Raw genomic sequence first — 54,164 nt, 5'->3', positions numbered from 1 at the left:
CTCCAGGCCGGTTTTTTCGTATCCAGAAAACTTATGCACCTTTTCCGGTATTTTATGGGTTTAGGAAATATGTATATAAATCATCTAGTTATTGATTTGATATAGCGATTTCCAATAAAACGGTACACAGGTTATCCACAGAAACTCAAATGGCCATTTTGTCCGGCGCCGCGGCTACCGGAGGCAGCGAACCCATGTCCCGCTGCGCCTGCTCATTCCAGGCCGCGACCCGGTCGTTGAGCTCGGCGATGGCCCGTGGACCGGAGCCTTCGGCGTACATCGGCGCACCAATCACCACGGTGATAGTGCCGGGGTGCCTGAGCCAGCCGGTCTTCGGCCAGTATTTGCCGGCGTTGTGCGCTACCGGCAGCACCGGCAAGTCGGCGTTGACCGCCAGGGCGCTGCCGCTGCGGGAGAACTTGCCCATCTGGCCGTAAGGCACCCGGGTGCCTTCCGGGAAGATCAGCACCCAGACATTGTCCTTGAGCAGCTCGTCGCCCTTGCTGGCGACCTGCTTGAGCGCGGCCTTGGGATTGTCGCGGTCGATGGCGATCGGACGCAGCATGGCCATGGCCCAGCCGAAGAACGGCACATACAGCAGTTCACGCTTGAGCACTTGGCTCAGCGGTTCGAAATAGGCCGAGAGAAAGAACGTCTCCCAGGTGCTCTGGTGGTTCGAGACAATCACGCAAGGACGCTCGGGTATGTTTTCCGCGCCCTTCACTTCCACGTTGATCTTGAGAAACACCTTGGTCAGCCACAACGCGCAGCGGCACCAATAGACGTTGATAAAGCGATAGCGCGCCTTGAACGGCAGGAAGGGCGCGATAAAAAAGCTCAGGGAGCACCACAGCAACGAACTGGTGCCCAGCAGCAGGTAAAAGAAGAAGGTTCTGATTGCCTGCAGGATCGACATAGCGGCGTTTACCGTTGCGGGCATTGCCCGCCTCTAAAAAAGCGCACTCCCGAACAATCCTTGGTCAGGATCTCAGAAGGACTCTAATTGTGGATAAGTTCAGCGGCAACTGCCGCCAGGTCGTCAAAAATCAAGGTGCCTACCGGTAGGGTTTTCCCCAGGGTCTTTTCGCCTTTCCCGGTCTTTACCAAAACTGGCTGAGAGTCGACGGCTTTTGCGGCTTCCAGGTCACCGAGACTGTCGCCCACAAACCATAGACCAGCCAGATCCACTGCGTAGTGCCGGGCAATGGTCTGCAACATGCCGGGCTTGGGTTTGCGGCAGGCGCAACCTTCGTCCGGGCCATGGGGGCAGTACACGATGAGGCCGAGTTCGCCGCCCTGCTCGGCCACCAGAGCGCGCAGGCGCTCGTGCATGGCGTCGAGGGTGGCGACATCGTAGTAACCGCGAGCGATGCCCGACTGGTTGGTAGCGACTGCTACCGTCCAGCCGGCCTTGCTCAACTGCGCGATGGCTTCGACCGAGCCGGGGAGCGGAATCCACTCCTCCACCGATTTGATGTAAGCGTCGGAGTCGTAATTGATCACTCCGTCCCGATCGAGAATCAGCAGTTTCACGTACGCCTTACCCCAGCAACGAGATGTCGGCGACACCGAGGAACAGACCCCGCAGACGTGCCAGCAGCGCGTAGCGGTTGGCCCGCACGTTGGCGTCTTCGGCGTTGACCATCACCTTCTCGAAGAAGGCGTCGACCGGCTCGCGCAGGGCGGCCAGGCGGGCCAGGGTCTCGCTGTACTGACGCGCCGCGGCCATTGGCTGCACGGCCTGGTCCGCTTGCTGGATCGCCGAGTACAGGGAGAACTCGTTGGCGTTGTCGAAGTACTTGGCCTCCACGGTGGTCGGCACGCTGCCTTCGACCTTGCTCAGCAGGTTCGAGACGCGCTTGTTCACCGCGGCCAATGCGGCGGCTTCCGGCAGCTTGCGGAAGGCCTGCACGGCCTGCACGCGCTGGTCGAAGTCCAGGGCCGAACCCGGCTTCAGGGCACGGACCGACAGGTAGGTGGCGACATCCACGCCTTCGTCTTCGTAACGGGCACGCAGACGGTCGAAGATGAACTCCAGGACCTGATCGGCCAGGCCGGCGCTCTTGACCTTGCTGCCGAACGCGCTGACGGCGAACGCCACGGCTTCGGTCAGGTCCAGGTCGAGCTTCTTGTCGATCAGGATGCGCAGCACGCCCAGCGCGGCACGACGCAGCGCGTACGGGTCCTTGCTGCCGGTTGGCAGCATGCCGATGCCGAAGATGCCGACCAGGGTGTCGAGCTTGTCGGCGATGGCCACGGCGGCACCGGTGACGGTGCTTGGCAGCTCGGCGCCGGCGCCACGCGGCATGTATTGCTCGTTCAGCGCCAGGGCGACGTCTTCCGGCTCGCCGTCATTGAGGGCGTAGTAGTAACCGGCGATGCCTTGCATTTCCGGGAACTCGCCGACCATTTCGGTGGCCAGGTCGCACTTCGACAGCAGGCCCGCACGCGCGGCACGCTGGGCGTCGCCGCCGATGCGCGGGGCGATGAACGCGGCCAGTTTCGAGACGCGCTCGGCCTTGTCGTAGACGCTGCCCAGCTTCTCCTGGAACACCACGTTCTGCAGGCGCTGGTTGAAGTCTTCGAGCTTCTGTTTCTTGTCCTGCTTGAAGAAGAACTCGGCGTCGGTCAGGCGTGGGCGAACGACTTTCTCGTTGCCCTCGATGATCTGGCGCGGGTCCTTGCTTTCGATGTTGGCCACGGTGATGAAACGCGGCAGCAGCTTGCCGTCGACGTCCAGCAGGCAGAAGTATTTCTGGTTGTCCTGCATGGTGGTGATCAGGGCTTCCTGCGGCACTTCGAGGAAACGCTCCTCGAACGAGCACACCAGCGGCACCGGCCATTCCACCAGGGCGGTCACTTCGTCCAGCAAATCGGCTGGAACGATGGCGGTGCCTTCCTGCAGGCGCGCCAGTTCTTCGGTGCGCTTGCTGATCAGCTCGCGACGCTCGTTGGCATCGGCCAGCACATAGGCGGCACGCAGGTCGTCCAGGTAGTTGGCCGGCGAGGTGATGCGCACGCTTTGCGGATGATGGAAGCGGTGGCCACGGGAGTCGCGACCGGCTTTCTGGGCGAGGATGGTGCAGTCGATGACCTGGTCACCCAGCAGCATCACCAGCCATTGGGTCGGACGCACGAACTCTTCCTTGCGCGCGGCCCAACGCATGCGTTTCGGAATCGGCAGGTCGTTCAGCGAGTCTTCGACGATGGTCGGCAGCAGGCTGGCGGTCGGCTTGCCCTTGATGCTCTGGCTGTAGCGCAGCTTCGGCCCGCTCTGGTCGATTTCGCTCAGGTCCACGCCACATTTCTTGGCGAAGCCCAGGGCGGCCTGGGTCGGGTTGCCTTCGGCGTCGAAGGCGGCCTGGCGCGGCGGGCCGTCGAGGTTGATGCTGCGATCCGGCTGCTGGGTGGCCAGGCCGCTGATCAGCACCGCCAGGCGGCGTGGCGCGGCGTAGACATGTTTGGTTTCGAAGTTCAGGCCGGCGGCCTGCAGGCCTTTTTCGATACCGCCCAGGAAGGCTTCGGCCAGGGTGTTCAGGGCTTTGGGTGGCAGTTCTTCAGTGCCCAGTTCAACCAGAAAATCTTGCGCACTCATTGTGCCGCCTCCAACTTAGCCAACACTTCATCACGCAGGTCCGGAGTCGCCATCGGGAAGCCCAGCTTGGCGCGGGCCAGCAGGTAGGCTTGCGCGACGGAACGCGCCAGGGTGCGCACACGCAGGATGTACTGCTGGCGTGCGGTCACGGAGATCGCGCGACGGGCATCCAGCAGGTTGAAGGTGTGCGAGGCCTTGAGGACCATTTCATAGCTCGGCAACGGCAGCGGCTGATCCAGCTCGATCAGGCGCTTGGCTTCGCTTTCATAGAAATCGAACAGTTCGAACAGCTTCTCGACGTTGGCGTGTTCGAAGTTGTAGGTCGACTGCTCCACTTCGTTCTGGTGGAACACGTCGCCGTAGGTCACCTTGCCGAACGGACCGTCGGCCCAGACCAGGTCGTAGACCGAATCCACGCCCTGCAGGTACATGGCCAGGCGTTCCAGGCCGTAGGTGATCTCGCCGGTCACCGGGTAGCACTCGATGCCACCGGCTTGCTGGAAGTAGGTGAACTGAGTCACTTCCATGCCGTTGAGCCAGACTTCCCAGCCCAGGCCCCAGGCGCCGAGGGTCGGCGATTCCCAGTTGTCTTCGACGAAGCGAATGTCGTGCACCAGCGGGTCGAGGCCAACGTGCTTGAGCGAGCCCAGGTACAGCTCCTGGAAGTTTTCCGGGTTCGGCTTCAAGACCACCTGGAACTGGTAGTAGTGCTGCAGACGGTTCGGGTTTTCGCCGTAGCGGCCGTCAGTCGGGCGACGACTGGGCTGCACATAAGCGGCGTTCCAGGTTTCCGGGCCGATGGCGCGCAGGAACGTGGCGGTATGGAAAGTGCCGGCGCCTACTTCCATATCGTAGGGCTGAAGTACCACACAACCTTGCTCGGCCCAGTATTGCTGGAGGGCGAGGATCAAGTCTTGGAAGGTACGCACGGCTGGCGTAGGCTGGCTCACGAAATTCACCTGTTACTTGGGCTGCGATTTAAAGAGCGGGAGTATACCCGATTCAGTTGTGCGCACGCCCACTGGAGCCTTATGCCACGCTGCTTTTGGTGCAACGAAGATCCCCTGTACATGGCGTACCACGATCAGGAGTGGGGCGTGCCGCTACGCGACGCGCAGCGTTTGTTCGAGTTGTTATTGCTCGAAGGGTTCCAGGCCGGCCTGTCCTGGATCACCGTCTTGAAGAAGCGCGAGCGTTATCGCCAGGTGCTGTTCGGCTTCGATGTGCAGCGCGTGGCGCAGATGAGCGATGCACAAATCGATGAGTTGATGCTCGATCCCGGGATCATCCGCAACCGCCTGAAACTCTCTGCCGCCCGGCGCAACGCCCAGGCCTGGATGGCGCTGGAAGACCCGGTGGAATTCCTCTGGTCGTTCGTCGGCGGGGTGTCGAAAATCAATCATTTCAAGGATCGCAGTGAAGTCCCGGCGGTTACCCCAGAGGCCGAAGCGATGAGCCGCGGCTTGAAAAAGGCCGGCTTCACCTTTGTCGGGCCGACCATCTGTTATGCGCTGATGCAGGCTTCGGGCATGGTCATGGACCACACCCGCGACTGCGATCGCTACGCCATCCTGACAAACGGCCGGTTAGAATAGCCCGCTTGCGACAAGGTTCATGACCCGGATATCAGGAGTCACCTGTGGATAAGTTTAAAGGCGCCCTGCTGGTAGGCGCTCTGCGATTGTTTGCCCTGCTGCCCTGGCGCGCGGTGCAGGCGGTCGGTTCGGCCATCGGCTGGATCATGTGGAAGACCCCCAACCGTTCCCGCGATGTGGTACGGATCAACCTGGCCAAGTGCTTTCCGCAGATGGACGCCGCCGAACGCGAGCGTTTAGTGGGGCAGAGCCTGAAAGACATCGGCAAGTCCCTGACTGAAAGCGCCTGCGCCTGGATCTGGCCGGCTGAGCGCTCGATCGCCCTGGTGCGTGAAGTCGAGGGCCTCGAGGTGCTACAAGAAGCGCTGGCGTCGGGCAAGGGCGTGGTCGGCATCACCAGCCACCTGGGCAACTGGGAAGTGCTCAACCACTTCTATTGCAGCCAGTGCAAACCGATCATTTTCTACCGCCCGCCGAAGCTCAAGGCGGTGGACGAACTGCTGCGCAAGCAGCGGGTCCAGCTGGGCAACCGGGTGGCGGCTTCGACCAAGGAAGGCATCCTCAGCGTTATCAAGGAAGTGCGCAAAGGTGGTGCGGTGGGCATTCCTGCCGACCCGGAACCGGCCGAATCCGCCGGGATCTTCGTGCCCTTCTTCGCCACCAGGGCGCTGACCAGCAAGTTCGTGCCGAACATGCTCGCCGGCGGCAAGGCGGTCGGGGTATTCCTGCATGCGCTGCGCCTGCCCGACGGTTCGGGCTACAAGGTGATCCTCGAAGCCGCGCCGGACGCGATGTACAGCACCGACACCGAAACCTCCTGCGCGGCGATGAGCCAGGTGGTCGAGCGCTATGTGCGGGCTTATCCGAGCCAGTACATGTGGAGCATGAAGCGTTTCAAGAAACGTCCGCCCGGCGAAGAACGCTGGTACTGACCGCCTGGCACGATCTGTGGATAACCTTTCGCCCAAGGTTATCCACAAAGGCTGAAGCAGAGCACAGCATATGCCCGATTCGCGCAAATCCCTGAGGATCAAGATCCAGCACGAAAGCTTCGGCGAGTGCCTGGGCCAGACGCGCAACCTGTCCGCCAGCGGGGTGTACGTCAAGCACCCGGCATTGGCGGCGCTGCCCAAGGGCGCGGTGGTCTACGGCCAGGTGCAAGGCCTGCCGATGAACGCGCCACGGGTGAAGATGGAGGTGGTGCTGGTGGACGCCGAGGGCATCGGCCTGCGTTACCTGTGAAGCGTCCGGACATCGCCTCTGTAGCCGCTGCCGAGCTTGCGAGGCTGCGTACGAGGACGCAGTCCTCGCTAAACCTGCGCACCAGGATTTGTCTGGCAGATTGCGGCGCCTGGTTTTACGACCGCTTCGCGGTCGATCGCAGCCTCGCTCACTCGGCAGCGGCTACAGTGCGCCTTTGCCCTGGCGCTCGAGCTTCTTGAGGAACACCGTCATTTCCTTTTCCGCCTGCTTGTCGCCATGTCCGCGGGCTGCTTCCAGGCCCTGCTCCCAGGCCTGGCGCGCCGCCGCATAGTCCTCCAGGCCTTGATAGGCCTTGCCCAGCAGCTTCCACGCCGCCGAATACTTGGGGTCGAAACCGACGCAGCGTTGCAGGTGCTCGGCGGCCTTGGCGTATTCGTGCAGATCCAGATAACCCTTGCCCAGGCCGAAGCGCAGCAGCGAGTTATCCATGCCCTTGGCGAGCATTTTTTCCAGGGATTCGAGCATCGTTGTCACTCCTGTGGACTCTTGTAGCCGCTGCCGCAGGCTGCGATAGGTCCGGAGGACCTCCTGCGGGCCGGAGATCGCCGCGCCCCTGCGGGGCGTTCGCAGCCTGCGGCAGCGGCTACAGGACGGCGTTGGATCAGAAAAAGCTCAAGCCCACGTGGAACAGCTTCTCCACATCGCGGATATGTTTTTTATCCACCAGGAACAGAATCACGTGGTCGCCGGCTTCGATCACCGTGTCGTCGTGGGCGATCAGCACTTCCTCGTCGCGGATGATCGCGCCGATGGTGGTGCCTGGCGGCAGCGCGATGTCCTCGATGGCGCGGCCGATCACCTTGCTCGATTTGGCATCGCCATGGGCGATCGCCTCGATGGCTTCCGCCGCGCCACGGCGCAGCGAGTGCACGCTGACGATATCGCCACGGCGCACGTGGGTCAGCAGGGTACCGATGGTGGCCAGCTGCGGGCTGATGGCGATGTCGATATCGCCGCCCTGGATCAGGTCGACATAGGCCGGGTTGTTGATGATGGTCATCACCTTCTTCGCCCCCAGGCGCTTGGCCAGGAGCGAGGACATGATGTTGGCTTCGTCATCGTTGGTCAGGGCCAGGAAGATGTCAGCGTCGGCGATGTTCTCTTCCATCAGCAGGTCGCGGTCCGAGGCGCTGCCTTGCAGGACCACGGTGCTGTCGAGGTTGTCCGAGAGGTAGCGGCAACGCGCCGGATTCATCTCGATGATCTTCACCTGGTAACGGCTTTCGATGGCTTCGGCCAGGCGTTCGCCGATCTGCCCGCCGCCGGCGATAACGATGCGTTTGTAGGATTCGTCGAGGCGGCGCATCTCGCTCATCACCGCGCGGATGTTGGCCTTGGCGGCGATGAAGAACACTTCGTCGTCGGCCTCGATCACCGTATCGCCCTGGGGCAGGATCGGCCGGTCACGGCGGAAGATCGCCGCCACGCGGGTGTCGACGTTGGGCATGTGCTCGCGCAACTGGCGCAGTTGCTGCCCCACCAGCGGCCCGCCGTAATAGGCCCTGACCGCCACCAGTTGGGCCTTGCCTTCGGCGAAGTCGATCACCTGCAGGGCGCCGGGGTGTTCGATCAGGCGCTTGATGTAGTTGGTTACCACCTGTTCCGGGCTGATCAGCACGTCGACCGGAATCGCCTCGTTGTCGAACAGGCCGGCGCGGGTCAGGTAGGCCGCTTCGCGGACCCGGGCGATCTTGGTCGGGGTGTGGAACAGGGTATGGGCGACCTGGCAGGCGACCATATTGGTTTCGTCGCTGTTGGTCACCGCGACCAGCATGTCGGCATCGTCGGCGCCGGCCTGGCGCAGTACCGTGGGGAACGAACCGCGGCCCTGTACGGTGCGGATGTCCAGGCGGTCGCCGAGATCGCGCAGGCGTTCGCCGTCGGTGTCGACCACCGTGATGTCGTTGGCTTCGCTGGCCAGATGCTCTGCCAGCGTACCGCCCACCTGCCCTGCTCCGAGGATGATGATCTTCATCCAGTCACTCCCTTCGAACCTTTCTTAACCGCGCGCGGCGGCAATCTTGATCAGCTTGGCGTAGTAGAACCCGTCGTGGCCGCCCTCTTGCGCCAGCAGCTGGCGACCGTGGGGCTGCTTCAGGCCGGCCGGAGGCTGACCCAGTTGCCCGGCGATGTCCAGTTCGCGAGCACCCGGGGTACGGGCCAGGAAAGCCTCGATGACCTCGGTGTTTTCGGTCGGCAAGGTCGAGCAGGTGGCGTATAGCAGGATGCCGCCGACTTCCAGGGTCGACCACATGGCGTCCAGCAGTTCGCCTTGCAGACTGGCCAGGGCGGCGATGTCGTCGGCCTGACGGGTGAGCTTGATATCCGGGTGGCGGCGGATCACCCCGGTGGCCGAGCACGGCGCGTCCAGCAGGATGCGCTGGAACGGCTTGCCGTCCCACCAGGCGGCGGTGTCGCGGCCGTCGGCGGCGATCAGCTCGGCGCGAAGGTTCAGGCGGTCGAGGTTCTCCTGGACGCGCACCAGGCGCTTGGCTTCCAGGTCCACCGCGACCATGCCGGCCAGCGCAGGCTCGACTTCGAGGATGTGGCAGGTCTTGCCGCCGGGCGCGCAGCAGGCGTCCAGCACCCGCTGTCCCGGCGCCAGTTCCAGCAACTCGGCGGCCAGTTGCGCGGCTTCGTCTTGCACGCTGATCCAGCCTTCGGCGAAGCCCGGCAGGGCGCGCACGTCGGCGGCTTCATCGAGGACGATGCCGTCCTGGCTATAGACGCAAGGCTTGGCGGCAACGCCGGCCTCGCTCAGCAGCTGGAGGTAAGCGGCGCGGGAATGGTGGCGGCGATTGACCCGCAGGATCATCGGCGGGTGGGCGTTGTTGGCGGCGCAGATCGCTTCCCACTGCTCGGGCCAGAATGCCTTGAGGGACTTTTGCAGCCAGCGCGGATGGGCGGTACGCACCACGGGGTCGCGTTCCAGCTCGGCGAACAGTGCTTCGCTCTCGCGTTGGGCGCGGCGCAGCACCGCGTTAATTAGCGCCTTGGCCCAGGGCTTTTTCAGCTTGTCGGCGCAGCCCACGGTTTCGCCGATGGCGGCGTGCGCCGGGACGCGGGTGTAGAGCAACTGATAGAGGCCCACCAGCAGCAGCGCCTCGACGTCGGCATCGGCCGCCTTGAACGGCTTCTGCAACAGCTTGGCGGCCAGCGCCGCCAGCCGTGGCTGCCAGCGCGCGGTGCCGAAAGCCAGGTCCTGGGTGAAGCCGCGATCGCGTACTTCGACCTTGTCCAGCAGGGTTGGCAGCGAGCTGTTGAGCGAGGCTTTGCCGTTGAGGACCGAGGTCAGGGCCTTGGCGGCGGCCAGACGCGGGTTCATTGGGCGTCCGCCGCTTGTCCGAGCACGGTGCCGGTGGCGAATTTCTCGCGACGGCTGTTGAACAGGTCGCTGAAGTTCAGCGCCTTGCCGCTGGGCAATTGCAGGCGGGTCAGGCACAGCGCCTGCTCACCGCAGGCGACGAGCAGGCCGTCCTTGCTGGCGCCGAGGATGGTGCCCGGTACGCCCTTGCCTTCGGCGAGGCTGGCGGCCAGCACCTTCAGCGCTTCGCCGTTCAGCGTGCTGTGGCAGATCGGCCAGGGGTTGAAGGCTCGCACCAGGCGCTCCAGTTCTACCGCAGGACGGCTCCAGTCGATCCGCGCCTCGTCCTTGTTCAGTTTGTGGGCGTAGGTGGCCAGGCTGTCGTCCTGCACTTCGCCTTGCAGGGTTGTGGCGGCGAGGCCGGCGATGGCCTGCACCACGGCGGGTGGGCCCATTTCGGCGAGACGGTCATGCAGGCTGCCGCCGGTGTCGGTGGCGCTGATCGGGGTGCTGACCTTGAGCAGCATCGGCCCGGTGTCCAGGCCGGCTTCCATGCGCATCACGGTCACGCCGCTCAGCGCGTCGCCGGCTTCCACGGCGCGCTGGATCGGCGCCGCCCCGCGCCAGCGTGGCAGCAGCGAGGCGTGGCTGTTGATGCAGCCCAGGCGCGGAATATCCAGCACCGCCTGCGGCAGGATCAGGCCGTAGGCGACCACTACCATCAGGTCCGGCGCGAGGGCCGCCAGTTCGGCCTGGGCCTGCGGGTCGCGCAGGGTCGGCGGTTGCAGCACGGGGATGTGGTGCTCCAGCGCCAGCTGCTTGACCGGGCTCGGCATCAGCTTTTGCCCGCGCCCGGCCGGGCGGTCCGGTTGGGTGTAGACCGCGACGATCTCGTAAGGGCTGTCGAGCAGGGCCTTGAGGTGTTCGGCGGCGAATTCCGGGGTGCCGGCAAAGACGATGCGCAGTGGCTCAGTCATGGGAGTTCTCGGTAATAAACACGCGGAAAAGAAAAAGGCTTGCCGCTGCAAGCCTTTGGAAGAAGGGAATCAAGCTTGCTGACGATGCTGCTTTTCCAGCTTCTTCTTGATCCGGTCGCGTTTGAGCGTGGACAGGTAATCGACGAACAATTTGCCGTTGAGGTGGTCGCATTCGTGCTGGATGCACACCGCGAGCAGGCCTTCGGCGATCAGTTCGTAAGGTTGGCCGTCACGGTCCAGGGCCTTGATTTTCACGCGTTGCGGACGATCGACGTTCTCGTAGAAGCCCGGTACCGACAGGCAGCCTTCCTGGTACTGGCCCATTTCGTCGGTGAGCGCTTCGAACTCGGGGTTGATGAACACCCGTGGCTCGCTGCGGTCTTCGGACAGGTCCATGACCACGATGCGCTTGTGCACGTTGACCTGGGTAGCGGCCAGGCCGATGCCGGGCGCCTCATACATTGTTTCAAACATGTCGTCGACCAACTGACGCACTTCGTCGTCCACTACGGCCACTGGTTTGGCGATAGTGCGCAGGCGCGAGTCGGGGAATTCGAGGATGTTTAAAATGGCCATAAGCGTAATTGCTACACGTGTGAAGTAAGTTCGGAGTCGGAGGCCTTGCGGGTTCTGGAAGGGCAACCGTTGTAAAACGTGCTCGGTCAGGAGCAGGGAGCGCACAGGCGCTGGCGTTTCACGCGAATACACATAATAAAGGGATTCACCGCATGAGGAAATCACTACTCGCCTTGCTGCTCGTGGGCTGGGCCGGTTTCGGCCAGGCGCAGGTGCCGCTCCGGGAGGGTTATCCACAGCGCTACACCGTAGTGGCGGGCGATACCTTGTGGAGCATCGCCAATCGCTTCCTGCGCGATCCCTGGCAATGGCCGGCGCTCTGGCAGGCCAACTCCAGCCTCGCCGACCCCGATTTGATCTACCCCGGCGACTCCCTGGCGCTGGTCCGGGTCGATGGCGAACCACGCCTGACCCTGGAGCGCGGCGTTTCCCGGGGCACCGTCAAGCTCTCGCCCCAGGTGCGTCGCACGCCACTGGTCGAGGCGATCCCGAGCATTCCACTGCAGGCCATCGACAGCTTTCTGCTGAGCAACCGCATCCTCGACCGGGCCGACGCCTTCGACAGCGCGCCCTACATAGTCGCCGGCGATGCCGAACGGGTACTCAGCGGCACCGGCGACCGGATCTTCGCGCGCGGCCGCTTCGACCCGGAGCAAGCGGCCTACGGCATCTTCCGTCAGGGCAAGACCTACACCGACCCGCAGAGCGGCGAACTGCTGGGAATCAATGCCGACGAAATCGGCGGCGGCGAGGTGGTCGCGGTCGAGGGCGATATCGCCACCCTGCAACTGCAGCGCACCACCCAGGAAGTGCGCCTGGGCGACCGCCTGTTCGGCGGCGAGCCGCGGGTCATCAACTCGACCTTTGTCCCCAGTGCGCCGAGCCGGGCGGTCGAGGGCCTGATCATCGACGTGCCACGGGGTGTCACCCAGATCGGTGCGCTGGATGTGGTGACGTTGAACAAGGGGCGGCGCGATGGCCTGGCTGAAGGCAACGTGCTGGCGGTAATGAAAACCGGCGAAACCGTGCGCGACCGGGTGGCCGGTGGACAGGTGAAAATGCCGGATGAGCGGGCCGGTCTGCTGATGGTTTTTCGCACCTACGACAAGCTCAGTTACGGCCTGGTGCTCAACGCTTCCCGTTCCTTGGCGATCATGGACAAAGTCCGTAACCCGTAAAAACCCTCAACAAGTTACCAACAGAGTTATCCACAGCTTATTCCAGCTGCGACCGGGCTTATAACGATCAAGGATGATCCTATGTCACTGCCTGCCCAGGCTCCGGTTTCCCCCGCGGAACTGGAAGCCCGTCTACGTTTGCACCGCTTGCCGGACCTCGGCCCGAAGCGTTTTCAGCTGCTGCTCGAAGCCTTCGGTTCGGCCTCCAAGGCCATCAGCGCACCGGCCAGCGCCTGGCGCGCGCTGGGCCTGCCGACGGGCGCGGCCGAGGCCCGGCGCAATGCCGAAGTGCGTGATGGCGCCAGCCATGCATTGGCCTGGCTGGAGCGTCCGGGCCAGCATTTACTGATGTGGGACCAGCCGGACTACCCGCCGCTGTTGAATGAAATCGCCGATGCGCCACCGCTGCTGTTTGTCGCCGGCGACCCACGCATCCTGGAAAAACCGCAGTTGGCGGTGGTCGGCAGTCGTCGCGCTTCGCGGCCCGGGATGGACACCGCCGCGGCCTTTTCCCGCAGCCTGGCCGCGGCCGGTTTTGTCATCACCAGCGGCCTGGCGCTGGGGATCGATGGCGCGGCGCACCAGGCTGCGCTGGAGGTCGGCGGACAGACTGTCGGCGTGCTGGGCACCGGCCTGGAAAAACTTTATCCACAGCGCAACCGGCGCCTGGCCGACGCCATGATCGCCCAGGGCAGCGCGCTGGTTTCCGAGTTCCCGCTGGAGACCGGGCCCCACGCCAGCCACTTCCCCCGGCGCAACCGGATCATCAGCGGCCTGTCCCTTGGCGTGCTGGTGGTGGAGGCCAGCGTCGCCAGCGGTTCGCTGATCACCGCCCGGCTCGCCGCCGAGCAAGGCCGCGAGGTGTATGCGATACCCGGGTCGATCCATCATCCGGGAGCCCGGGGCTGTCATCAGCTGATTCGCGATGGCGCGGTGCTGGTGGAAACCATCGAACATATCCTCGAAGCCCTGCGTGGCTGGCAACGGCTGCCGTTATCCACGGCCCCGCCAACAGCCGCGCCCGCTCACCCGTTGCTGGCGCTGTTGCATGCCGCGCCGCAGACCAGCGAGGGCCTGGTGCAGGCCAGTGGCTGGAGCCTGCCCAGGGTGCTGGCGGCGCTCACCGAACTGGAGCTGGAGGGCCATGCGACGTGCGAAGGCGGCTGCTGGTTTGCCCGGGCAAAAGGCTAAGGCTCTGTACGAAAAGTGGCTGCGCGCTGGGCGCCTTCGGCGCTACGCAAAAACAGGCTCGTGCGCGAGTCCGATCGGAATGCTCATTTAGGCCCCTAAAGTCGAACGCGACCCCGGCCGTTCCTCGCCTGTTTTGATTCGCTGCGCTTACCCTTCGTGCCAGCCCTTGGCTGTTACTCCCGCTGGTCGTTGCGCCTTGCCTGGCCTTCGCTCGCCGACTTTTCGTACAGACCCTAGGCTTTATAGGCAGGATCGGTAAACTGCGCACAGCCTTAATCCGGAGAGTCAGCAATGGTCAGCAGTTGGCGTGTGCAACAAGCCGCACGAGAAATTCGCGCAGGGGCGGTGATTGCCTATCCAACCGAAGCAGTCTGGGGGTTGGGTTGCGACCCGTGGAACGAAGAGGCGGTGGACCGGTTGCTGGCCATCAAGTCGCGCTCCGTGGACAAGGGCCTGATCCTGATCGCCGACAACATCCGCCAGTTCGATTTTCTCTTCGAGGATTTCCCCCAGGAATGGCTCGATCGCATGGCCAGCACCTGGCCGGGCCCGAACACCTGGCTGGTACCCCATCAGAATCTGTTGCCGGAATGGGTCACCGGGGTCCACGACACCGTGGCCCTGCGAGTCAGCGATCATCCACTGGTGCGTGAGTTGTGCGCCTTGGTGGGGCCGCTGATTTCCACCTCGGCTAACCCCCAGGGGCGCCCTGCGGCCCGCACGCGGATTCGCGTCGAGCAGTATTTCCGCGGGCAGCTGGACATGGTCCTGGGCGGCAGCCTGGGCGGGCGCAAGAACCCGAGCCTGATCCGCGATCTGGTGACTGGCAAGATCGTGCGTCCGGCCTGACACCGCGTCGTCGTTTATCGCGGGCAAGCCGGATCGCCGCCCGCGATGCATTTCAAGGCAACAGAATGGTCGAACCCGTGGTGCGCCGCGCCGACAGTTCGGTCTGCGCCTTCGCCGCTTCCGCCAGCGGGTAACGCTGGCCGATCTCGATCTTCAGCTTGCCGCTGGCGATCATGGCGAACAGATCGTCGGCCATGGCCTGCAGGTTCTCGGCGTTGTTGGCGTAGGTGCCCAGGGTCGGGCGGGTGACGTACAGCGAGCCCTTGGCCGCCAGGATGCCCAGGTTGACCCCCTCCACCGCGCCCGAGGCGTTGCCGAAGCTGACCATCAGGCCCCGTGGCTGCAGGCAGTCCAGCGAGGTCAGCCAGGTGTCCTTGCCCACGCCGTCGTAGACCACCGGGCATTTCTTGCCATCGGTCAGCTCCAGCACGCGCTTGGCCACGTCTTCATGGCTGTAGTCGATGGTTTCCCAGGCACCGAGGGATTTCGCCAGCGCGGCTTTCTGCGGCGAGCTGACGGTACCGATCAGCTTCACCCCCAGGGCCTTGGCCCACTGGCAGGCGAGCAGCCCGACCCCGCCGGCGGCGGCGTGGAACAGCACGGTCTCGCCGCCCTTGAGTTCGTAGGTCTGGCGCAGCAGGTACTGCACGGTCAGGCCCTTGAGCATCACCCCGGCCGCCTGTTCGAAGCTGATGCTGTCCGGCAGGTGCACCAAATTGTCCGCGGGCAGTACATGCACTTCGCTGTAGGCACCCAGCGGGCCGCTGCCATAGGCCACGCGATCGCCTACCTTGAAGCGGGTCACGGCGCTGCCCACCGCCTCGACCACCCCGGCCCCTTCGGCGCCCAGGCCCGATGGCAAGGCCGGTGGCGCGTAGAGACCGCTGCGGTAGTAGGTGTCGATGAAGTTCAGGCCGATGGCCTTGTTGCTCACGCGGACCTGTTGCGGGCCCGGTTCGGCGGGTTGGTAATCCACATACTCAAGCACTTCCGGGCCGCCATGGGCACGGAACTGGATACGTTTGGCCATCTGCACTCTCTCCTCGGTCGTGTCGCGAAAGTGCCTTATCGGACTCCTATGCTTGACCGCCGTCAACTGCGACCGGCCCCTGTGCGGTGTTATGCTACGCGCCCATTTGCGCAGGCCCCCCGCTGTATCCCTGGCGCCGCGTAGCTTTGCCCGATTCAAGGTGATGCCATGACTACCCGCACCGAGGCCGTAAAAGCCTACCTGCTCGACCTGCAAGACCGTATTTGCGCCGCCCTGGAAGCCGAAGACGGCGGTACGCGCTTCGTCGAAGACGCCTGGACCCGACCGGCCGGCGGTGGCGGGCGCACCCGGGTGATTGCCGACGGTACGGTGATCGAGAAAGGCGGCGTCAACTTCTCCCACGTGTTCGGCAGCGGCTTGCCGCCGTCCGCCAGCGCCCACCGGCCGGAACTGGCCGGCCGTGGTTTCGAGGCGCTGGGCGTGTCGCTGGTGATCCACCCGCACAATCCGCATGTGCCGACTTCCCACGCCAACGTAAGGTTCTTCATCGCCGAAAAAGCAGGCGAAGAGCCGGTCTGGTGGTTCGGCGGCGGTTTCGACCTGACCCCCTACTACGCCAACGAGGAAGACTGCGTGCACTGGCACCGCGTCGCACAAAAGGCCTGCGCGCCTTTCGGCCCGGACGTCTACCCGCGCTACAAGGCCTGGTGCGACAGCTACTTCCATATCAAGCATCGCAATGAACCGCGCGGCATCGGCGGCCTGTTCTTCGACGACCTCAACGAGTGGGACTTCGACACCAGCTTCGCCTTCATGCGCGCCATCGGCGACGCCTACCTCGAGGCCTACCTGCCGATCGTCCAGCGCCGCAAGGCCCTGGGCTATACCGAGAAGCAGCGCGAGTTCCAGGAATACCGTCGCGGCCGTTATGTCGAGTTCAACCTGGTCTACGACCGCGGCACCCTGTTCGGCCTGCAATCGGGCGGGCGTACCGAGTCGATCCTCATGTCCCTGCCGCCGCAGGTGCGCTGGGGCTACGACTGGAAAGCCGAGCCGGGCAGCGAAGAAGCGCGCCTGACCGAATATTTCCTGCAGGACCGCGACTGGCTGGCGGGCTCTGCGTAAAGCGTTGCAGCCGGCTGGCCGGCGCTGGACGATAATGCGATTGAACAGAACAGCGCAGCGTCCCTGTCGCCAGCAAGCTGGTTCCTTACAGGGATGTGCATGAGGGTTTTATTGGATGGATCAGTACGTCGTTTTTGGTAACCCGATCGGCCACAGCAAGTCGCCGCTGATTCATCGGCTGTTCGCCGAGCAGACGGCGCAGCGGCTGGTCTACACCACCCTGCTGGCGCCCCTCGACGATTTCGCCGGTTGTGCCCGCGGATTCTTCGTGGATGGGCGTGGCGCCAATGTCACGGTGCCGTTCAAGGAGGAGGCCTACCGCCTGGCCGACAGCCTGACCGCCCGCGCCCAGCGCGCCGGCGCGGTGAATACCTTGAGCAAGCTCGCCGATGGCAGCCTGTTGGGCGACAACACCGACGGCGCCGGCCTGGTGCGCGACCTGACGGTCAACGCCGGCTTCAGCCTCAAGGGCAAGCGCATTCTGCTGCTGGGCGCTGGCGGCGCGGTGCGTGGCGCGCTGGAGCCGCTGCTGGCGGAGCAGCCGGCGTCGCTGATCATCGCCAACCGCACAGTGGAAAAGGCCGAGCTGCTGGCCGAGCTGTTCAGCGACCTGGGGCCGGTGTCGGCCAGTGGTTTCGACTGGCTGCGCGAGCCGGTGGACCTGATCATCAACGCCACCTCGGCCAGCCTCACCGGCGACGTGCCGCCGATCGCCGCCAGCCTGATCGAGCCGGGCCAGACGGTGTGCTACGACATGATGTATGGCAAGGAGCCGACCGCCTTCTGTCGCTGGGCCAGCCAGTACGGCGCGGCGATTTCCATGGATGGCCTGGGCATGCTCGCCGAACAGGCAGCGGAAGCCTTCTTCCTGTGGCGCGGCGTGCGCCCGGACACTGCGCCGGTGCTGGCGGAGCTGCGGCGCCAGCTGGCGCTCTGACACTGCTTCCTTCTTTCTATTGTAGGAGCGAGCTTGCTCGCGATAGCCGCGAAGCGGCGGTGTGACAGCCACAGCGCATCATTGTTGAGGTTCATCGCGAGCAAGCTCACTTCTACATAATCTTCGCCCGGCTCAATCCTCAAACCGGATCGGGCATTTCTCCGCGCCTTCGAGCTTTCTCAACTCTTCGATCACCGAGGCCCGCGCGCGACGCAGAGTCAGGCTGCGGTTCTGCCGTAACAGGCGGCGGGCTTCCTGATGCAGCATGGCCACCCCGGAATAGTCGATGAAGTTGATCTGCCGGGCGTCGATCACCAGGCGCGGCGCATGGCAGCGCTGCATGCGCACTTGCAGGTAATGGCTGGCGCCGAAAAAGATCGAGCCGCCGACCCGCAGGATGTCTTCGTCGCCTTCGCGTCCGTGCTGCACGCGCGGTTGCGAGGTGCGCTTGAGGTAGAAGAACAGCGACGCCAGGACCCCGGCATAGATCGCTGTCTGCAATTCCAGGAGCAAGGTGGCGACACAGGTCAGGCCCATCACCGCGAACTCGGCGCGGCTGACCCGGAACAGTGCGCGAATGCCGCGGTGGTCCACCAGGCCCCAGCAGATCAGCAGGATGCTCCCGGCCATGGCCGGGATCGGGATATGCGCGATCAGCGCCGCGCCGGCCACGGCGAACAGGGCCACCCACAGCGCCGAGAACACCCCTGCCAGCGGCGAACAGGCACCAGCCTCGTAGCTCAGGCCGGAGCGGGTAAAAGAGCCGGACGACAGATAGCCGGAGAAGAACGCGCCAACGATATTTGACAGGCCCTGGGCGCGGACTTCCTGGTTGGCATCGAGCAACTGTTCGGAGCGTGCCGACAGCGAGCGGGCGATCGACAGGCTGGTCACCAACCCCAGCATGCCCACCGCCACGGCGCTGGGCAGCAGGCGCAGGATCATGTCCAGGTCCAGCGGCAGCGGGCTGAACGGTGGCAGCCGGCCGGTAAAGGCGCTGACCAGTTTTACCTGGCCGAACAGCGCCGGCCACAGCCACACCACCAGAGCGCTGAGGATCAGGCTGATCAGCAGCGAGGGCCAGCGCGGCACCAGCAGCTTCAGGGCCAGGCCGACGACCAGCGTGCCCAGGCCGAGGATCAGCGAGGGTTTGTCCACGGCATCGAGATGGGCGAACAGTGAGGTCAGGCTGTTCAGCGCGGTGGCTTCGCTCGGCAAGTCCAGGCCCAGCAGGTTGGGCAATTGCCCCAGGGCGATCACCACCGCGGCGCCGAGGGTGAAGCCGAGCACCACCGAATGGGACACGAAGTTCACCAGCGCGCCGAAGCGCAACAGCCCCAGCAGCCACTGGAACAGGCCGGCGAGCAGGGTCAGCAGCAGGATCAGGGTGATGTAGTCCTGGGACGCCGGCACCGCCAGGGGGCTGACGCTGGCGTAGAGGACGATGGAAATCGCCGCGGTCGGGCCACAGATCAGGTGCCAGGAAGAACCCCAGAGGCAGGCGATCAGCACCGGGACGACGGCGGCATACAGGCCGTATTCCGGTGGCAGGCCGGCGATCAGGGCATAGGCGATCGATTGCGGCAGGGCGAGGATGGCGCCGCTCAGGCCCACCAGCAGGTCGCGCCCGATGCTGGCGCGGGTCTGCCGGGGCAGCCAGCTCAGGAAGGGCAAGAGTGAATGGCGATTGGGCCAGGCCATGGGTCCTCGCGGTCGGGATGGGGCGAAAGGCGTCAGGGTGGAGTGTCAGATCGGAGCGTGCAAGGCCCGTCAGTGACGGTTGTAGCCGCTGCCGCAGGCTGCGATAGGTCCGGCAGGACCTCAACGGGCTCGAAAACCCTACGCCCCTGCGGGTCGATCGCGGCCTGCGGCAGCGGCTACAGGTGGATTACAGCTTGGCCTGTACCGCCGGCAGCGCCTCCTTGCCGTCGAGGGTCTTCACCCCGTCCAGCCACTTGCCCAGCACCGCCGGGTTGGCCTTGATCCAGGCCTTGGCTGCGTTAAAGTTGCTGACCTTCTTGTTGGCCACCTCGGCCATGATGCTGTTCTCCATTTCCTGGGTGAAGCTCAGGTTGCCCAGCAGCTTGCCGACGTTCGGGCAGGCCTGTGCATACCCCTTGCGGGTCAGGGTGTAGACGCTGCCGGTGTCGCCGAAGTACTTCTCGCCGCCCTTGAGGTAATGCATTTTCAGCTGCACGTTCATCGGGTGCGGGGTCCAGCCGAGGAAGGTGACGAACTTCTGCCTTTTCACCGCCCGCGAGACTTCGGCGAGCATCGCCTGTTCGCTGGACTCGATCAGCTTCCACTGGCCGAGGTTGAAGTCGTTCTTCTTGATGATCTCCTGCAACGACAAGTTGGCCGGGGCCCCGGAGCCTATGCCGTAGAGCTTCTTATCGAACTTGTCTGCGTACTTATTCAGGTCGTTGAAGTCATGCACGCCGGCGTCCCAGACGTAATCCGGCACCGCCAGGGTGAACTCGGTGCCGTCCAGGTTCTTCGCCAGCTGGGTGACATCGCCATTGGCCACGAACTTGTCGTAGAAGCCCTGCTGCGCCGGCATCCAGTTGCCCAGGAACACATCCACCTGGCCGTCCTTGAGCCCGCCGAAGGTGATCGGCACCGCCAGGGTGTCGATCTTGGCCTTGTAGCCCATGCTGTCCAACAGGAAACCGGCGATGGCGTTGGTGGCGGCGATGTCGCTCCAGCCCGGGTCGGCCATCTTCACCGTCTCGCAACCCTGTTCGGCCCAGGCCAGGGCCGGGATCGAAACACTGCCCAGCGCCAGAAGCGTGGCCGTCACTGCTGTGGATAACCTTTGCATGCTCTTCCCCTTACGTTATTGGTTTGGGCAGGGTTGTGGATAACGAGCCTTGCGCTCCAGATCGTCGAGGTCGATGTGGTTGCGCATGTATTGCGCACTGGCGTCGACCAGAGGCTGGTGGTCCCAGCTCTTCAGCTTGCCCAGGCTCAAGGCGCCTGCGACGAAGCGACGGCGGCGTTGGCTGGCGAGTACCTGTTGGTGGATGGCCGGGATATCCCACTTGGCCCGCGCCTCGCGGAGAAAATCCTCGAATAGCGGGCGATGTTGCGGCGATTGGCTGAGTTCTTCCTGCTCGCGCGGGTCGTTGGCCACATCGAACAGCAGGCACGGGTCGTCTTCGCTGTAGATGAACTTGTAGCGGCCGCGACGAATCATCATCAGCGGGCTGATGGTGCCTTCGGCCATGTATTCGCCGAAGACTTCGTCATGCCCGCCCTGCCCTTGCAGGTGCGGCACCAGGGAGCGGCCATCCAGCGCCAGGCCCGGTTGCAGCTGGCCTCCGGCCAGTTCCACCAGGGTCGGCAGCAGGTCGGCGGTCGAGACCGCCTGGCTTACCCGGCCGGCGGCGAACTGCCCCGGCGCGCTGACCAGCAGCGGCACCCGCGCGGCCATTTCGAACCAATGCATTTTGTACCAGAGGCCGCGCTCGCCGAGCATGTCGCCGTGGTCGCCGGAGAAAACAATGATGGTGTCGTCGATCAGCCCGGTTTCCTCCAGGGTTTCCAGGAGTTTGCCGACGTTGCTGTCGATATAGCTGCACGCGCCGAAATAGGCGCGACGCGCGTCGCGAATCTTATCCACAGGCAGCGGCTTGCCCCACAGGTCGTAGACCTTGAGCAGGCGCTGGGAATGCGGGTCGAGCGCGGCCTGGGCCGGGGTCTGCGGCAGCGGAATATCCTCGTCGCGGTACAGGTCCCAGAAGGCCTTGGGAATGGTGTACGGGTCGTGCGGGTGGGTCATCGACACGGTCAGGCAGAACGGCTGGTCGCCGTCTTCGCGAACGTGATCGAACAGGTACTGGCGGGCCTTGAACACCACCTCTTCGTCGAAATCCAGCTGGTTGGTGCGCACGCATGGCCCGGCCTGCAGCACCGAAGACATGTTGTGGTACCAGCTCGGGCGCACGTCCGGTTCGTCCCAGTTCACCGCCCAGCCATAGTCGGCCGGGTAGATATCGCTGGTCAGGCGTTCTTCGTAACCGTGCAGCTGGTCCGGGCCGCAGAAATGCATCTTGCCCGACAGCGCCGTGCGGTAGCCCAGGCGGCGCAGGTAATGGGCGTAGGTCGGGACATCGGCGGGGAAGTCGGCGGCGTTGTCATAGGCGCCGATCTTGCTCGGCAACTGGCCGCTGACCAGGGTGAAACGCGAGGGCGCGCACAGCGGGCTGTTGCAGTAGGCGGCGTCGAACACCACGCCTTGGGCGGCGAGACGGCTCAGATGCGGCAGCTTGATGGGCGATGGACCGTAGAACGGCAACATTGGCGCGGCCATCTGATCGGCCATGATGAAAAGAATGTTCTTGCGCTTCATGTATTCGCGGCATTCCATATTGGGCAGTTATGCGAAAGTGCTGCGATCGAGCATGTAACCCAAGGCTTTTACGGTAAAGCCCACGTACGGCAATGACTAGGATAAGCACAGCTTATGTATGAAGCGCTCGGCGACCTGTCCCTGGACCTGTTCCGCGTATTCGAGGCGGCGGCGCGTCAGCGCAGCTTTACCGCCGCGGCGGTGGAACTGGGCACCACCCAGCCGGCCATCAGCCAGCAGATCAAGCGGCTGGAGGAACAGCTCGGCACCCGGCTGTTCGACCGCATCTACCGGGGCATCGAACTGACCGAGGCCGGCAGCCAGTTGTTCGAACAGGTGCAGGCCGGCTTGCAGAGCATCGACAGCGGCCTGAGCGCCATCACCGCCCAGCATCAGCACGAGGTGCTGCAGGTGGCCACCGACTTCGCCTTCGCCGCCTACTGGCTGATGCCGCGCCTGCACCGCTTCCACGCCGCCAATCCACAGGTGGACGTAAGCCTGGTCACCAGCGAGCGCAGCCACAACATGCTGCGCACCGATATCGACGTGGCGGTGCTGTTTGGCGATGGGCGTTTCAAGCAGGGTGAAAGCCACTGGCTGTTCAATGAGGAAGTGTTTCCGGTGTGCAGCCCGTTGCTGCTCAAGGAGCGGCCGCTGCCCCTGGGCGCCCAGTCGCTGCTGGAGTTTCCGCTGCTGCATTTGAAGGGGGAAAACAGCAGCCACTGGTTCGACTGGAGCGGCGTGTTCCGCGAGTTGGGGATCGCCACCCCGCCGGCGCCGGGGCAGCTGCGTTTCGACAACTACACCCTGCTGATCCAGGCGGCGATCGGTGGCCAGGGCGTGGGTATTGGCTGGCGCCACCTTGTGGATAACTTGCTGGCGCAAGGTCTGTTGTGCCGGCCGATCAGCGAAACGCTGATTTCCCGCTACGGCTATTACGTGGTCCTGCCCCAGCGCAAACGCCGCGGGCCATTGATCCAGCGGTTTTTCGACTGGCTGATGACCGAGCAGGCCGACAGCGCGCAATCTTTGACCGGGCTGGGCCTGCCGTCGATTGCCATCTGAGGTTTGGGGTTGGCGTGGAAGCCATCGCGAGCAAGCTCGCTCCTACATGGGATCGCATAACCTTCTGTAGGAGCGAGCTTGCTCGCGATAAGGATTCAGCACACGAAGTTCACATGTTCGCCCACATGCAGGTTCAACTGCTGTTCATCGGCAATGCCGGCAGCTACCCGTGCCAGTCGCTGCACCGGCTCGACCCGCTCGGGTGCAAGGCTGTCGATGGGGTGGCTGAAGTGTTCCAGGGTCAGCCCGGGTACGCTTTGCGGCGCATTCACCAGGGTCCAGCGCAAGCTGCTGCCTTGCAGCATGTCGAGGATGGTCTCGGCCGTCTGGCGGTGTGGGTAGCCTTCCATCTCCGGCTGGTCCAGCACCTCAAAATGCCCCACCAGGAACAGGCGCCGGACGCCCGCGGCCTGCATGCCAGCGATCAGCGCATCGACCGCGCGAAGTTGTTCCCGGGGTTCGAGCAGCAGGTTTTCCTGCTGTTCGAGGCCCATGGGCAGCCCCGGGGCATCCAGCAGGCAGGCCACTACGTCGCCTCCGGCCACGCTTTGCCTGACCCGCGCGGCATCGAACAGGTCACCGCATTTGGTGCGCAAGCCGGGAAGGGGCTCGAGGGCCGTCAGGTCGTCGAGGATGGCGATGACTTCATGCTGGCGCCGCAGGAATTCCGCCATCAGCGCGCTGCCCAGGCTGCTCATGGCACCGTAGAGCACCAGCTTGACCACCGGGGTTTCGGCATTTTTCATGGCGCGGCCCGTTTCTTTACACTGCTAAGGTTATGACCTGTGGGCTGTCGCCAGGGTTCGACTTTGTCATGAGAGGTTCCATGCAACGCATCAAGGGCTATCACGCCCATGTCTATTTCGACGCCAGCACCATCGACCAGGCGCGGGCGCTGTGCGAGCAGGCGGCGCAATTGTTTCCATTGAAGATGGGCCGGGTGCATGAACGGCCGGTCGGCCCGCACCCGGACTGGAGCTGCCAGCTGGCGTTCGAGCCGCAATACCTGGGCGAGGTGTTGCCGTGGCTGGCGCTCAATCGCAACGGGCTGGTGGTATTCCTGCACCCCGATACCGGGGACGACCTGAAGGATCACACGGAGCATGCGATCTGGATGGGGGCGATCAGGCCGCTGGACCTGTCGATTTTTTAAGGTTTTTCGCGAGCACGCTCGCTCCTAGAAGGTCAGGCGCTTTCTGTAGGAGCGAGCTTGCTCGCGATGGAATCCTTTCAAGCGCCATCAGCCCCGATCAATACAACACGCCATCGAGGATCTCGTAGACGATCCCCGTGCCCACCGCGATCAGCACGATATCGGCGCCCATGCGTCGCCATTCATAACCCGGGTAGTACGGCAGGTGCGCCAGGGCGCGGTTGTCCAGGCGTTCGCCGTAGTAGCCGCGGGGCAGCGGCTGGCCGCGCAGCAGATGGATGCCGTGGGGCGGCGGCGCGCCGCGTACGAAGTAGGCGTGGTTGTCGCGAATGGTCTCGCGCACCGGGCCGAAATCCCGGGGTGGGCCACCACGGCGGTCGGCCTGCGGGCCGCGATGCTCATCGCCCCGATTATCCCCGCGATTGTCTCCTCGATTGTCGTAGCGACCCGGTTGCGGGCCGCCGCGGTCGTGGTCGTCACGTGGGTCCGCGACCGCGTGCAGCAGCGGGCTGGCGCTGAGCATCAGCACACCGAGACCGGCAATCAGGCGTTTGGGCATTTTCATCGGGTCTTCCTCAGAGCACGAACAACAAAAAGGGGCTCAGAACCTGGTTCTGAACCCCTTGGTCTTGCTGGTTAGTCTGTGGACTCTGAGGCGAATTCCTCTGTATCAGGAACTTTACCCTTGGCTGACACGGGCTTGACGCACCCCTTCGGCGAGGGAGGCACACAGGCTCAGCACACCATCCACCGCCTGCTCGGAACTGCTGGCATTGGCGATCTGGTCGATCAGCGCCGACCCCACCACCACGCCGTCGGCCAGGCGGGCGATGGCCGCGGCCTGCTCCGGCGTACGGATGCCGAAACCGATGCTGATCGGCAGGTCGGTGTGGCGACGCAGGCGGGTCACCGCCTCTTCCACGTGCTCCAGGGTGGCGGAACCGGCACCGGTCACACCGGCCACGGAGACGTAGTAGACGAAGCCCGAGCTGCCGTTCAGCACCTTCGGCAGGCGCGCGTCGTCGGTGGTCGGCGTGGTCAGGCGGATGAAGTCGATGCCGGCGGCCTGGGACGGGTCGCACAGCTCGGCGTTGTGCTCGGGCGGCATGTCGACCACGATCAGGCCGTCGACCCCGGCTTCCTTGGCTTCGGCGATGAAGCGCGGTACGCCGTAGTGGTGGATCGGGTTGAAGTACCCCATCAGCACCAGCGGCGTGTCGTTGTTGCCGACACGGAACTCGCGAACCATTTGCAGGGTTTTCGCCAGGTTTTGCTTGGCCTCCAGGGCGCGGATGTTGGCCAGCTGGATCGCCGGGCCATCGGCCATCGGATCGGTGAAGGGCATGCCCAGTTCGATCACGTCGGCGCCGGCGGCCGGCAAGCCCTTGAGGATCGCCAGGGAAGCGTCGTAGCCCGGGTCGCCGGCGGTGACGAAGGTCACCAGGGCAGCGCGGTTCTGTTGCTTAAGCTCGGCAAAGCGCGTTTGCAGGCGGCTCATCAGTGTTTCTCCTGCTGGGATTGCTCTTGTTGAGAGTGTTCCATGTGGTGCATCACGGTTTGCATGTCTTTGTCGCCGCGGCCCGAGAGGTTGACCACCATCAGGTGATCCTTGGGCAGGTTCGGCGCGCGCTTGAACACTTCGGCCAGGGCGTGGGCGCTTTCCAGGGCCGGGATGATGCCTTCCAGGCGGCAGCACTGGTGGAACGCGGCCAGGGCTTCGTCGTCGGTCACCGAGGTGTATTCGACACGGCCGATATCGTGCAACCAGGCGTGTTCAGGGCCGATGCCCGGGTAGTCGAGGCCGGCGGAAATCGAGTGGGCGTCGATGATCTGGCCATCCTCGTCCTGCAGCAGGAAGGTGCGGTTGCCATGCAGCACGCCAGGCAGGCCGCCGTTCAGGCTGGCCGCGTGCTTGCCGGTCTCGATGCCGTAGCCGGCGGCTTCGACGCCGATGATCTGCACGCTCTTGTCGTCGAGGAACGGATGGAACAGGCCCATGGCGTTGGAACCGCCGCCGATGCATGCCACCAGGCTGTCCGGCAGGCGGCCTTCCTGGGCTTGCAACTGTTCGCGGGTTTCCTTGCCGATCACCGCCTGGAAGTCGCGGACCATGGCGGGATAAGGGTGCGGACCGGCCACGGTGCCGATCAGGTAGAAGGTGCTGTCGACGTTGGTCACCCAGTCACGCAGGGCTTCGTTCATCGCGTCCTTCAGGGTGCCGGTGCCGGCGACCACCGGGATCACTTCGGCGCCCAGCAGCTTCATGCGGAACACGTTGGCCTGTTGGCGCTCGATATCGGTGGTGCCCATGTAGATCACGCAGTCCAGGCCGAAACGGGCCGCCACGGTGGCGGTGGCCACGCCGTGCATGCCGGCGCCGGTCTCGGCGATGATGCGTTTCTTGCCCATGCGCCGCGCCAGGAGGATCTGGCCGATGCAGTTGTTGATCTTGTGCGCGCCGGTGTGGTTCAGCTCTTCGCGCTTGAGGTAGATCTTGGCGCCGCCGCAGTGCTCGGTCAGGCGCTCGGCGAAATACAGCGGACTTGGACGGCCGACGTAGTCGCGCTGGAAGTAGGCCAGTTCCTTGAGGAACTCCGGATCTTCCTTGGCCGCTTCGTATTCGCGGGCCAGGTCGAGGATCAGTGGCATCAGGGTTTCGGCGACGTAACGGCCGCCGAACGCGCCGAACAGGCCGTTGGCATCAGGACCGTTGCGCAGGTTGGTCTGGTTCATGGGGCGCTCCCGGTGATTCGTCAAAAGGGTGAATGCTGGAAAGACAATGGCGTTCACTCTACCCCTGACGCCCCAGGCTGAAAACCGATAAGATCGCCACAACCTGTCAGGAAAACTCACATATCCCATGAGCCACGACCTGCCCCCGCTGAACGCCCTCCGGGCCTTCGAAGCCACCGCTCGCCTGAACAGTGTCAGTCAGGCAGCCGAACAGCTGCACGTCACCCATGGCGCGGTCAGCCGCCAGTTGAAGGTGCTCGAAGAGCATCTTGGGGTGAGCCTGTTCGTCAAGGAAGGGCGCGGCCTTAAACTCACAGATGCCGGTGTGCGCCTGCGCGATGCCAGCAGCGATGCCTTCGAGCGCCTGCGCACGGTCTGCGCCGAGCTGACCCAGAGCACCGTCGATGCGCCCTTCGTGCTCGGCTGCTCCGGCAGCCTGCTGGCGCGCTGGTTCATTCCGCGCCTGGGGCGGCTGAATGCCGACCTGCCGGACCTGCGCCTGCACCTGTCGGCCGGTGAAGGCGATCTCGACCCGCGCCGGCCGGGGCTGGACGCCTTGCTGGTATTCGCCGAGCCGCCGTGGCCGGCGGACATGCAGGTCTTTGAGCTGGCCAGCGAGCGCATCGGCCCGGTGCTCAGCCCGCGCTACAGCCGCTACGAGCAGCTGCGCGAGGCGCCGGCCAGCGCGCTGCTCAACGAGACGTTGCTACAGACCACCTCGCGCCCGCAGGCCTGGCCCAGCTGGGCACGGCAGAACGGCATCGACGCCGGGGCGCTGAAGTTCGGCCAGGGTTTCGAGCATTTGTATTATTTGCTGGAGGCCGCGGTGGCCGGGCTGGGCGTGGCGATCGCGCCGCAGCCGCTGGTGGCCGAGGACCTGCGCGCCGGACGCCTGGTTGCCCCGTGGGGCTTCTGTGAAACCCCGGGGCAACTGGCGTTGTGGCTACCCAAGCGCGCCGCGGATGGGCGCGCCCGGCAGCTGGCGCAGTGGCTCAGTAACGAGCTGCGCCAGACGCCTTAATTACCGCGCTTGCACAGCAGGTAAGCGGCCAGCAGGCCCAGCGCGCCCACGGCAACGCCGGCGGTGGTCCAGGGGTGCTGCTGGGCGTAGTCGCGGGTGGCGATCCCGGTTTCACGGGTTTTCACTTTGACTTCTTCATAGGCATCGCTGAGCAGGCTGCGCGAATGTCTCAGCGCGCTCTCGGCGTTGCTTTTCAGCGCCTTGAGGGTTTTGCGCGATTCGTCCGAAGCGTCGTCCTTGAGGCTCTCCAGGGACTTGAGCAGACTTTCGATCTCGGCTTCCATGCTTTCCAATGAGGCTTTGCGTAACGAAGTGTTGGCCATGGTGGCTCTCCTGCATTGTTGATTGAGGGTCTGTAGGGTCCGACTGCGCGGCCTGGCGAAAGTGCATTAAATCTGAACTTCGATGGGCCGGGGCTCACTCAAGTGTTGCCGCTAATCGCTGCTAGGCTTTGATCTACCTCATAAGGAGAGAGCGCCATGTCTGATCATCACACCTACAAGAAAGTCGAACTGGTCGGTTCGTCCCCTAGCAGCATCGAAGACGCCATCAACAATGCGCTGGCCGAAGCCAGCAAAAGCATCCAGCACCTGGAGTGGTTCGAGGTCACGGAAACCCGTGGGCATATCAAGGATGGCAAGGCCGCGCATTTCCAGGTCACGCTCAAAGTCGGTTTCCGCATTGCCAACAGCTGAACCTGGGCTAGGCTGTTGAACTTGTGCGCTGGCCGATTGCCATAGGGAATGGCAAAGCGCTATATCTGCCTCGATGCCGAGCAGGCCGGGGCTTGACGCTTATTTTGATTCGACCAGGGAATGTGACCGATGAAAAAACTGGTAATGGCTTTAGTGTTGTTGAGTGTCGCGGGAACAGCCCTTGCTGCCGGCAAATCATGCGAAGAGCTGAAAAGCGAAATCGCCGCGAAGATCGATGCCAAAGGGGTGTCGGGTTATTCGCTGGAAATTGTCGAAAAAGGCAGCGCGACTGACGGCAAAGTGGTCGGTACCTGCGAAGGCGGTACCAAGGAAATCGTCTACAAGCGTGGCTGAGCCCTTGTAGCAATGAACAAAGCCGACGCAATGCGTCGGCTTTTTTGTGCCCGGGTCAGGCCAGGCATGCCCCTGTAGCCGCTGCCGCAGGCTGCGATCGCGACCGAAGGGCGCGCAGGGCCTCTGGATCACCCAGTCCTTCGGCCCGATTGCAGACTCAACCCTTCATCACTTGCGCCAGCAGTTCGTAGGAATGCAGGCGGTCGGCGTGCTCGTACAGGTCGCAGGTAAAGATCAGCTCATCGGCGCCGGTCTGTTCGATCAGCACTTCGAGCTTGGCGCGGATCTTTGCCGGGCTGCCGATCATGGCCAGGCCGAGGAAGCTGCCCACGGCCTCTTTTTCATGGGGCAGCCACAGGCCGTCCATGCTCTTCACCGGTTTGCGCTGCACCAGGCTCTGGCCGCGCATCAACGCGAGGATCCGCTGGTACACCGAGGTCGCCAGATAGTCGGCCTGTTCGTCGGTATCGGCGGCCACCAGCGGCACGCCGAGCATCACATAAGGCTTGTCGAGCACGGCCGAAGGCTTGAAGTGATTGCGGTACACGCGAATCGCCTCGTGCATGTAGCGCGGCGCGAAATGCGAGGCGAAGGCGTAAGGCAAGCCGCGCTCGCCGGCCAGTTGCGCACTGAACAGGCTGGAACCCAGCAGCCACACCGGCACCTGAGTACCGGTTCCCGGCACCGCGATCACCCGTTGTTCCGGGGTGCGTGGGCCGAGATAGGCCATCAGCTCGGCGACGTCTTCAGGGAAGTCGTCGGCGCTGCCGGACCGTTCGCGGCGCAGGGCGCGGGCGGTCATCTGGTCCGAACCCGGCGCGCGGCCCAGGCCCAGGTCGATACGCCCTGGGTACAGGCTTTCCAGGGTGCCGAACTGCTCGGCGATCACCAGCGGCGCATGGTTGGGCAGCATCACGCCGCCGGAGCCGACGCGAATGCTCGAGGTGCCGCCGGCCAGGTAGCCCAGCAGCACCGAGGTCGCGGAGCTGGCGATACCGTCCATGTTGTGGTGCTCGGCGACCCAGAAGCGGGTGTAGCCGAACTTCTCTACATGGCGGGCCAGGTCCAGGGAATTGCGCAGCGATTGCGCCGGGCTGCCGTCTTCGCGCACGGGGACCAGGTCGAGGGTGGAAAACTTAACGTCGGACAGTGGTTTCATGAACCTGCTTCTCCTTTGGTGTGCAGGCCTTTGTCATGAGCCAAAACCTGCCGAATGCTGTAAGCCTGTTTCATGCAATGTGGGCATATACCCGAGTTTCAATAGCCAGGCTGAATTTGCTGTCCGGATAAACGGTGGATTCAGACAGGATGAACTTCGCCGGGCCTTCTATCCTCTAGAACCCTGAGTAGCAGAAAACCACAAGGGCGCGGTCTTTCGCGCCCGTTCTCGAGGAGACAGACATGAGCATCATCAAGAAAGCTTCGGCTCACTGGGAAGGCGACCTGAAAACCGGCATTGGCTCGATTTCCACGGAAACCGGGGTACTGCGCGATGCACCTTACGGCTTCAAGGCGCGTTTCGAGGGCGGTAAGGGCACCAATCCGGAAGAACTGATCGGCGCCGCGCACGCGGGGTGTTTTTCCATGGCCTTCTCGATGATTCTCGGCGAGGCCGGGCTCAAGGCCGACAGCATCGACACCAACGCCGAAGTGACGCTGGACCAGGTCGATGGCGGTTTTGCGATCACCGCGGTGCACCTGATCCTCAAGGCGAAGATTCCCGGCGCCAGCCAGCAGCAGTTCGACGAGCTGAGCAAGAAGGCCAAGGAAGGTTGCCCGGTGTCCAAGGTGCTGAATGCCAGGATCAGCCTGGATGCGACGCTGGTCAGCTGACGGTGTTTTAACCTGCCGTATCGCTTCGCGAGCCAGCTCGCTCATGCCTTCGAACCCGTAGGCGCGAACTGGCTCGCGATTGCACTCCTGCCGAAACTCCCGCGCCCGATATGCGCGGCGTCAGAACTCGCTTCATGAAAATGTGGTCGAATAGCCGACTGCAGGCTCAGCCCATGACCATGGGCGCTGCATCAAAGGGAGCTCCACATCATGAAACGTTTTGCCCTGGCAGTTGTTTGTTGCGCGCTGGCCACCTCGGCCCTGGCGGCTCCGAAGGATTGCGAAGAACTCAAGAAAGAAATCGAAATCAAGATCCAGGCCAACGCCGTGCCCTCCTACACCCTGGAGATTGTCAGCAAGGAGGAGGCCGAAAAGCACGACGTGGCCATGGTGGTCGGTACCTGTGAAAACGGCACCAAGGCAATCATCTATCAGCGCAACGACAGCTGATCGTTCAGATCACGCAGTTGACCCTATGGTCTTCGGCCAGCAGCTCACGCTTGGCGTTGTACAGCCGGGCACTGGGAGAGAAACCCAGCGAGCGGGCTTCCAGCAGGTAACGCTGGCCGGCTTCGAAATGGTCGTAGCGCACGCTCAGGTAGCACAGGCGCTCGGCCGGATCGTTCAGCAGGCCGAGGCGCCCGCTGAACACCTCGAAATCGAAACGCACCATCAACTCATGACTGCCCGGGGTGACCTGGAAATAGCGGCCGTCGGTCAGGCGCTGGTTGTCCAGGCGCTCGGCCATCAGCAGCTTGCCGCCCGGCGTCGGGGTGGCGAAATCGACCCAGGCCTGCTGCGGATCCACCGCCGGCAGGGGGCTGGAGCAGGCAACGAGGCCGGTCAGGGCAAGCAGCAGCAAGGGTTGGCGCATGAGGTCGGGCCGTCCGGGGAAAGGCCTCAGCATAGCGCCGATCAGGTGCGCTGGCAGCCCGCCGGTTGGCCGGTACCCACCAGATTGCGCTGCTGGTCATAGAGCTTGGCCCAGGGCCGGAAGCCGATATTGCCGGTCTGCAACTGATAGCGCTGGCCGGCGTTGAAGTCCTTGTATTTCACATTCAGCTGGCAGTCGCGCCACAGCGGTTCGCTGTCCGGGCCGATATTGGTGGGCTCCACGGCGAACTGGTAGCGCACCTTCAGCTCATGGTTGCCGGGCTGTACCTCGAAATATCGGCGGTCCACCCAGGCCTTTTCGTCGACCTCCAGCGCCTGCAGGGCGGTGTCCTGGTGGGTGTCGAGGTCGATCCAGGCTTGCGTCGGATCGGGGGCGGGCAATCCGGCACAGCCGCTCAAGGTCAAGAGTCCGGTGGTCAGCAGCAACACGCGCATAGCGAAACTCCAGGCAGGCGAGATAGTCTTGGGGGCAGACTCTCGAAGGATGATTCGATTTGATTAGGCCGCGTTCAAGCCATGGGTTACTTGATCATCTTTTGCGCTTTTTGTTTCCGGGCTTGCTGCTTTTGTTGCTCAACGGTTGTTCCAGCGTGGGTTACTACGGCCAACTGGCCAGTGGCCAATGGCAGCTGTTGCAGGCCCGCACGCCGGTCGAGCAGGTCATCGCCGACCCGGCTCGCGACCCGTTATTGCGTGCCCATCTGGCCCAGTCGCAGAAGGCCCGGCTTTTTGCCAGCCAGCACCTGCACCTGCCGGACAACCAGAGCTATCGCCTCTACGCCGACATCGGCCGGCCCTACGTGGTGTGGAATGTATTCAGCACCCCCGAGTTTTCCCTGAGCCCCAAGACCCACTGCTTTCCGATTGCCGGCTGCGTGGCCTATCGCGGCTACTACAGCCAGGGCGCGGCCCGCGGCGAGGCGGCCTTGCAGAAACAGCAGGGCATGGATGTGGCCATCGGCGGGGTGGAGGCCTATTCGACCCTGGGCTGGTTCAACGACCCGATCCTCAGTTCGATGCTGCATTGGGGCGACGAGCGCCTGGCGACCCTGATCTTCCATGAGCTGGCCCATCAGCGCTTCTATGTGAAGGACGACACCGAGTTCAACGAATCCTTCGCCACCTTCGTCGAGCAGGAAGGTACCCGGCAATGGCGCGCGGCCCGCGGCCTGGCGCCGGCCAGCGATGTCCTGGTCAAGCAGAAGGACCAGTTCATCCAGCTGATCCTCGATACCCGCCAGCGCCTGGAACGCCTGTATGCCCTGCCACTGCCAGCCGAGCAGATGCGCCAGCGCAAGGCCGCCGAGTTCGAACAGCTGCGCCGGGATTACCGACAGCTGAAGGACAGCCAATGGCATGGCGACGCGCGCTACGACTTCTGGATCAACACCCCGCTGAACAATGCCAGGCTGCTGCCTTTTGGCCTGTACGACCAGTGGGTGCCGGCATTCGCCGCCTTGTTCAAGCAGGTGAACGGGGATTGGCCGGCCTTTTACCAGGCCGTGGAGAAGCTCGGCGCGCTGCCGGCTGAAAAGCGCAAGGCAGCGCTGCAAGCACTGATGAACGCCGCCTGAAAGGGATGCCATCGCGGGCAAGCGAGCGTCGAGCAGAAGCCCGCGATGGCCGGTGGCTCAGCGCTGCAGGAACGCCTGATGCAGCTCATCCAGGGTCTGGAAGTGGTAGGCCGGCGCCTCGGCGCTCAGTTCTTCGTGGCTGCCGAAGCCATAACCCACCGCCGCCGCATCCAGCCCGTTACGGCGGGCGCCGATCAGGTCGTGCTTGCGGTCGCCGATCATCAGGGTATCGCTGGGGTCCAGGCCTTCTTCGCTGACCAGATGGCGGATCAGCTCGACCTTGTCGGTGCGGGTGCCGTCCAGTTCGCTGCCGTAGATCACCTTGAAGTGCCGGGCGAAATCGAAGTGCCGGGCGATCTCGCGGGCGAACACCCATGGCTTGGACGTCGCGATGTACAACTGGCGGCCTTGCCCGCCGAGGGTTTCCAGCAGGGGCGTGACGCCGTCGAACACGCGGTTCTCATACAGGCCGGTAACCTTGAAACGCTCGCGGTAGAAATTCACCGCCTCCCAGGCCCTGGCTTCGTCGAAGCCGTAGAACTGCATGAACGCCTGCAGCAGCGGCGGACCGATGAAGTGTTCCAGCTTGCTCAGGTCGGGTTCGTCGATGCCCAGCTTGCCGAGGGCGAACTGGATCGAGCGGGTGATGCCTTCGCGCGGGTCGGTCAGGGTGCCATCGAGGTCGAACAGAACGGTTTGGTAATGCATGTGGATTCCTGGGCAGTGGGTCGGGGCTCAAGCCTGGTCGTAGCCTTCGACCAGGTGCAGGTCCTTGAGCTTCACGTAGTTGGCGGCGCTGTAGGTGAAGAAGGCGCGTTCCTTGTCGGTCAGCGGGCGGGCCTGTTTCACCGGGCTGCCCACGTAGAGGAAGCCGCTTTCCAGGCGTTTGCCCGGCGGCACCAGGCTGCCGGCGCCGACGATCACATCGTCTTCCACCACCGCGCCGTCCATGACGATGCTGCCCATGCCGATCAGCACTCGGCTGCCGACGCTGCAACCGTGCAGCATCACCTTGTGGGCGATGGTCACGTCGTCGCCGATCAGCAGCGGGAAGCCGTCCGGGTTGAAGGGGCCGGCGTGGGTGATGTGCAGCACGCTGCCGTCCTGCACGCTGGTGCGGGCGCCGATGCGGATGCGGTGCATGTCGCCGCGGATCACCGTCAGTGGCCAGACCGAGCTGTCGGCGCCGATTTCGACGTCGCCGATCACCACCGCCGAGCGGTCGACGAAGGCCCGCGGGCCAAGGATGGGCGTGTGGTGCTGATAGCTGCGAATGGCCAAGTTGGATACCTGCTCTGACATTTATTAATGGGGTCGATAGCTGCGGTGTGCGTCGATTGTAATTAAGATGACGCTACGTTTCTTCCAGCCAAGGTGCCAACCGTGAGTGTGAACAACCCTCTTCTGCAGCCCTACGACCTGCCGCCGTTTTCGGCGATCCGCGCCGAGCACGTACAGCCGGCCATCGAACAGATCCTGGCTGACAACCGCGCTGCCATCGCTGAAATCCTCAAGAACCAGGGCGCGCAACCGACCTGGGCCGGCCTGGTTCTGGCCATGGACGAACTCAACGACCGCCTGGGCGCGGCCTGGAGTCCGGTCAGCCACCTCAATGCCGTGTGCAACAGCGCCGAATTGCGCGAGGCCTATGAGTCCTGCCTGCCGGCCCTGAGCGCCTACGCCACCGAGCTGGGGCAGAACCGCGAGCTGTTCCAGGCTTTCGAAGCCCTGGCGGGCAGCCCGCAAGCCGCCGGTTTCGACGTGGCGCAGAAAACCATTCTGGAACATTCCCTGCGTGACTTCCGCCTGTCGGGTATCGACCTGCCGCCAGAGCAGCAGAAGCGTTACGCCGAAGTGCAGAGCAAGCTTTCCGAGCTGGGCAGCCGCTTCTCCAACCAGCTGCTCGACGCCACCCAGGCCTGGACCAAGCACGTCACCGACGAAGCGGCCCTGGCCGGCTTGACCGCGTCGGCCAAGGCGCAGATGGCTGCCGCGGCCCAGGCCAAGGACCTGCAAGGCTGGCTGATCACCCTGGAATTCCCCAGCTATTACGCGGTGATGACCTACGCCGAAGACCGCGCGCTGCGTGAAGAAGTCTACGCCGCCTACTGCACCCGCGCGTCGGACCAGGGCCCGAATGCCGGCCAGAACGACAACGGCCCGGTCATGCAGGAAATCCTCGACCTGCGCCAGGAACTGGCCCAGCTGCTGGGCTATGCCAACTTCGCCGAGCTGAGCCTGGCCACCAAGATGGCCGAGTCCAGCGACCAGGTGCTGAGCTTCCTGCGGGACCTGGCCAAGCGCAGCAAACCGTTCGCTGCCCAGGACCTGCAACAGCTCAAGGCCTACGCCGCCGAGCAAGGCTGCCCGGACCTGCAAAGCTGGGACAGCGGTTTCTACGGCGAGAAGCTGCGCGAGCAGCGCTACAGCGTGGCCCAGGAAACCCTGCGTGCCTACTTCCCGATCGACAAGGTGCTCGGCGGCCTGTTCGCCATCGTCCAGCGCCTGTACGGCATCGAGATCGCCGAACTGAAAGGCTTCGACAGCTGGCACCCGGACGTGCGCCTGTTCGAGATCAAGGAGAACGGCCAGCACGTGGGCCGCTTCTTCTTCGACCTGTATGCCCGTGCCAACAAGCGCGGCGGTGCCTGGATGGACGGCGCCCGCGACCGTCGCCGCACCATTGACGGTGTACTGCAAAGCCCGGTGGCCAACCTGGTGTGCAACTTCACCCCGGCCGACAGCGGCAAGCCTGCCCTGCTGACCCACGATGAAGTCACCACCCTGTTCCACGAGTTCGGCCATGGCCTGCACCACCTGCTGACCCGCGTCGAGCATGCCGGTGTTTCCGGCATCAACGGCGTGGCCTGGGACGCGGTGGAGCTGCCGAGCCAGTTCATGGAGAACTGGTGCTGGGAGCCGGAAGGCCTGGCGCTGATCTCCGGTCACTATGAGACCGGCGAGCCGCTGCCCCAGGACCTGCTGGAAAAAATGCTCGCGGCGAAGAACTTCCAGTCCGGCCTGATGATGGTGCGCCAGCTGGAATTCTCGCTGTTCGACTTCGAACTGCATGCCACCCATGGCGACGGCCGTAGCGTGCTGCAGGTGCTCGAAGGCGTGCGCGACGAGGTCTCGGTGATGCGTCCGCCGGCCTACAACCGCTTCCCCAACAGCTTCGCGCACATCTTCGCCGGCGGTTACGCGGCGGGTTACTACAGCTACAAGTGGGCCGAAGTGCTGTCGGCCGATGCCTTCTCGAAGTTCGAGGAAGAAGGCGTGCTGAATGCCGAGACCGGTCGCGCGTTCCGCGAGGCGATCCTGGCCCGTGGCGGTTCCCAGGAGCCGATGGTGCTGTTCGTCGACTTCCGCGGACGCGCACCGTCGATTGACGCACTCTTGCGTCACAGCGGCCTGAGCGAGGACGCAGCGGCATGAGCGAGGCGCCAGTGAAGACGAAAAAACGCTTTATCGCCGGGGCGGTCTGCCCGGCGTGCAGCGAGCAGGACAAGTTGATGATGTGGAGCGAAGACGACGTTCCCCATCGCGAGTGCGTGGCCTGCGGTTATTCCGACACCCTGAATGAACAGGGGCTGTCGGTGCCCAAGGAACTGGGTACGCGGGTCAACACCACGGCCCTCAAGGCGCCGGACGCCAAGGTCCAGTCGGTGCAGTTTTTCCCCAACCCCAAGTTGAAGAAAAAGACCGACGAGCCCAAGTAACTGCAAATCCCCTGTAGGAGCGCAGCTTGCGCGCGATAGCGGTGTATCAGATACACCGCGGTGCTTTGATCGCCAGCAAGCTTGGCTCCTACCGGGAGGCGGTCGAAGCTCAATTCTGCAGCCCCAAGCAGCCGGTCAATTCGCCGGCTTGCTGGCGCTCACCGTCTCGAACCAGCTTTTCACCGAACAGGTGGCGAACACGCTGGTGCTGCAATCGCCATTGGCCAGGGCGGTGCGCAACTTGTCGACATCGGCCTGCATCATGTAGCGAATGCCGTCCTTGAAGTGGGAACTGTCGCCAAACCCGCCTCCGGTCATTTCATTCAGCGCCTCCTCCTTGCTCCAGCCCTGAATCACCACCCGATACATCGCCGACATCAGCCCGGTGCGGTCCGAGCCGTGCTTGCAGTGCATCAGCACCGGGCCCTCGCTTTCGGCGTTCTGGATCGCGCGCAAGGCCGCCAGCACATCGGCGTCATCCACGTGATTGGTCCGGTAAGGCAATTGCACCTGCTTGATTGCCGGGGCCTGCAGCCAGCTGGCATCGGACTCCGGCAGAAAGTTGATCACCGTGCCCACCTTGAGCTTTTCCAGCAAAGGCACGGCGCCGCCGTCCGGCAAGGCGCTGCGGTAGAGCGTTGGCGACATCTGGTACAGGTTGTAGTGGGTTTCCACCGGCTGGGCCCACTGGGCCGGGCGGGTCGCGCCGGTTTCGGCGGCTTGCGCCTGGGGCCAGGCAAGCAGCGTCAGCAGGGACAGGCAGAGGGCGGGAAGGCTACGAAAGTTGTGCATGCGCAAGGCCGTGAGCGGAAATGGGGATGGAGGGAGCCTAGCTTCCATCCGGGCCGGTCAACGGCCTGTGAGGCGCTCGTCAAAGAAACGTGAAGCCACTGCGATAGAGGTTTTTTCTCGGCAATCGCGACTTTTTTGCAACGCAAACGATTTATTCGAATGCTTAGCCTGCTACCATTTGTAACCAAAGTTTGCTGAACTGTGTTTCCCCGGCGCTCCCAATCGCCGCCAGAACGACAAGCCACGCCATGACGCGGCTGCCCAACCCGTGAATGCCTAGTGTGAGGTGCACCCCCATGTCTGATCACGATCAAGACAACCCGCGGCGTGAGTTTCTGCGCAAATCCCTGACCTTGATCCCGGTGGTCACGGTCGCCAGTACCGGTCTTGGCAGCTCGATGCTGATGGCCGCCCCCGAAGCGCCCAAGCCAGTGGAGCCGGCCCGAACTCCGGTCAGCACCGAGGCTTACCAGCCGACCTATTTCACCGCCGAAGAGTGGGCCTTTGTCCAGGCCGCGGTAGAGCGCCTGATCCCGGCCGACGAACAAGGCCCGGGCGCCCTGGAAGCCGGCGTGCCGGAATACATCGATCGACAGATGAACACCCCCTACGCCGCGGGTGCCCTGTGGTACATGCAAGGCCCGTTCAACGCCGACGCCGCGCCGGAGATGGGCTGGCAGAGCAAACTGGTGCCCAAGGAGATCTATCGCCTGGGCATCGCCGCGACGGATGCATGGTCGAAAGCCTTCAACGGTAAAACATTTGCCGCGCAAGACAGCGCTACCCGAGACGATTTGCTCAAGCAGCTCGAAGCGGGAAAGCCTCCATTCGACAGCGTTCCACCGAAGATTTTCTTCAACCTTTTGCTGCAAAACACCAAGGAAGGGTTCTTCTGCGACCCGATCCACGGCGGCAATAAAGGCATGGTCGGCTGGACGTTGATCGGCTTCCCCGGCGCGCGCGCCGATTTCATGGACTGGGTGGAACGCAACGAGCAATACCCTTTCCCGGCAGTATCGATTCGCGGCGAGAGGGCTTGAGTATGGCAACGGTAATGAAGAAGGTCGACGCGGTGATCGTCGGGTTTGGCTGGACCGGCGCGATCATGGCCAAGGAGCTGACCGAGGCCGGGCTCAACGTGCTGGCGCTGGAGCGCGGGCCGATGCAGGACACCTACCCGGACGGCAACTACCCGCAGGTGATCGACGAACTCACCTACAGCGTGCGCAAGAAACTCTTCCAGGACATCTCCCGGGAGACGGTGACCATTCGCCACAGCGTCAACGACGTGGCCCTGCCGAATCGCCAGTTGGGCGCGTTCCTGCCGGGCAACGGCGTCGGCGGCGCTGGCCTGCACTGGTCCGGCGTGCATTTTCGCGCCGACCCGATCGAGCTGCGCATGCGCAGCCACTATGAAGAACGCTACGGCAAGAACTTCATCCCCAAGGACATGACCATCCAGGACTTCGGCGTCACCTACGAAGAACTGGAGCCGTTCTTCGACTACGCGGAAAAAGTCTTCGGCACCTCGGGCCAGGCCTGGACCGTGAAAGGCCAACTGGTTGGCGAAGGCAAGGGCGGCAACCCTTACGCGCCGGACCGTTCGGAGCATTTCCCGCTGGAGTCGCAGAAGAACACCTACTCCGCCCAGCTGTTCCAGAAAGCCGCCGGCGAAGTCGGCTACAAGCCGTACAACCTGCCGTCGGCCAACACCTCGGGGCCGTACACCAACCCCTATGGCGCGCAAATGGGGCCGTGCAACTTCTGCGGGTTCTGCAGCGGCTACGTCTGCTACATGTACTCCAAGGCTTCGCCGAACGTGAACATTCTGCCGGCCCTCAAGCCGCTGCCGAATTTCGAGCTGCGCCCCAACTCCCACGTGCTCAAGGTCAACCTCGACAGCACCAAGACCCGCGCGACCGGCGTCACTTACGTCGACGGCCAGGGCCGTGAGATCGAGCAGCCGGCGGACCTGGTGATCCTCGGTGCCTTCCAGTTCCATAACGTGCGCCTGATGCTGCTGTCCGGCATCGGCAAGCCGTACGACCCGATCACTGGCGAAGGCGTGGTGGGCAAGAACTTCGCCTACCAGAACATGGCCACCATCAAGGCCTACTTCGACAAGGACGTGCACACCAACAACTTCATCGGTGCCGGCGGCAATGGCGTGGCGGTGGACGACTTCAACGCCGACAACTTCGACCACGGCCCCCACGGCTTCGTCGGTGGCTCGCCGTTCTGGGTCAACCAGGCCGGCAGCCGGCCGATCGCCGGCACCTCCAACCCGCCGGGCACCCCGGCCTGGGGCAGCGCCTGGAAGAAGGCCACCGCCGACTACTACACCCACCAAGTGTCGATGGACGCCCACGGTGCCCACCAGTCCTACCGTGGCAACTACCTCGACCTCGACCCGGTGTACCGCGACGCCTACGGCCTGCCGCTGCTGCGCATGACCTTCGACTGGCAGGAAAACGACATCAAGATGAACCGCTTCATGGTCGAGAAGATGGGCAAGATCGCCGAGGCGATGAACCCCAAGGCCATCGCGGTGCTGGGCAAGAAGGTCGGCGAGCACTTCAACACCGCGTCCTACCAGACCACCCACCTCAACGGTGGCGCGATCATGGGCACCGATCCGAAAACCAGTGCCTTGAACCGTTACCTGCAGAGCTGGGATGTGCACAACGTGTTCGTCCCGGGCGCTTCGGCCTTCCCCCAGGGCCTGGGCTACAACCCGACCGGCCTGGTGGCCGCGTTGACCTACTGGTCGGCCCGCGCGATCCGCGAGCAGTACCTGAAGAACCCCGGCCCGCTGGTCCAGGCATAAGGAGCGATGACCATGAAAACCCTCGTTATCGCGACCCTGGCGCTGCTCGGCAGCGCTTCCCTCTGCGCCGCCGAAACCGATCGGCAAGCCTTGATCAAACAGGGCGAATACCTGGCCCGTGCCGGTGACTGCGTGGCCTGCCATACCGCCAAGGACGGCAAGCCGTTCGCCGGCGGCCTGCCGATGGAAACCCCGATCGGCACGATCTACTCCACCAACATCACCCCGGACAAGACCGGCATCGGTGAGTACAGCTTCGACGACTTCGACAAGGCCGTGCGCCATGGCGTGGCCAAGAGCGGCAGCAGCCTGTACCCGGCCATGCCCTACCCGTCCTATGCGCGGGTCAGCGACGCCGACATGCAGGCGCTGTATGCCTACTTCATGCAAGGCGTGGCGCCGGTGGTCCAGGACAATCGCGACAGCGACATCCCCTGGCCGCTGAGCATGCGCTGGCCGCTGGCCGGCTGGCGCTGGATGTTCGCGCCAAGCGTGGCGGGCCAACAAGGCAGTGGCCAGGCGCAGGCTGCGCAAGACCCGGTGGTCAGCCGCGGTGCTTACCTGGTGGAAGGCCTCGGCCACTGTGGCGCCTGTCATACGCCGCGCGCCTTGACCATGCAGGAGAAAGCCCTGAGCGCCAGCGAAGGCAGCGACTTCCTGGCCGGCAGTGCGCCGCTGGAAGGCTGGATCGCCAAGAGCCTGCGCGGTGACCACAAGGACGGCCTCGGCAGTTGGAGCGAAGAGCAGTTGGTGCAGTTTCTCAAGACCGGTCGCAGCGACCGCGGCGCGGTGTTCGGCGGCATGAGCGACGTGGTGGTGCACAGCATGCAGTACATGTCCGCGGACGACCTGACGGCCATCGCCCGTTACCTCAAGTCGCTGCCGGCGGTGGACGCCAACGACCAGCCGCACCAGTACGACAAGGCGGTGGCCGAGGCGTTGTGGAAAGGTGACGACAGCAAGCCGGGGGCGGCGGTGTACATCGACAACTGCGCGGCGTGCCACCGTACCGACGGCCATGGCTATACCCGGGTGTTCCCGGCGCTGGCGGGCAACCCGGTGCTGCAAAGTGCCGATGCCACGTCCTTGATCCATATCGTGCTCAAGGGCGGTACCTTGCCGGCGACCCATACCGCGCCATCGACCTTCACCATGCCGGCCTTCGCCTGGCGCCTGTCGGACCAGGAGGTGGCCGATGTGGTCAACTTCATCCGCACCAGCTGGGGCAACCAGGGTTCCGAGGTGAAGGCCGCGGATGTGGCGGGACTGCGCAAGGGCGACCTGCAAAGCACCTCGAACGACGACCTGGGGCAGGTGACGAAGCACAGCGGTGGCTGATCGACCTCTATCGCGAGCAAGCTCGCTCCTACAGAGGGCGCGTCGATCATCAATGAATGGCGCGCCAGAAAAACTGTAGGAGCGAGCTTGCTCGCGATCAGCGCCAACGGCGTGCTCCGCCCGACGGCGCTTTGCAACAGCTCAAACCTCCATTACTGTATATAAGTACAGTAATGGAGCGCCTCCCCATGTCCAGCCCCCTGCCCCCACGCGGCCGTGGCACCGCGACCAACCCGCACAACCGTTTTGCGCCCCAGCGCTCGGTGGCCTTCGACGATGGCTGGTACCAGGAAGCCCCGCTGACCCAGGGCACCGAGGTGCGCCTTGAGACGGCGAAATCCATCATCACCCGTAACAGCTCGCCGGACCTGCCCTTTGACCGCTCCATCAACCCCTATCGCGGTTGCGAGCACGGCTGCATCTACTGTTATGCGCGGCCCAGCCACGCCTATTGGGACCTGTCGCCGGGGCTGGACTTCGAGACCAAGCTGATCGCCAAGACCAATGCCGCGGCGATGCTCGAACAGCAGCTGTCCAAGCCCGGTTATAAATGTGCGCCGATCAACCTGGGTTCCAACACCGACCCCTACCAGCCCATCGAACGCGAGCACCAGCTGACCCGGCGGACCCTGGAGGTGCTGCTGCGCTACCGGCACCCGGTGACCATCGTCACCAAGGGCTCGCTGATCCTGCGCGACCTCGACCTGTTGGTCGAACTGGCCGAACAGCGGCTGGTGGCGGTGATGATCAGCCTGACCACCCTGGACGACGAGCTCAAGCGCATCCTCGAACCCCGGGCGGCGGCGCCCAAGGCGCGGTTGCGGGCGATCCGGGTGATGCGCGAGGCGGGGATTCCCGTGGGGGTGCTGTGTTCGCCGATGATTCCGATGATCAACGACAGCGAGCTGGAAAGCCTGCTCGCCGAGGCCCATGCCGCGGGCGCGCAAAGCGCCGCCTACATGATGCTGCGCCTGCCCCTGGAAGTGGCGCCGCTGTTCGAGGAATGGCTCAATGCCCACTATCCGCAGCGGGCGGCCCATGTCCTGAGCCTGATCCGCCAGTGTCGCGGCGGCGAGCTGTACGACAGCCGTTTTGGTGCACGGATGCGCGGCGAAGGCCCCTTCGCGGCCCTGCTGGCGCAGCGTTTCGCCAAGGCCAGCAAACGCCTGGGGCTCGATCGGCGCGAAGGCTATAACCTCGACTGCACGGCGTTCTGTCCGCCGGGAGGGCAGATGTCGTTGCTCTAGGCTCTGTACGAAAAGTCGGCGAGCGAAGGTCAGGCAAGGCAAAAACAGGCGAGGAAGCGGAGTTTAGGGACCTAAATGAGCATTCCGAGCCTGTTTTTAACGCAGCATGGCCGAGCGCAGCCACTTTTCGTACAGAGCCTAGGAGGTATTGGCCTATGGTGGAGTAGAGCCGGTGCACCGTCGTCTATACGCTGGTCACCTTTTTTGCATCGCCAATAGTGGCGTTTTAGAGCGGCCGGTTCAGTTTGAGTTAAGTTTGGAAGGCTACCTTGTTCACCAAGTGACCGACGGGTCGCTGTCAGCGGGCTGGTTGTTTTTTAATCAATCGCTGGCGTCGTGCCGGATAAAACTGGAAAATTCACCTAAGGGTCTGAGTGAAAAGTCGGCGAGCGAAGGTCAGGCAAGGCAAAAAAAGGCGAGGAAGCGGAGTGTAGGGGCCTACATGAGCATTCCGAGCCTGTTTTTAACGCAGCATGACCGAGTGCAGCCACTTTTCGACAGAGCCTAATCCGTCAAAAGAGGATGAATCATGAGTGACAAGGATAAACAGCCGTTGGCTGCGTCGGCTTCAGCGTCCCCGGAGGTCGCCGAAAGCGCCGATGCAGCGCTGCAGATAATCGTTGACGGCTTTTTGCATTTTCATCACGAGGTCTTCCCACAGCAGGAAGAACTGTTCAAGAAACTCGCCACGGCCCAGCGGCCGCGGGCGATGTTCATTGCCTGCGCGGATTCGCGCATCGTCCCCGAACTGATTACCCAGAGCGCCCCGGGCGACCTGTTCGTGACCCGCAACGTCGGTAACGTGGTACCGCCTTACGGGCAGATGAACGGCGGTGTGTCCACGGCCATCGAATACGCGGTCATGGCCCTGGGTGTGCACCACATCATCGTTTGCGGCCATTCCGACTGCGGCGCCATGCGCGCGGTGCTCAACCCGCAGAGCCTGGAAAAGATGCCGACGGTCAAAGCCTGGCTGCGCCACGCCGAAGTGGCCAAGACCATGGTCCAGGAGAACTGCGACTGCGCCGACGAGAACGCCAGCATGCATGTGCTGACCGAAGAGAATGTCATCGCCCAGTTGCAGCATTTGCGCACCCACCCTTCGGTGGCTTCGCGCATGGCCAACGGCCAGTTGTTCATCCATGGCTGGGTGTACAACATCGAAACCAGCGAAATCAAAGCCTACGACGCGGATCAAGGGTGTTTCCTGCCGTTGGACGGACGCCATCCGATCCCGGTTGCGACGCCTAAAGCGCGCTTCTAAATCCTCCTAAATCCCAGTGGGGTTCAGCCATGACTGCTGTCTGCGCGGTCAGGCTTTGCCACGCCTGAAGAAAGCTTCGGGAGAATCATCATGCGTGCAGCACAATTGAAAGCTGTTTTGCCACGGGAGCTGCTCGCTTCCGTGGTGGTGTTTCTGGTGGCCCTGCCCTTGTGCATGGGTATCGCCATCGCTTCCGGCATGCCGCCGGCCAAGGGGTTGATCACCGGGATCATCGGTGGCCTGGTGGTGGGCTGGCTGGCCGGCTCGCCCTTGCAGGTCAGCGGTCCGGCCGCGGGGCTGGCGGTCCTGGTGTTCGAACTGGTACGCCAGCACGGTATCGCCATGCTCGGGCCGATCCTGCTGCTGGCGGGTTTCCTGCAACTGGTGGCCGGGCGCCTGCGCCTGGGTTGCTGGTTTCGGGTCACGGCGCCGGCGGTGGTCTACGGCATGCTCGCCGGGATCGGGGTGTTGATCGTGCTCTCCCAGGTGCACGTGATGCTCGACGCCCAGCCCCAGGCGTCCGGCCTGGATAACCTCGCGGGCTTCCCCGAGGCGGTGGCCCAGGCCTTGCCCAGCCTGGGCGGTGGCTTTGGCTGGCAGGCCGGGCTGCTGGGCCTGTCGACCATGGCGGTGATGTTCCTGTGGGAAAAACTGCGCCCGCATTCGCTGCGCTTCATCCCCGGCGCCCTGCTGGGCGTCGGCCTGGCGACCTTTGCCAGCCTGGCCCTGGCGCTGCAGGTCAAGCGGGTCGAGGTGCCGGCAAACCTTGCCGAGGCGATCGACTGGCTGCGTCCGGCCGACCTGCTCAACCTGGCGGACCCGACACTGCTGATCGCGGCCTTTGCCGTGGCCTTTATCGCCAGCGCCGAAACCCTGCTGTCCGCCGCCGCGGTGGATCGCATGCACAGCGGTACGCGCTCGGATTTCGACCGTGAACTGTCGGCGCAAGGGATCGGCAACATGCTCTGCGGGTTGCTCGGCGCCCTGCCGATGACCGGGGTGATCGTGCGCAGCTCGGCCAACGTCCAGGCGGGCGCAACCACGCGGCTGTCGGCGATCTTCCACGGCTTGTGGCTGCTGGCGTTCGTGCTGTTGCTGTCCAGCGTGCTGCAAAGCATTCCGGTGGCCAGCCTGGCGGGCGTGCTGGTGTACACCGGCTTCAAGCTGGTGGACCTCAAGTCGTTCCGCAAGCTGGGTCGTTATGGGCCGATGCCGATGCTGATCTACGGCGTGACCGCGCTGGCGATTGTCTTCACCGACCTGCTGACCGGTGTGCTGATCGGTTTTGGCCTGACCCTGGTGAAGCTGGCCTGGGGCGCTTCGCGGCTGAAGATCAGCCTGGTGGACCTGCCGGCCGAAGGCGAAATGGAGCTGCGCCTGGTGGGCGCCGCGACCTTCCTCAAGGTGCCGGCCCTGACCCAGGCGCTGGGCAGCATCCCGCCGGGCACCACGGTGCATGTGCCGCTCAATAACCTGGGCTATATCGACCATGCCTGCCTGGAACTGCTCGAGGAGTGGGGACGGGCCAATGCGGCCAAGGGCTCAAAGCTGGTGATCGAGTCGCGCGGGTTGAAGCGCCGCCTGGAGGGGCGCTTGCACACCAACGTGGGCGTGAGCCCGGCCTCGAAGCTGGAGGCCAAAGGCCTGAGCCGGGCGTAAGTCTGTAGCCCTGTAGCCGCTGCCGAAGGCTGCGATAAGGTCCGAAGGACCTTCAGCGTCGGTGATATCGCTGCGACCGTGCCGGTCGATCGCAGCCTGCGGCAGCGGCTACAGGGTCGCCACCTGCAATCCTCAGGCAGCCGGCTGGTCGAGTTCCAGCTCCACGCCCAGTTGGCGCGACAGGCACGGCCAGCGTTTCCAGGCGGCATCGGTGTCGGGGCTGTTGAGCTTTTCCCGGTAGGCCTCGACCGACTCCAGGGCGAAGCTCTCTTCGTCGAGCATCGCGTCGACCGCATGGTGCACCGCTTCGTCCAGCTGGTTGGCGAAGGTTTCGCCGATCAACTGGTGGGCGATCAGGTTGGCCACCGTGGTGTCCAGGGGAATCAGCGGCTGGCCGAAATGCGTGATGTACAGGTCGTTGACCTCCTCCACCAGGCGATGGGCCAGATAGGCTTCATCCAGCAGGCTGTCCAGGCCTTCGTGGCCGGCCATGATGGCGGGCGGCTGGAGGAAGAACTGCTCGGCGATCTTCAGCACCGGCTTGATCTGCGACTCGATACCGGCTTCGCGCGCGACTTCGTTGGCGGCGTCCAGCAGGTCGGGAACCTGATCGATATAAGCGGCGACAAAACGGGTCATCACCCCCTGGGCGTCCACTTCGGGGAGCTGGATGGCGGGGTGCAGGTGTGGCAATTGGGTTTCCAGCTGACGGCGCAATTGCCCGGTGCCGGACTCATGTTGATGGGCTCGTTGGATCTGCTCGCGCAATGCGGCGGTGTTCATGAATACTCCAGGAAACAAGGGCAATTAATTAGGGAAGACATAAGTTAGCCTGCTCACGAAATCGTTTAAGACGTATTTTTCATAATTATTTCATGGTTAGTCGTCTGGGTTATATCGCTTCGCCATCATTGATCCCCTATCCCTTTCCAACCGTGGCCTATAAGGCAGCGGCAAACTGTTTCAGTGGATTTACGGCACCGCGTTGCGAGGTCGAAGTCGCTGTCTATACTCGGGTCTGAATGAAGTTAGCTGATGACGCCCGACTGCATGCGCAGCGAAGGCTCGGCGGTTTAAGTTCGTAGTCTAGGCAGCCGCTCCCTTGGCCGCAGGTGCAAGCCGGCGGGATAACAAGAACGATAAGGGGAACCCGCAATGATGCGACATCCACAAGTCTGGATGGGCCTCCTGTTGTGGTCGGTATTCAGCCAGGCGCATGGCGCCTGGACCGTGAATATGGCGCCTGGAGCGACTGATATAAGTCACGCGGTATTCGACCTGCACATGACCATCTTCTGGATCTGTGTGGTGATCGGCGTCATTGTCTTTGGCGCCATGTTCTGGTCGATGATCCTGCACCGCCGCTCCACCGGCCAGGTGGCCGCCAAGTTCCACGAAAGCACGACAGTGGAAATCCTCTGGACCGTGGTGCCGCTGCTGATCCTGGTGGCCATGGCCGTTCCCGCCACCGCGACCCTGATCAAGATGTACGACGCCAGCGAACCGGATGTGGACATCCAGATCACCGGTTATCAGTGGAAGTGGCACTACAAATACCTGGGCCAGGACGTCGAGTTCTTCAGCAACCTGACCACTCCCGCCGAACAGATTCATAACCAGAGCGCCAAGGGCGAGCATTATCTGCTGGAAGTCGATCAGCCGCTGGTGCTGCCGATCGGCGCCAAGGTGCGCTTTCTGGTGACCTCCGCCGACGTCATCCATTCCTGGTGGGTCCCGGCCTTCGCGGTCAAGCGCGATGCGATCCCCGGTTTCGTCAACGAAGCCTGGACCCGGGTCGACAAGCCCGGCCTGTATCGCGGCCAGTGCGCCGAACTGTGCGGCAAGGACCATGGCTTCATGCCGATCGTGGTCGACGTGAAGACCCAGGCCGACTACGACACCTGGCTGGGCGAACGCAAGGCCGAAGCCCTCAAGCTCAAGGAACTGACCAGCAAGGAATGGACCCTCGAAGAGCTGGTGGCCCGTGGCGACAAGGTCTACCACACCACCTGCGTGGCCTGTCACCAGGCCGAAGGCCAGGGCCTGCCGCCGATGTTCCCGGCGCTCAAGGGCTCGAAGATCGCCACCGGGCCGGTGGCGGATCACTTGAACATCGTCTTCCACGGCAAGCCGGGCACCGCCATGGCGGCGTTCGGCAAGCAGTTGTCGGAAGTCGACCTGGCAGCGGTGATCACCTACGAACGTAACGCCTGGGGCAACAACAAGGGCGACATGGTGACGCCCAAGGATGTCCTGGCTCTGAAACAGGCGCAAAGCAAATGACCCGGTCCATTGCGTGTTCCCGCAGCCGATCAGGGCGTGCCGCCCTCGATCGTCCAGCCCACCCGTTTACAGGAGACAGGCCATGAACGCTGTGAGCGACGAACAGGGTCATGCCATCGTTGGCGATCACGACCACACCCATGGCCCCGCCAAGGGCCTGATGCGCTGGGTGCTGACCACCAACCACAAGGACATCGGCACCCTGTACCTGTGGTTCGCCTTCTCCATGTTCCTGCTCGGCGGCTCGTTCGCCATGGTGATCCGCGCCGAGCTGTTCCAGCCCGGCCTACAGATCGTGCAGCCGGAATTCTTCAACCAGATGACCACTATGCATGGCCTGGTGATGGTCTTCGGCGCGGTGATGCCGGCCTTCGTCGGCCTGGCCAACTGGATGATCCCGCTGATGGTCGGCGCGCCGGACATGGCCTTGCCACGGATGAACAACTTCAGTTTCTGGTTGCTGCCGGCGGCGTTCCTGCTGCTGGTCTCGACCCTGTTCATGCCCGGTGGCGGCCCCAACTTCGGCTGGACCTTCTACGCCCCGCTGTCCACCACCTACGCGCCGGAAAGCGTGACCTTCTTCATCTTCGCCATCCACCTGATGGGCATCAGCTCGATCATGGGCGCGATCAACGTGATCGCCACCATCCTCAACCTGCGTGCTCCCGGCATGACCCTGATGAAGATGCCGCTGTTCGTCTGGACCTGGCTGATCACCGCGTTCCTGCTGATCGCGGTGATGCCGGTGCTGGCCGGCTGCGTGACCATGATGCTGATGGACATCCACTTTGGCACCAGCTTCTTCAGCGCCGCCGGCGGCGGCGATCCGGTGCTGTTCCAGCATGTGTTCTGGTTCTTCGGTCACCCCGAGGTGTACATCATGATCCTGCCGGCCTTCGGTGCCGTCAGCGCGATCATCCCGGCCTTCTCGCGCAAGCCGCTGTTCGGCTACACCTCGATGGTCTACGCCACGGCGAGTATCGCCTTCCTGTCGTTCATCGTCTGGGCGCATCACATGTTCGTGGTCGGCATTCCGCTGGTGGGCGAGCTGTTCTTCATGTACGCCACGATGCTTATCGCGGTGCCGACCGGGGTCAAGGTCTTCAACTGGGTCAGCACCATGTGGCAGGGCTCGCTGACCTTCGAGACGCCGATGCTGTTCGCCGTGGCCTTCGTGATCCTGTTCACCATCGGCGGCTTCTCCGGGCTGATGCTGGCCATCGCCCCGGCGGACTTCCAGTACCAGGACACCTATTTCGTGGTCGCGCACTTCCACTATGTGCTGGTGCCGGGCGCGATCTTCGGCATCTTCGCCTCGGCCTATTACTGGCTGCCGAAGTGGACCGGGCACATGTACGACGAAACCCTGGGCAAGCTGCACTTCTGGCTGTCCTTCATCGGCATGAACATGGCGTTCTTCCCGATGCACTTCGTCGGCCTGGCGGGGATGCCGCGGCGGATCCCGGACTACAACCTGCAGTTCGCCGATTTCAACATGGTGTCGTCCATCGGCGCGTTCACCTTCGGCGCGACGCAGATCTTCTTCCTGTTCATCGTCATCAAGTGCATCCGTGGCGGCCAACCCGCACCGGCCAAGCCCTGGGACGGTGCCGAAGGGCTGGAGTGGAGCGTGCCGTCGCCGGCGCCGTACCACACCTTCACCACACCGCCGGAAGTGAAATGAACAGCCTGGTGCGATGCCCGCTCGCCTCTGAAACAGCAGGAGGTCGCTGATGGCCGAGGTTTCGATGAAGAAGCTGGTCACCCGCCTGTTGCTGGTGGTGGCGGCGATGTTCGTCTTCGGTTTTGCCCTGGTGCCGATCTACGACGTGATGTGCAAGGCGCTGGGCATCAACGGCAAGACCGGCGGGCAGTATTCCGGCGAGCAGCAAGTGGATGTCTCGCGCCAGGTGCGCGTGCAGTTCCTGTCGACCAACGCGATCGACATGGTCTGGGACTTCTATCCCAAGGCCGACGACATCGTGGTTCATCCCGGCGCGGTGAACGAGATGATCTTCATCGCCCGCAATCCCAGCGACCGCCCGATGAGCGCCCAGGCGATCCCGAGCATTTCGCCGAGCAGCGCCGCGATGTATTTCCACAAGACCGAATGCTTCTGTTTCACCCAGCAAGTGCTGCAGCCCGGTCAGCAGATCGAGATGCCGGTACGTTTCATCGTTGACCGCGACATGCCCAAGGATGTGAAGCACCTGACGCTGGCTTACACGCTGTTCGATATCACCGCGCGTCATCCACCGGTGGCCGTGAGCACCAACACCGGCGGTTAAGACGGTGCCCGATAAGGAGAACAATAAATGGCAACTCATGAGCATTATTACGTTCCCGCCCAGAGCAAGTGGCCGATCATCGCCACGGTGGGCATGTTCGTTACGGTGTTCGGCCTGGCCACCTGGTTCAACGACCTCAAGGCCGCGCGCCCGGAATCCCATGGCCCGCTGATTTTCTTCGTCGGGAGCCTGTTGCTGGCCTACATGCTGTTCGGCTGGTTCGGCGCGGTGATCAAGGAAAGTCGCGCCGGCCTGTACAGCGCCCAGCTGGATCGCTCGTTCCGCTGGGGCATGAGCTGGTTCATCTTTTCCGAAGTGATGTTCTTCATCGCCTTCTTCGGCGCGCTGTTCTACGTGCGCCATATCGCCGGCCCGGCCCTGGGCGGCGAAGGCAGCAAGGGCATCGCGCACATGCTCTGGCCGAACTTCGAGTTCGTCTGGCCATTGCTTGAAAACCCCGATTCCAAGCTGTTCCCGCCGCCCAAGGAAGTCATCAGCCCCTGGGGCCTGCCGCTGCTCAACACCGTGCTGCTGGTGAGTTCCAGCGTTACCGTGACCATCGCCCACCACGCTCTGAAGAACGGTCACCGCGGCGCGCTGAAAATCTGGCTGGCGATCACCGTGCTGCTGGGCTGTGCGTTTCTCGGCTTCCAGGCCGAGGAATACCTGCACGCCTACCACGAGCTGGGGCTGACCCTGGGTTCGGGCATCTACGGCGCCACCTTCTTCATGCTCACCGGCTTTCACGGCGCCCACGTGACCATCGGCACGCTGATTTTGTTCGTGATGCTGATGCGCATCATGAAGGGGCACTTCGACGCCGAGCATCAGTTCGGTTTCGAGGCGGCCAGCTGGTATTGGCACTTCGTCGATGTGGTGTGGATCGGCTTGTTTGTCTTCGTCTACGTGCTCTGAGCGCGGCGTTACCAGGGCGCGTGGGACACCAGCTGGCCGCTGAAGAAACCCCAGGCGATCAAGCCGACGGTGAGCGCGGCCAGGCACACGCGAACGGTCAGCGACCTGAGCAGGCGATGGGAGCTGCTGTCGTCCTTGACCAGAAAGAACAGGCCGCTGAACAGGCTGATGAGCGTGGCGATCAGCAACAGGACGATGGCCGCTTTAAGCATGGTGGGCTCCGGGAGAAACGCGATGCGCTTGAGTATAGCCAGTCGATCTCGCCACTTTCGGGCGCTGCCATGAACGGTTTTCGTCCGGGCGTGCTGCCGACCCTGGTGGTGTTGGCGTTGCTGCCGGTGCTGGTGACGCTCGGGTTCTGGCAACTGGGCCGGGGCGAACAGAAGCGCGAGCTGCTGGCCAGCTACGCCGAACGGCGGGTGGCCGAGCCTTTGACCGTGGATGAGCTGCAGGTTGCCCCTGATCCGGCTTTCCGCCGGGTGCAATTGCATGGTCGCTTCGATGCGGCCCACAGCCTGTTGCTGGATAACCGCATGCATGAAGGCAAGGTCGGGGTCGAGCTGCTGCAACCCTTTCTCGACCAGGCCAGCGGTCAATGGCTGCTGCTCAACCGTGGCTGGCTGCCCTGGCCGGACCGGCGCACGCCGCCCGCATTCAACACCCCGGAACAGTCGTTGAGCCTCGATGCCTGGGTCTATGTCGCCCCCGGCGCGACCTTTCAACTGCACGCCGACCCACTGAGTGCCCAGTGGCCGCGGCTGGTGACGACGGTCGACCCGGCCAGGCTCTGGAGTGAACTGGGACGCAGCGGTTTTGCCTACGAGCTGCGCCAGGAGGCTGGTCCGGGCGCCTACATGACCGAATGGCCGGTGGTGGCCATGGGGCCGGAAAAACACCTGGGCTACGCCGTGCAGTGGTTCGCCATGGCGCTGGCCCTGTGCGCTTTGTACCTCTATCTCGGATGGCATAACGCAAGGGAGAAACACCATGGGAGCGGCCATGAATCCACCCAACATTTCTGAGGCCCAGGCGCCGCATAACCGGCGCCGCGGACGCTGGCAGCTGCTGCTGATCGTGGCCATGGTGATCGGCCCGATGATCCTCGCCACCGGCATGTACAAGTTGCAGTTCTGGGTGCCGGAAAGCCGCAGCTACCACGGCGAGCTGATCGGCAACGGCCAGAGCCGCGCCGATATCGGGGTCCAGGCCGACGAGACGCGCTGGCAGATCCTGGTCACCGCGCCCAGGGACTGCGCCGTGGATTGCCAGCAACTGGTGTACCTGGCGCGGCAGATCCAGATCTCCCTCGGCCGCGACGCCTCCCGGGCCAGCCACGCCCTGGCCGCCGTCCAGCCGCTGGCCGCCGACTACCAGGCCAAGCTGCAACGCGAATACCCGCAACTGCAACGCTACCCACTGGACCTGCCGACCTTCACCAAGGGCGCCAGCGACCAGGGCGCACCGCTGCTGTGGATCGTCGACCCGCACGGCAACCTGGTCCTGCGCTACGACGCCCGGGTCAAGGGCAAGGACCTGCTCAACGACCTGCGTCATCTGCTGAAACTGTCGAACATCGGATAAGGGCATCGTCATGGCCAAACCTGGATTTCGCCTCGCCTTGTTTGCCACCTTGCTGGCGCTGATCGTGGTGCTGCTCGGCGCCTACACCCGGCTGACCCACGCCGGCCTCGGCTGCCCGGACTGGCCGGGTTGCTACGGTTTCATCAGCGTGCCGAAAAGCGAAGCCCAGCTGGCCCATGCCGAACTGCATTTTCCCGACACTCCGGTGGAAGCCCACAAGGGCTGGAACGAGATGATCCACCGCTATTTCGCCGGCACCCTGGGCCTGTTGATCGTGCTGTTGGCGGCACGCTCCTGGACCCACCGGCATCATCCCGGGCAACCGCTGAAACTGCCGCTGTTCCTGCTTTCGGTGGTGTTCGCCCAGGCCTTGTTCGGCATGTGGACGGTGACCCTCAAGCTGTGGCCGCAAGTCGTCACCGCGCACCTGCTGGGCGGCTTCGCCACCTTGAGCCTGCTGTTCTTGCTGACGCTACGGCTGTCCGGGGTGCTGCCGGCGCTGATCGTGCCGCGGCGCCTGCAATACTGGGCCACGGCCGGGCTGGTGCTGGTGATCGGGCAGATCGCCCTGGGCGGCTGGGTCAGCTCCAACTACGCGGCGGTGGCCTGCATCGACTTGCCGACCTGTCACGGCCAGTGGTGGCCGGCGGCGGATTTCGCCAATGGCTTTCACCTGACCCAGCACATCGGCCCCAACTACCTGGGCGGGCAGCTCGACAGCGACGCGCGCACGGCCATCCATCTGACCCATCGCATCGGCGCGTTGCTGGTGACCCTGGTGTTGCTCGGCCTGGCCTGGCAACTCAAGCATGTGGGCATGACCCGCCTCGCCGGGCTGGTGCTGGTAGCGCTGGCGGCGCAGATCGGCCTTGGCATCAGCAATGTGCTGTTCCACCTGCCGCTGCCGGTGGCCGTGGCGCATAACGCCGGCGGCGCTGCGCTGCTGCTGACCCTGGTGCTGGTCAATTATCACGCCCGCACCAGCCTGGTCCGCGCC

At 63.8% G+C, this 54,164-nt stretch carries 57 protein-coding genes (1 of these 57 running past the window's edge); 31 read left to right on the top strand and 26 right to left on the bottom strand.

Annotated features, from left to right (window positions below; all coding sequences use genetic code 11):
* Positions 1 to 145: 145 nt before the first annotated feature.
* The 4 genes from AC07Y9_RS08410 to glyQ all read right to left on the bottom strand — a co-directional run bounded on the left by AC07Y9_RS08410 (position 146) and on the right by glyQ (position 4,545).
* Positions 146 to 916, bottom strand: coding sequence for a lysophospholipid acyltransferase family protein (locus AC07Y9_RS08410; protein WP_053263217.1), 771 nt, complete (start codon positions 914 to 916; stop codon positions 146 to 148).
* A gap of 83 nt (positions 917 to 999) precedes the next feature.
* Positions 1,000 to 1,533, bottom strand: coding sequence for a D-glycero-beta-D-manno-heptose 1,7-bisphosphate 7-phosphatase (gmhB, locus tag AC07Y9_RS08405; RefSeq protein ID WP_009041473.1), 534 nt, complete (start codon positions 1,531 to 1,533; stop codon positions 1,000 to 1,002).
* A 7-nt stretch (positions 1,534 to 1,540) separates the two neighbouring features.
* Positions 1,541 to 3,595: a glycine--tRNA ligase subunit beta gene (gene glyS / locus AC07Y9_RS08400; RefSeq protein WP_007921024.1), complete on the bottom strand. Its 2,055-nt coding sequence runs from the start codon at positions 3,593 to 3,595 to the stop codon at positions 1,541 to 1,543.
* Positions 3,592 to 4,545, bottom strand: coding sequence for a glycine--tRNA ligase subunit alpha (gene glyQ, locus AC07Y9_RS08395; protein ID WP_003177094.1), 954 nt, complete (start codon positions 4,543 to 4,545; stop codon positions 3,592 to 3,594). The genes glyS and glyQ overlap by 4 nt, the downstream gene beginning before the upstream one ends.
* Before the next feature lie 81 nt (positions 4,546 to 4,626).
* Between glyQ and tag the strand changes: the two genes are divergently transcribed.
* From tag to AC07Y9_RS08380, 3 genes are all read left to right on the top strand, one after another.
* Positions 4,627 to 5,190, top strand: coding sequence for a DNA-3-methyladenine glycosylase I (tag, locus tag AC07Y9_RS08390; RefSeq protein WP_007921021.1), 564 nt, complete (start codon positions 4,627 to 4,629; stop codon positions 5,188 to 5,190).
* A gap of 44 nt (positions 5,191 to 5,234) precedes the next feature.
* Positions 5,235 to 6,122 (top strand): lysophospholipid acyltransferase, encoded by an 888-nt coding sequence (locus AC07Y9_RS08385; protein ID WP_007921020.1) that lies wholly within the window; start codon positions 5,235 to 5,237, stop codon positions 6,120 to 6,122.
* Positions 6,123 to 6,192: 70 nt separating this feature from the next.
* Positions 6,193 to 6,432 carry a pilus protein PilZ gene (locus AC07Y9_RS08380; protein WP_009041477.1) on the top strand — a complete coding sequence of 80 codons (240 nt, stop codon included), beginning with the start codon at positions 6,193 to 6,195 and terminating at the stop codon, positions 6,430 to 6,432.
* Positions 6,433 to 6,594: 162 nt separating this feature from the next.
* Here AC07Y9_RS08380 and AC07Y9_RS08375 read toward each other — a convergent pair whose 3' ends face one another.
* The 5 genes from AC07Y9_RS08375 to def form a co-directional block, all read right to left on the bottom strand.
* A complete protein-coding gene (locus AC07Y9_RS08375) occupies positions 6,595 to 6,918 on the bottom strand; it encodes a tetratricopeptide repeat protein (RefSeq protein ID WP_007921017.1) in 324 nt (107 codons plus the stop codon).
* Between the two features lie 136 nt (positions 6,919 to 7,054).
* Positions 7,055 to 8,428 carry a Trk system potassium transporter TrkA gene (gene trkA / locus AC07Y9_RS08370; protein WP_087087288.1) on the bottom strand — a complete coding sequence of 458 codons (1,374 nt, stop codon included), beginning with the start codon at positions 8,426 to 8,428 and terminating at the stop codon, positions 7,055 to 7,057.
* 24 nt (positions 8,429 to 8,452) lie between these two features.
* Positions 8,453 to 9,778 (bottom strand): 16S rRNA (cytosine(967)-C(5))-methyltransferase RsmB, encoded by a 1,326-nt coding sequence (gene rsmB, locus AC07Y9_RS08365; protein WP_102678748.1) that lies wholly within the window; start codon positions 9,776 to 9,778, stop codon positions 8,453 to 8,455.
* Positions 9,775 to 10,734, bottom strand: coding sequence for a methionyl-tRNA formyltransferase (fmt, locus tag AC07Y9_RS08360; protein WP_102678749.1), 960 nt, complete (start codon positions 10,732 to 10,734; stop codon positions 9,775 to 9,777). The genes rsmB and fmt overlap by 4 nt, the downstream gene beginning before the upstream one ends.
* 69 nt (positions 10,735 to 10,803) lie before the next feature.
* A complete protein-coding gene (gene def / locus AC07Y9_RS08355) occupies positions 10,804 to 11,310 on the bottom strand; it encodes a peptide deformylase (protein ID WP_009041482.1) in 507 nt (168 codons plus the stop codon).
* A gap of 152 nt (positions 11,311 to 11,462) precedes the next feature.
* Between def and AC07Y9_RS08350 the strand changes: the two genes are divergently transcribed.
* From AC07Y9_RS08350 to tsaC, 3 genes are all read left to right on the top strand, one after another.
* Entirely contained in the window at positions 11,463 to 12,488 is a 1,026-nt protein-coding gene (locus tag AC07Y9_RS08350; RefSeq protein WP_102678750.1) for a LysM peptidoglycan-binding domain-containing protein, read from the top strand.
* Between the two features lie 81 nt (positions 12,489 to 12,569).
* Positions 12,570 to 13,679, top strand: a complete 1,110-nt coding sequence (gene dprA, locus AC07Y9_RS08345; protein WP_102678751.1) for a DNA-processing protein DprA — start codon at positions 12,570 to 12,572, stop codon at positions 13,677 to 13,679.
* Between the two features lie 291 nt (positions 13,680 to 13,970).
* Entirely contained in the window at positions 13,971 to 14,528 is a 558-nt protein-coding gene (tsaC, locus tag AC07Y9_RS08340) for an L-threonylcarbamoyladenylate synthase type 1 TsaC (RefSeq protein ID WP_007926207.1), read from the top strand.
* A gap of 52 nt (positions 14,529 to 14,580) precedes the next feature.
* Here the strand turns inward: tsaC and AC07Y9_RS08335 are convergent, their stop codons facing one another.
* Complete coding sequence (locus AC07Y9_RS08335; RefSeq protein WP_101336377.1) at positions 14,581 to 15,558, bottom strand: NADPH:quinone reductase; 978 nt, start codon at positions 15,556 to 15,558, stop codon at positions 14,581 to 14,583.
* Between the two features lie 168 nt (positions 15,559 to 15,726).
* Here AC07Y9_RS08335 and hemF point away from each other — a divergent pair, with 168 nt between their 5' ends.
* Both hemF and aroE read left to right on the top strand, forming a co-directional pair.
* Positions 15,727 to 16,644, top strand: a complete 918-nt coding sequence (gene hemF, locus AC07Y9_RS08330) for an oxygen-dependent coproporphyrinogen oxidase (protein WP_009041486.1) — start codon at positions 15,727 to 15,729, stop codon at positions 16,642 to 16,644.
* Between the two features lie 115 nt (positions 16,645 to 16,759).
* Positions 16,760 to 17,581: a shikimate dehydrogenase gene (gene aroE / locus AC07Y9_RS08325; RefSeq protein WP_009041487.1), complete on the top strand. Its 822-nt coding sequence runs from the start codon at positions 16,760 to 16,762 to the stop codon at positions 17,579 to 17,581.
* 132 nt (positions 17,582 to 17,713) lie between these two features.
* On the opposite strand, the gene AC07Y9_RS08320 is transcribed toward aroE, so the two are convergent.
* The 3 genes from AC07Y9_RS08320 to betC all read right to left on the bottom strand — a co-directional run bounded on the left by AC07Y9_RS08320 (position 17,714) and on the right by betC (position 21,932).
* On the bottom strand, positions 17,714 to 19,282 hold the full coding sequence (locus tag AC07Y9_RS08320; protein WP_092421526.1) for a SulP family inorganic anion transporter: 1,569 nt from the start codon (positions 19,280 to 19,282) through the stop codon (positions 17,714 to 17,716).
* A gap of 187 nt (positions 19,283 to 19,469) precedes the next feature.
* A complete protein-coding gene (choX, locus tag AC07Y9_RS08315; protein ID WP_102678752.1) occupies positions 19,470 to 20,402 on the bottom strand; it encodes a choline ABC transporter substrate-binding protein in 933 nt (310 codons plus the stop codon).
* 15 nt (positions 20,403 to 20,417) lie between these two features.
* Positions 20,418 to 21,932, bottom strand: coding sequence for a choline-sulfatase (betC, locus tag AC07Y9_RS08310; protein ID WP_102678753.1), 1,515 nt, complete (start codon positions 21,930 to 21,932; stop codon positions 20,418 to 20,420).
* Positions 21,933 to 22,046: 114 nt separating this feature from the next.
* On the opposite strand from betC, the gene AC07Y9_RS08305 reads away from it, so the two are divergent.
* Positions 22,047 to 22,997, top strand: coding sequence for a choline sulfate utilization transcriptional regulator (locus AC07Y9_RS08305; protein WP_102678754.1), 951 nt, complete (start codon positions 22,047 to 22,049; stop codon positions 22,995 to 22,997).
* 95 nt (positions 22,998 to 23,092) lie between these two features.
* Here the strand turns inward: AC07Y9_RS08305 and AC07Y9_RS08300 are convergent, their stop codons facing one another.
* Positions 23,093 to 23,743, bottom strand: a complete 651-nt coding sequence (locus AC07Y9_RS08300) for an NAD(P)-dependent oxidoreductase (RefSeq protein ID WP_102678755.1) — start codon at positions 23,741 to 23,743, stop codon at positions 23,093 to 23,095.
* Positions 23,744 to 23,823: 80 nt separating this feature from the next.
* Here AC07Y9_RS08300 and AC07Y9_RS08295 point away from each other — a divergent pair, with 80 nt between their 5' ends.
* Positions 23,824 to 24,150 carry a DOPA 4,5-dioxygenase family protein gene (locus AC07Y9_RS08295; protein WP_009041492.1) on the top strand — a complete coding sequence of 109 codons (327 nt, stop codon included), beginning with the start codon at positions 23,824 to 23,826 and terminating at the stop codon, positions 24,148 to 24,150.
* Between the two features lie 97 nt (positions 24,151 to 24,247).
* Here the strand turns inward: AC07Y9_RS08295 and AC07Y9_RS08290 are convergent, their stop codons facing one another.
* The 3 genes from AC07Y9_RS08290 to trpB all read right to left on the bottom strand — a co-directional run bounded on the left by AC07Y9_RS08290 (position 24,248) and on the right by trpB (position 26,883).
* Positions 24,248 to 24,715, bottom strand: coding sequence for an anti-virulence regulator CigR family protein (locus AC07Y9_RS08290; RefSeq protein WP_097137730.1), 468 nt, complete (start codon positions 24,713 to 24,715; stop codon positions 24,248 to 24,250).
* Positions 24,716 to 24,829: 114 nt separating this feature from the next.
* Positions 24,830 to 25,648 (bottom strand): tryptophan synthase subunit alpha, encoded by an 819-nt coding sequence (gene trpA / locus AC07Y9_RS08285; protein WP_062824122.1) that lies wholly within the window; start codon positions 25,646 to 25,648, stop codon positions 24,830 to 24,832.
* Entirely contained in the window at positions 25,648 to 26,883 is a 1,236-nt protein-coding gene (gene trpB / locus AC07Y9_RS08280; protein ID WP_009041495.1) for a tryptophan synthase subunit beta, read from the bottom strand. The genes trpA and trpB overlap by 1 nt, the downstream gene beginning before the upstream one ends.
* Positions 26,884 to 27,010: 127 nt before the next feature.
* Here trpB and AC07Y9_RS08275 point away from each other — a divergent pair, with 127 nt between their 5' ends.
* Positions 27,011 to 27,904 carry a LysR family transcriptional regulator gene (locus AC07Y9_RS08275; RefSeq protein WP_062824120.1) on the top strand — a complete coding sequence of 298 codons (894 nt, stop codon included), beginning with the start codon at positions 27,011 to 27,013 and terminating at the stop codon, positions 27,902 to 27,904.
* Here AC07Y9_RS08275 and AC07Y9_RS08270 read toward each other — a convergent pair.
* Positions 27,901 to 28,227, bottom strand: coding sequence for an ElaB/YgaM/YqjD family protein (locus AC07Y9_RS08270; protein ID WP_007926179.1), 327 nt, complete (start codon positions 28,225 to 28,227; stop codon positions 27,901 to 27,903). The two genes, AC07Y9_RS08275 and AC07Y9_RS08270, sit on opposite strands and share 4 nt — an antisense overlap.
* 156 nt (positions 28,228 to 28,383) lie before the next feature.
* Here AC07Y9_RS08270 and AC07Y9_RS08265 point away from each other — a divergent pair, with 156 nt between their 5' ends.
* Together AC07Y9_RS08265 and AC07Y9_RS08260 are read left to right on the top strand one after the other, a co-directional pair.
* Positions 28,384 to 28,599: a dodecin gene (locus AC07Y9_RS08265; protein ID WP_009041497.1), complete on the top strand. Its 216-nt coding sequence runs from the start codon at positions 28,384 to 28,386 to the stop codon at positions 28,597 to 28,599.
* A 129-nt stretch (positions 28,600 to 28,728) separates the two neighbouring features.
* Positions 28,729 to 28,953 carry a DUF1161 domain-containing protein gene (locus AC07Y9_RS08260; RefSeq protein WP_102678756.1) on the top strand — a complete coding sequence of 75 codons (225 nt, stop codon included), beginning with the start codon at positions 28,729 to 28,731 and terminating at the stop codon, positions 28,951 to 28,953.
* Positions 28,954 to 29,110: 157 nt separating this feature from the next.
* Here AC07Y9_RS08260 and AC07Y9_RS08255 read toward each other — a convergent pair whose 3' ends face one another.
* Positions 29,111 to 30,112 (bottom strand): LLM class flavin-dependent oxidoreductase, encoded by a 1,002-nt coding sequence (locus tag AC07Y9_RS08255; RefSeq protein ID WP_009041499.1) that lies wholly within the window; start codon positions 30,110 to 30,112, stop codon positions 29,111 to 29,113.
* 242 nt (positions 30,113 to 30,354) lie between these two features.
* Between AC07Y9_RS08255 and AC07Y9_RS08250 the strand changes: the two genes are divergently transcribed.
* Both AC07Y9_RS08250 and AC07Y9_RS08245 read left to right on the top strand, forming a co-directional pair.
* A complete protein-coding gene (locus tag AC07Y9_RS08250; protein ID WP_009041500.1) occupies positions 30,355 to 30,786 on the top strand; it encodes an OsmC family protein in 432 nt (143 codons plus the stop codon).
* 210 nt (positions 30,787 to 30,996) lie between these two features.
* Positions 30,997 to 31,236, top strand: coding sequence for a DUF1161 domain-containing protein (locus AC07Y9_RS08245; RefSeq protein ID WP_009041501.1), 240 nt, complete (start codon positions 30,997 to 30,999; stop codon positions 31,234 to 31,236).
* A gap of 4 nt (positions 31,237 to 31,240) precedes the next feature.
* Here AC07Y9_RS08245 and AC07Y9_RS08240 read toward each other — a convergent pair whose 3' ends face one another.
* Positions 31,241 to 31,660 carry a PA0061/PA0062 family lipoprotein gene (locus tag AC07Y9_RS08240; RefSeq protein WP_009041502.1) on the bottom strand — a complete coding sequence of 140 codons (420 nt, stop codon included), beginning with the start codon at positions 31,658 to 31,660 and terminating at the stop codon, positions 31,241 to 31,243.
* A 41-nt stretch (positions 31,661 to 31,701) separates the two neighbouring features.
* Positions 31,702 to 32,115, bottom strand: coding sequence for a PA0061/PA0062 family lipoprotein (locus AC07Y9_RS08235; protein ID WP_007926170.1), 414 nt, complete (start codon positions 32,113 to 32,115; stop codon positions 31,702 to 31,704).
* Between the two features lie 59 nt (positions 32,116 to 32,174).
* On the opposite strand from AC07Y9_RS08235, the gene AC07Y9_RS08230 reads away from it, so the two are divergent.
* Entirely contained in the window at positions 32,175 to 33,254 is a 1,080-nt protein-coding gene (locus tag AC07Y9_RS08230; protein WP_102678757.1) for an aminopeptidase, read from the top strand.
* Positions 33,255 to 33,311: 57 nt separating this feature from the next.
* On the opposite strand, the gene AC07Y9_RS08225 is transcribed toward AC07Y9_RS08230, so the two are convergent.
* On the bottom strand, positions 33,312 to 33,962 hold the full coding sequence (locus tag AC07Y9_RS08225) for an HAD family hydrolase (protein ID WP_009041505.1): 651 nt from the start codon (positions 33,960 to 33,962) through the stop codon (positions 33,312 to 33,314).
* Between the two features lie 27 nt (positions 33,963 to 33,989).
* Positions 33,990 to 34,535: a gamma carbonic anhydrase family protein gene (locus tag AC07Y9_RS08220; protein ID WP_102678758.1), complete on the bottom strand. Its 546-nt coding sequence runs from the start codon at positions 34,533 to 34,535 to the stop codon at positions 33,990 to 33,992.
* Positions 34,536 to 34,637: 102 nt separating this feature from the next.
* Between AC07Y9_RS08220 and prlC the strand changes: the two genes are divergently transcribed.
* Entirely contained in the window at positions 34,638 to 36,689 is a 2,052-nt protein-coding gene (gene prlC, locus AC07Y9_RS08215) for an oligopeptidase A (RefSeq protein WP_102678759.1), read from the top strand.
* Positions 36,686 to 36,973, top strand: a complete 288-nt coding sequence (locus AC07Y9_RS08210) for a YheV family putative zinc ribbon protein (RefSeq protein ID WP_102678760.1) — start codon at positions 36,686 to 36,688, stop codon at positions 36,971 to 36,973. The genes prlC and AC07Y9_RS08210 overlap by 4 nt, the downstream gene beginning before the upstream one ends.
* 135 nt (positions 36,974 to 37,108) lie before the next feature.
* Here the strand turns inward: AC07Y9_RS08210 and AC07Y9_RS08205 are convergent, their stop codons facing one another.
* Positions 37,109 to 37,765, bottom strand: coding sequence for a phosphatase domain-containing protein (locus AC07Y9_RS08205; protein WP_007924331.1), 657 nt, complete (start codon positions 37,763 to 37,765; stop codon positions 37,109 to 37,111).
* A 296-nt stretch (positions 37,766 to 38,061) separates the two neighbouring features.
* On the opposite strand from AC07Y9_RS08205, the gene AC07Y9_RS08200 reads away from it, so the two are divergent.
* From AC07Y9_RS08200 to AC07Y9_RS08175, 6 genes are all read left to right on the top strand, one after another.
* Entirely contained in the window at positions 38,062 to 38,805 is a 744-nt protein-coding gene (locus AC07Y9_RS08200; RefSeq protein ID WP_009041509.1) for a gluconate 2-dehydrogenase subunit 3 family protein, read from the top strand.
* Positions 38,806 to 38,807: 2 nt separating this feature from the next.
* Complete coding sequence (locus AC07Y9_RS08195) at positions 38,808 to 40,592, top strand: GMC family oxidoreductase (protein ID WP_007924329.1); 1,785 nt, start codon at positions 38,808 to 38,810, stop codon at positions 40,590 to 40,592.
* Between the two features lie 12 nt (positions 40,593 to 40,604).
* Positions 40,605 to 41,930 (top strand): cytochrome c, encoded by a 1,326-nt coding sequence (locus AC07Y9_RS08190; protein ID WP_102678761.1) that lies wholly within the window; start codon positions 40,605 to 40,607, stop codon positions 41,928 to 41,930.
* A gap of 188 nt (positions 41,931 to 42,118) precedes the next feature.
* Complete coding sequence (locus AC07Y9_RS08185; RefSeq protein ID WP_053263239.1) at positions 42,119 to 43,177, top strand: PA0069 family radical SAM protein; 1,059 nt, start codon at positions 42,119 to 42,121, stop codon at positions 43,175 to 43,177.
* A 529-nt stretch (positions 43,178 to 43,706) separates the two neighbouring features.
* On the top strand, positions 43,707 to 44,441 hold the full coding sequence (locus AC07Y9_RS08180) for a carbonic anhydrase (protein WP_007924326.1): 735 nt from the start codon (positions 43,707 to 43,709) through the stop codon (positions 44,439 to 44,441).
* Positions 44,442 to 44,531: 90 nt separating this feature from the next.
* On the top strand, positions 44,532 to 46,100 hold the full coding sequence (locus tag AC07Y9_RS08175; RefSeq protein WP_102678762.1) for a SulP family inorganic anion transporter: 1,569 nt from the start codon (positions 44,532 to 44,534) through the stop codon (positions 46,098 to 46,100).
* A 132-nt stretch (positions 46,101 to 46,232) separates the two neighbouring features.
* Here AC07Y9_RS08175 and AC07Y9_RS08170 read toward each other — a convergent pair whose 3' ends face one another.
* Complete coding sequence (locus tag AC07Y9_RS08170; RefSeq protein ID WP_007924324.1) at positions 46,233 to 46,883, bottom strand: hypothetical protein; 651 nt, start codon at positions 46,881 to 46,883, stop codon at positions 46,233 to 46,235.
* Between the two features lie 372 nt (positions 46,884 to 47,255).
* Between AC07Y9_RS08170 and coxB the strand changes: the two genes are divergently transcribed.
* From coxB to AC07Y9_RS08150, 4 genes are all read left to right on the top strand, one after another.
* On the top strand, positions 47,256 to 48,383 hold the full coding sequence (gene coxB / locus AC07Y9_RS08165; protein ID WP_053263243.1) for a cytochrome c oxidase subunit II: 1,128 nt from the start codon (positions 47,256 to 47,258) through the stop codon (positions 48,381 to 48,383).
* A gap of 82 nt (positions 48,384 to 48,465) precedes the next feature.
* Positions 48,466 to 50,067, top strand: a complete 1,602-nt coding sequence (gene ctaD / locus AC07Y9_RS08160; protein WP_009041514.1) for a cytochrome c oxidase subunit I — start codon at positions 48,466 to 48,468, stop codon at positions 50,065 to 50,067.
* Positions 50,068 to 50,116: 49 nt separating this feature from the next.
* Positions 50,117 to 50,671 (top strand): cytochrome c oxidase assembly protein, encoded by a 555-nt coding sequence (locus AC07Y9_RS08155; protein WP_007924321.1) that lies wholly within the window; start codon positions 50,117 to 50,119, stop codon positions 50,669 to 50,671.
* Between the two features lie 27 nt (positions 50,672 to 50,698).
* Positions 50,699 to 51,586, top strand: coding sequence for a cytochrome c oxidase subunit 3 (locus tag AC07Y9_RS08150; RefSeq protein WP_007924319.1), 888 nt, complete (start codon positions 50,699 to 50,701; stop codon positions 51,584 to 51,586).
* Between the two features lie 8 nt (positions 51,587 to 51,594).
* On the opposite strand, the gene AC07Y9_RS08145 is transcribed toward AC07Y9_RS08150, so the two are convergent.
* The gene (locus AC07Y9_RS08145; protein WP_007924318.1) at positions 51,595 to 51,798 is read right to left on the bottom strand and encodes a twin transmembrane helix small protein; all 204 of its coding nucleotides are present in this window, start codon (positions 51,796 to 51,798) and stop codon (positions 51,595 to 51,597) included.
* A 69-nt stretch (positions 51,799 to 51,867) separates the two neighbouring features.
* Between AC07Y9_RS08145 and AC07Y9_RS08140 the strand changes: the two genes are divergently transcribed.
* The 3 genes in view from AC07Y9_RS08140 to AC07Y9_RS08130 are tightly spaced (at most 10 nt apart) and all read left to right on the top strand, a layout consistent with a single transcriptional unit that may run on beyond the window.
* A complete protein-coding gene (locus AC07Y9_RS08140; RefSeq protein ID WP_102678763.1) occupies positions 51,868 to 52,608 on the top strand; it encodes an SURF1 family protein in 741 nt (246 codons plus the stop codon).
* The gene (locus tag AC07Y9_RS08135) at positions 52,574 to 53,167 is read left to right on the top strand and encodes a PA_0111/PP_0108 family redox-active disulfide protein (RefSeq protein WP_102678764.1); all 594 of its coding nucleotides are present in this window, start codon (positions 52,574 to 52,576) and stop codon (positions 53,165 to 53,167) included. Before AC07Y9_RS08140 ends, AC07Y9_RS08135 begins: the two co-directional genes overlap by 35 nt.
* Before the next feature lie 10 nt (positions 53,168 to 53,177).
* On the top strand, positions 53,178 to 54,164 hold the 5' portion of the coding sequence (locus tag AC07Y9_RS08130; RefSeq protein WP_007924313.1) for a COX15/CtaA family protein. Its footprint extends 93 nt past the window's final position; 987 of the gene's 1,080 nt are visible here — the first part of the coding sequence; it begins with the start codon at positions 53,178 to 53,180; the stop codon falls past the right edge of the window.

The organism is Pseudomonas sp. GW456-L12 (assembly GCF_059424045.1).
This window is presented reverse-complemented; position numbering and strand designations above follow the sequence as displayed.

Bases quoted from the DNA above. Each gene is read 5' to 3' on its own strand.
- AC07Y9_RS08140 (WP_102678763.1), top strand. From the start codon at position 51,868: ATGAACGGTTTTCGTCCGGGCGTGCTGCCGACCCTGGTGGTGTTGGCG.
- choX (WP_102678752.1), bottom strand. From the start codon at position 20,402: ATGCAAAGGTTATCCACAGCAGTGACGGCCACGCTTCTGGCGCTGGGC.
- def (WP_009041482.1), bottom strand. From the start codon at position 11,310: ATGGCCATTTTAAACATCCTCGAATTCCCCGACTCGCGCCTGCGCACT.
- ctaD (WP_009041514.1), top strand. From the start codon at position 48,466: ATGAACGCTGTGAGCGACGAACAGGGTCATGCCATCGTTGGCGATCAC.
- AC07Y9_RS08225 (WP_009041505.1), bottom strand. From the start codon at position 33,962: ATGCATTACCAAACCGTTCTGTTCGACCTCGATGGCACCCTGACCGAC.
- AC07Y9_RS08320 (WP_092421526.1), bottom strand. From the start codon at position 19,282: ATGGCCTGGCCCAATCGCCATTCACTCTTGCCCTTCCTGAGCTGGCTG.
- AC07Y9_RS08380 (WP_009041477.1), top strand. From the start codon at position 6,193: ATGCCCGATTCGCGCAAATCCCTGAGGATCAAGATCCAGCACGAAAGC.
- AC07Y9_RS08145 (WP_007924318.1), bottom strand. From the start codon at position 51,798: ATGCTTAAAGCGGCCATCGTCCTGTTGCTGATCGCCACGCTCATCAGC.
- AC07Y9_RS08180 (WP_007924326.1), top strand. From the start codon at position 43,707: ATGAGTGACAAGGATAAACAGCCGTTGGCTGCGTCGGCTTCAGCGTCC.
- fmt (WP_102678749.1), bottom strand. From the start codon at position 10,734: ATGACTGAGCCACTGCGCATCGTCTTTGCCGGCACCCCGGAATTCGCC.
- AC07Y9_RS08155 (WP_007924321.1), top strand. From the start codon at position 50,117: ATGGCCGAGGTTTCGATGAAGAAGCTGGTCACCCGCCTGTTGCTGGTG.
- AC07Y9_RS08290 (WP_097137730.1), bottom strand. From the start codon at position 24,715: ATGAAAATGCCCAAACGCCTGATTGCCGGTCTCGGTGTGCTGATGCTC.
- AC07Y9_RS08200 (WP_009041509.1), top strand. From the start codon at position 38,062: ATGTCTGATCACGATCAAGACAACCCGCGGCGTGAGTTTCTGCGCAAA.
- AC07Y9_RS08150 (WP_007924319.1), top strand. From the start codon at position 50,699: ATGGCAACTCATGAGCATTATTACGTTCCCGCCCAGAGCAAGTGGCCG.
- AC07Y9_RS08260 (WP_102678756.1), top strand. From the start codon at position 28,729: ATGAAAAAACTGGTAATGGCTTTAGTGTTGTTGAGTGTCGCGGGAACA.
- AC07Y9_RS08300 (WP_102678755.1), bottom strand. From the start codon at position 23,743: ATGAAAAATGCCGAAACCCCGGTGGTCAAGCTGGTGCTCTACGGTGCC.
- AC07Y9_RS08205 (WP_007924331.1), bottom strand. From the start codon at position 37,765: ATGCACAACTTTCGTAGCCTTCCCGCCCTCTGCCTGTCCCTGCTGACG.
- AC07Y9_RS08195 (WP_007924329.1), top strand. From the start codon at position 38,808: ATGGCAACGGTAATGAAGAAGGTCGACGCGGTGATCGTCGGGTTTGGC.
- hemF (WP_009041486.1), top strand. From the start codon at position 15,727: ATGACTACCCGCACCGAGGCCGTAAAAGCCTACCTGCTCGACCTGCAA.
- AC07Y9_RS08265 (WP_009041497.1), top strand. From the start codon at position 28,384: ATGTCTGATCATCACACCTACAAGAAAGTCGAACTGGTCGGTTCGTCC.
- AC07Y9_RS08185 (WP_053263239.1), top strand. From the start codon at position 42,119: ATGTCCAGCCCCCTGCCCCCACGCGGCCGTGGCACCGCGACCAACCCG.
- AC07Y9_RS08295 (WP_009041492.1), top strand. From the start codon at position 23,824: ATGCAACGCATCAAGGGCTATCACGCCCATGTCTATTTCGACGCCAGC.
- trpA (WP_062824122.1), bottom strand. From the start codon at position 25,648: ATGAGCCGCCTGCAAACGCGCTTTGCCGAGCTTAAGCAACAGAACCGC.
- AC07Y9_RS08255 (WP_009041499.1), bottom strand. From the start codon at position 30,112: ATGAAACCACTGTCCGACGTTAAGTTTTCCACCCTCGACCTGGTCCCC.
- AC07Y9_RS08210 (WP_102678760.1), top strand. From the start codon at position 36,686: ATGAGCGAGGCGCCAGTGAAGACGAAAAAACGCTTTATCGCCGGGGCG.
- AC07Y9_RS08170 (WP_007924324.1), bottom strand. From the start codon at position 46,883: ATGAACACCGCCGCATTGCGCGAGCAGATCCAACGAGCCCATCAACAT.
- AC07Y9_RS08175 (WP_102678762.1), top strand. From the start codon at position 44,532: ATGCGTGCAGCACAATTGAAAGCTGTTTTGCCACGGGAGCTGCTCGCT.
- coxB (WP_053263243.1), top strand. From the start codon at position 47,256: ATGATGCGACATCCACAAGTCTGGATGGGCCTCCTGTTGTGGTCGGTA.
- tag (WP_007921021.1), top strand. From the start codon at position 4,627: ATGCCACGCTGCTTTTGGTGCAACGAAGATCCCCTGTACATGGCGTAC.
- AC07Y9_RS08305 (WP_102678754.1), top strand. From the start codon at position 22,047: ATGTATGAAGCGCTCGGCGACCTGTCCCTGGACCTGTTCCGCGTATTC.
- AC07Y9_RS08270 (WP_007926179.1), bottom strand. From the start codon at position 28,227: ATGGCCAACACTTCGTTACGCAAAGCCTCATTGGAAAGCATGGAAGCC.
- AC07Y9_RS08335 (WP_101336377.1), bottom strand. From the start codon at position 15,558: ATGGCCAAACGTATCCAGTTCCGTGCCCATGGCGGCCCGGAAGTGCTT.
- AC07Y9_RS08375 (WP_007921017.1), bottom strand. From the start codon at position 6,918: ATGCTCGAATCCCTGGAAAAAATGCTCGCCAAGGGCATGGATAACTCG.
- AC07Y9_RS08135 (WP_102678764.1), top strand. From the start codon at position 52,574: ATGGGAGCGGCCATGAATCCACCCAACATTTCTGAGGCCCAGGCGCCG.
- glyS (WP_007921024.1), bottom strand. From the start codon at position 3,595: ATGAGTGCGCAAGATTTTCTGGTTGAACTGGGCACTGAAGAACTGCCA.
- trkA (WP_087087288.1), bottom strand. From the start codon at position 8,428: ATGAAGATCATCATCCTCGGAGCAGGGCAGGTGGGCGGTACGCTGGCA.
- AC07Y9_RS08275 (WP_062824120.1), top strand. From the start codon at position 27,011: ATGAGCCACGACCTGCCCCCGCTGAACGCCCTCCGGGCCTTCGAAGCC.
- AC07Y9_RS08250 (WP_009041500.1), top strand. From the start codon at position 30,355: ATGAGCATCATCAAGAAAGCTTCGGCTCACTGGGAAGGCGACCTGAAA.
- AC07Y9_RS08245 (WP_009041501.1), top strand. From the start codon at position 30,997: ATGAAACGTTTTGCCCTGGCAGTTGTTTGTTGCGCGCTGGCCACCTCG.
- betC (WP_102678753.1), bottom strand. From the start codon at position 21,932: ATGAAGCGCAAGAACATTCTTTTCATCATGGCCGATCAGATGGCCGCG.
- aroE (WP_009041487.1), top strand. From the start codon at position 16,760: ATGGATCAGTACGTCGTTTTTGGTAACCCGATCGGCCACAGCAAGTCG.
- tsaC (WP_007926207.1), top strand. From the start codon at position 13,971: ATGGTCAGCAGTTGGCGTGTGCAACAAGCCGCACGAGAAATTCGCGCA.
- AC07Y9_RS08190 (WP_102678761.1), top strand. From the start codon at position 40,605: ATGAAAACCCTCGTTATCGCGACCCTGGCGCTGCTCGGCAGCGCTTCC.
- dprA (WP_102678751.1), top strand. From the start codon at position 12,570: ATGTCACTGCCTGCCCAGGCTCCGGTTTCCCCCGCGGAACTGGAAGCC.
- AC07Y9_RS08240 (WP_009041502.1), bottom strand. From the start codon at position 31,660: ATGCGCCAACCCTTGCTGCTGCTTGCCCTGACCGGCCTCGTTGCCTGC.
- AC07Y9_RS08410 (WP_053263217.1), bottom strand. From the start codon at position 916: ATGTCGATCCTGCAGGCAATCAGAACCTTCTTCTTTTACCTGCTGCTG.
- AC07Y9_RS08235 (WP_007926170.1), bottom strand. From the start codon at position 32,115: ATGCGCGTGTTGCTGCTGACCACCGGACTCTTGACCTTGAGCGGCTGT.
- rsmB (WP_102678748.1), bottom strand. From the start codon at position 9,778: ATGAACCCGCGTCTGGCCGCCGCCAAGGCCCTGACCTCGGTCCTCAAC.
- AC07Y9_RS08350 (WP_102678750.1), top strand. From the start codon at position 11,463: ATGAGGAAATCACTACTCGCCTTGCTGCTCGTGGGCTGGGCCGGTTTC.
- trpB (WP_009041495.1), bottom strand. From the start codon at position 26,883: ATGAACCAGACCAACCTGCGCAACGGTCCTGATGCCAACGGCCTGTTC.